Origin of the sequence: Virgibacillus sp., assembly GCF_013393565.1 — a bacterium.
Taxonomy (GTDB): domain Bacteria; phylum Bacillota; class Bacilli; order Bacillales; family Amphibacillaceae; genus Virgibacillus; species Virgibacillus dokdonensis.
In genome coordinates, this window is record NZ_JABXHF010000027.1 from 1 (window position 1) to 46,617 (window position 46,617).

Annotated in this window: 44 protein-coding genes, 1 pseudogene and 1 other annotated feature; of the genes and pseudogenes, 25 read left to right on the forward strand and 20 right to left on the reverse strand. The window is 36.7% G+C overall.

Annotated features, from left to right (window positions below; translation table 11 throughout):
- The 3 genes from HLX49_RS07590 to hemY form a co-directional block, all read left to right on the forward strand.
- Positions 1-207 (forward strand): uroporphyrinogen decarboxylase family protein (locus HLX49_RS07590; protein WP_296361123.1); only part of this gene is annotated, 207 nt, incomplete at its 5' end.
- 33 nt (positions 208-240) lie between these two features.
- On the forward strand, positions 241-1,182 hold the full coding sequence (gene hemH / locus HLX49_RS07595) for a ferrochelatase (protein ID WP_077703059.1): 942 nt from the start codon (positions 241-243) through the stop codon (positions 1,180-1,182).
- On the forward strand, positions 1,175-2,584 hold the full coding sequence (hemY, locus tag HLX49_RS07600; protein WP_101933685.1) for a protoporphyrinogen oxidase: 1,410 nt from the start codon (positions 1,175-1,177) through the stop codon (positions 2,582-2,584). Before hemH ends, hemY begins: the two co-directional genes overlap by 8 nt.
- 46 nt (positions 2,585-2,630) lie before the next feature.
- On the opposite strand, the gene pepF is transcribed toward hemY, so the two are convergent.
- Entirely contained in the window at positions 2,631-4,442 is a 1,812-nt protein-coding gene (pepF, locus tag HLX49_RS07605) for an oligoendopeptidase F (protein WP_077703061.1), read from the reverse strand.
- Between the two features lie 489 nt (positions 4,443-4,931).
- On the reverse strand, positions 4,932-5,060 hold the full coding sequence (yhfH, locus tag HLX49_RS07610) for a protein YhfH (RefSeq protein WP_073006120.1): 129 nt from the start codon (positions 5,058-5,060) through the stop codon (positions 4,932-4,934).
- Positions 5,061-5,791: 731 nt separating this feature from the next.
- On the opposite strand from yhfH, the gene lplA reads away from it, so the two are divergent.
- The 3 genes from lplA (at position 5,792) to HLX49_RS07625 (ending at position 9,548) form a co-directional block, all read left to right on the forward strand.
- On the forward strand, positions 5,792-6,787 hold the full coding sequence (gene lplA, locus HLX49_RS07615) for a lipoate--protein ligase (protein WP_101933686.1): 996 nt from the start codon (positions 5,792-5,794) through the stop codon (positions 6,785-6,787).
- Between the two features lie 331 nt (positions 6,788-7,118).
- Positions 7,119-8,654: a fatty acid--CoA ligase family protein gene (locus HLX49_RS07620; RefSeq protein WP_101933687.1), complete on the forward strand. Its 1,536-nt coding sequence runs from the start codon at positions 7,119-7,121 to the stop codon at positions 8,652-8,654.
- A 363-nt stretch (positions 8,655-9,017) separates the two neighbouring features.
- On the forward strand, positions 9,018-9,548 hold the full coding sequence (locus HLX49_RS07625; RefSeq protein ID WP_077703065.1) for a competence protein ComK: 531 nt from the start codon (positions 9,018-9,020) through the stop codon (positions 9,546-9,548).
- On the opposite strand, the gene HLX49_RS07630 is transcribed toward HLX49_RS07625, so the two are convergent.
- Positions 9,484-9,879, reverse strand: a complete 396-nt coding sequence (locus tag HLX49_RS07630; protein ID WP_077703066.1) for a YhjD family protein — start codon at positions 9,877-9,879, stop codon at positions 9,484-9,486. The two genes, HLX49_RS07625 and HLX49_RS07630, sit on opposite strands and share 65 nt — an antisense overlap.
- Positions 9,880-10,282: 403 nt before the next feature.
- Between HLX49_RS07630 and HLX49_RS07635 the strand changes: the two genes are divergently transcribed.
- The 4 genes and pseudogenes from HLX49_RS07635 (at position 10,283) to addA (ending at position 19,166) form a co-directional block, all read left to right on the forward strand.
- Entirely contained in the window at positions 10,283-10,939 is a 657-nt protein-coding gene (locus HLX49_RS07635; RefSeq protein ID WP_077703067.1) for a TVP38/TMEM64 family protein, read from the forward strand.
- A 55-nt stretch (positions 10,940-10,994) separates the two neighbouring features.
- Positions 10,995-11,546 carry a signal peptidase I gene (gene lepB / locus HLX49_RS07640; protein ID WP_414930300.1) on the forward strand — a complete coding sequence of 184 codons (552 nt, stop codon included), beginning with the start codon at positions 10,995-10,997 and terminating at the stop codon, positions 11,544-11,546.
- Positions 11,547-11,955: 409 nt separating this feature from the next.
- Positions 11,956-15,453: pseudogene (gene addB, locus HLX49_RS07645) on the forward strand (helicase-exonuclease AddAB subunit AddB).
- Positions 15,447-19,166: a helicase-exonuclease AddAB subunit AddA gene (gene addA, locus HLX49_RS07650; RefSeq protein WP_077703071.1), complete on the forward strand. Its 3,720-nt coding sequence runs from the start codon at positions 15,447-15,449 to the stop codon at positions 19,164-19,166. The pseudogene addB and the gene addA overlap by 7 nt, the downstream one beginning before the upstream one ends.
- Positions 19,167-19,352: 186 nt before the next feature.
- Here addA and HLX49_RS07655 read toward each other — a convergent pair whose 3' ends face one another.
- From HLX49_RS07655 to HLX49_RS07680, 6 genes are all read right to left on the reverse strand, one after another.
- Positions 19,353-19,571, reverse strand: a complete 219-nt coding sequence (locus HLX49_RS07655; RefSeq protein WP_077703072.1) for a spore germination protein — start codon at positions 19,569-19,571, stop codon at positions 19,353-19,355.
- Between the two features lie 168 nt (positions 19,572-19,739).
- Positions 19,740-20,123: a spore germination protein GerPE gene (locus HLX49_RS07660; RefSeq protein WP_077703073.1), complete on the reverse strand. Its 384-nt coding sequence runs from the start codon at positions 20,121-20,123 to the stop codon at positions 19,740-19,742.
- A gap of 11 nt (positions 20,124-20,134) precedes the next feature.
- A complete protein-coding gene (locus HLX49_RS07665) occupies positions 20,135-20,311 on the reverse strand; it encodes a spore gernimation protein GerPD (RefSeq protein WP_073006137.1) in 177 nt (58 codons plus the stop codon).
- 2 nt (positions 20,312-20,313) lie between these two features.
- A complete protein-coding gene (gerPC, locus tag HLX49_RS07670; RefSeq protein WP_077703074.1) occupies positions 20,314-20,892 on the reverse strand; it encodes a spore germination protein GerPC in 579 nt (192 codons plus the stop codon).
- Between the two features lie 73 nt (positions 20,893-20,965).
- Entirely contained in the window at positions 20,966-21,166 is a 201-nt protein-coding gene (locus tag HLX49_RS07675; RefSeq protein WP_077703075.1) for a spore germination protein GerPB, read from the reverse strand.
- 24 nt (positions 21,167-21,190) lie between these two features.
- Positions 21,191-21,403, reverse strand: coding sequence for a spore germination protein (locus HLX49_RS07680; RefSeq protein ID WP_077703076.1), 213 nt, complete (start codon positions 21,401-21,403; stop codon positions 21,191-21,193).
- 388 nt (positions 21,404-21,791) lie between these two features.
- Between HLX49_RS07680 and HLX49_RS07685 the strand changes: the two genes are divergently transcribed.
- Positions 21,792-23,000 (forward strand): DUF418 domain-containing protein, encoded by a 1,209-nt coding sequence (locus tag HLX49_RS07685; protein WP_254843952.1) that lies wholly within the window; start codon positions 21,792-21,794, stop codon positions 22,998-23,000.
- A gap of 257 nt (positions 23,001-23,257) precedes the next feature.
- On the opposite strand, the gene HLX49_RS07690 is transcribed toward HLX49_RS07685, so the two are convergent.
- Complete coding sequence (locus tag HLX49_RS07690) at positions 23,258-24,454, reverse strand: ornithine--oxo-acid transaminase (protein ID WP_077703077.1); 1,197 nt, start codon at positions 24,452-24,454, stop codon at positions 23,258-23,260.
- Between the two features lie 259 nt (positions 24,455-24,713).
- On the opposite strand from HLX49_RS07690, the gene HLX49_RS07695 reads away from it, so the two are divergent.
- Together HLX49_RS07695 and HLX49_RS07700 are read left to right on the forward strand one after the other, a co-directional pair.
- Complete coding sequence (locus HLX49_RS07695; protein WP_077703078.1) at positions 24,714-25,082, forward strand: YisL family protein; 369 nt, start codon at positions 24,714-24,716, stop codon at positions 25,080-25,082.
- Between the two features lie 207 nt (positions 25,083-25,289).
- The gene (locus HLX49_RS07700) at positions 25,290-26,774 is read left to right on the forward strand and encodes an alpha-amylase family glycosyl hydrolase (protein WP_296361127.1); all 1,485 of its coding nucleotides are present in this window, start codon (positions 25,290-25,292) and stop codon (positions 26,772-26,774) included.
- A 185-nt stretch (positions 26,775-26,959) separates the two neighbouring features.
- Here HLX49_RS07700 and HLX49_RS07705 read toward each other — a convergent pair whose 3' ends face one another.
- Positions 26,960-27,832, reverse strand: coding sequence for a DegV family protein (locus HLX49_RS07705; protein WP_077703081.1), 873 nt, complete (start codon positions 27,830-27,832; stop codon positions 26,960-26,962).
- 182 nt (positions 27,833-28,014) lie between these two features.
- Between HLX49_RS07705 and HLX49_RS07710 the strand changes: the two genes are divergently transcribed.
- Positions 28,015-28,857, forward strand: a complete 843-nt coding sequence (locus HLX49_RS07710) for a YitT family protein (RefSeq protein WP_077703082.1) — start codon at positions 28,015-28,017, stop codon at positions 28,855-28,857.
- Between the two features lie 21 nt (positions 28,858-28,878).
- Entirely contained in the window at positions 28,879-29,304 is a 426-nt protein-coding gene (locus tag HLX49_RS07715) for a hypothetical protein (protein ID WP_101933690.1), read from the forward strand.
- A gap of 239 nt (positions 29,305-29,543) precedes the next feature.
- Here the strand turns inward: HLX49_RS07715 and HLX49_RS07720 are convergent, their stop codons facing one another.
- The 4 genes from HLX49_RS07720 to HLX49_RS07735 form a co-directional block, all read right to left on the reverse strand.
- Positions 29,544-29,807 carry a NifU N-terminal domain-containing protein gene (locus HLX49_RS07720; protein WP_077703084.1) on the reverse strand — a complete coding sequence of 88 codons (264 nt, stop codon included), beginning with the start codon at positions 29,805-29,807 and terminating at the stop codon, positions 29,544-29,546.
- Between the two features lie 252 nt (positions 29,808-30,059).
- Positions 30,060-30,266 (reverse strand): DUF3813 family protein, encoded by a 207-nt coding sequence (locus HLX49_RS07725; protein ID WP_077703085.1) that lies wholly within the window; start codon positions 30,264-30,266, stop codon positions 30,060-30,062.
- Between the two features lies 1 nt (position 30,267).
- Entirely contained in the window at positions 30,268-30,417 is a 150-nt protein-coding gene (locus tag HLX49_RS07730) for a hypothetical protein (RefSeq protein WP_162985778.1), read from the reverse strand.
- 250 nt (positions 30,418-30,667) lie between these two features.
- On the reverse strand, positions 30,668-31,489 hold the full coding sequence (locus HLX49_RS07735; RefSeq protein ID WP_296361124.1) for a Cof-type HAD-IIB family hydrolase: 822 nt from the start codon (positions 31,487-31,489) through the stop codon (positions 30,668-30,670).
- Between the two features lie 327 nt (positions 31,490-31,816).
- On the opposite strand from HLX49_RS07735, the gene HLX49_RS07740 reads away from it, so the two are divergent.
- Together HLX49_RS07740 and HLX49_RS07745 are read left to right on the forward strand one after the other, a co-directional pair.
- Positions 31,817-32,578: a prolyl oligopeptidase family serine peptidase gene (locus HLX49_RS07740; RefSeq protein WP_101933691.1), complete on the forward strand. Its 762-nt coding sequence runs from the start codon at positions 31,817-31,819 to the stop codon at positions 32,576-32,578.
- A gap of 154 nt (positions 32,579-32,732) precedes the next feature.
- On the forward strand, positions 32,733-33,044 hold the full coding sequence (locus HLX49_RS07745) for a metal-sulfur cluster assembly factor (protein WP_073006171.1): 312 nt from the start codon (positions 32,733-32,735) through the stop codon (positions 33,042-33,044).
- Positions 33,045-33,124: 80 nt separating this feature from the next.
- Here HLX49_RS07745 and HLX49_RS07750 read toward each other — a convergent pair whose 3' ends face one another.
- Positions 33,125-33,949, reverse strand: a complete 825-nt coding sequence (locus tag HLX49_RS07750; RefSeq protein WP_414930302.1) for an undecaprenyl-diphosphate phosphatase — start codon at positions 33,947-33,949, stop codon at positions 33,125-33,127.
- Between the two features lie 293 nt (positions 33,950-34,242).
- Here HLX49_RS07750 and HLX49_RS07755 point away from each other — a divergent pair, with 293 nt between their 5' ends.
- Positions 34,243-34,581: a hypothetical protein gene (locus HLX49_RS07755; RefSeq protein ID WP_077703089.1), complete on the forward strand. Its 339-nt coding sequence runs from the start codon at positions 34,243-34,245 to the stop codon at positions 34,579-34,581.
- 180 nt (positions 34,582-34,761) lie between these two features.
- On the opposite strand, the gene HLX49_RS07760 is transcribed toward HLX49_RS07755, so the two are convergent.
- Positions 34,762-34,935, reverse strand: coding sequence for a DUF2929 family protein (locus tag HLX49_RS07760; protein WP_073006176.1), 174 nt, complete (start codon positions 34,933-34,935; stop codon positions 34,762-34,764).
- Between the two features lie 361 nt (positions 34,936-35,296).
- On the opposite strand from HLX49_RS07760, the gene HLX49_RS07765 reads away from it, so the two are divergent.
- The 6 genes from HLX49_RS07765 to HLX49_RS07790 all read left to right on the forward strand — a co-directional run bounded on the left by HLX49_RS07765 (position 35,297) and on the right by HLX49_RS07790 (position 41,088).
- Positions 35,297-35,923 carry a hypothetical protein gene (locus tag HLX49_RS07765; protein ID WP_296361125.1) on the forward strand — a complete coding sequence of 209 codons (627 nt, stop codon included), beginning with the start codon at positions 35,297-35,299 and terminating at the stop codon, positions 35,921-35,923.
- Between the two features lie 254 nt (positions 35,924-36,177).
- A complete protein-coding gene (locus HLX49_RS07770; protein WP_414930301.1) occupies positions 36,178-37,137 on the forward strand; it encodes a BMP family ABC transporter substrate-binding protein in 960 nt (319 codons plus the stop codon).
- A gap of 409 nt (positions 37,138-37,546) precedes the next feature.
- The gene (locus HLX49_RS07775; RefSeq protein WP_101933694.1) at positions 37,547-38,488 is read left to right on the forward strand and encodes a beta-ketoacyl-ACP synthase III; all 942 of its coding nucleotides are present in this window, start codon (positions 37,547-37,549) and stop codon (positions 38,486-38,488) included.
- Positions 38,489-38,514: 26 nt separating this feature from the next.
- The gene (gene fabF, locus HLX49_RS07780; RefSeq protein WP_296361126.1) at positions 38,515-39,756 is read left to right on the forward strand and encodes a beta-ketoacyl-ACP synthase II; all 1,242 of its coding nucleotides are present in this window, start codon (positions 38,515-38,517) and stop codon (positions 39,754-39,756) included.
- A gap of 206 nt (positions 39,757-39,962) precedes the next feature.
- The gene (locus HLX49_RS07785; RefSeq protein ID WP_077703094.1) at positions 39,963-40,166 is read left to right on the forward strand and encodes a YuzI family membrane protein; all 204 of its coding nucleotides are present in this window, start codon (positions 39,963-39,965) and stop codon (positions 40,164-40,166) included.
- Between the two features lie 166 nt (positions 40,167-40,332).
- A complete protein-coding gene (locus tag HLX49_RS07790) occupies positions 40,333-41,088 on the forward strand; it encodes a YjbA family protein (RefSeq protein ID WP_077703095.1) in 756 nt (251 codons plus the stop codon).
- 314 nt (positions 41,089-41,402) lie between these two features.
- On the opposite strand, the gene trpS is transcribed toward HLX49_RS07790, so the two are convergent.
- The 3 genes from trpS to selD all read right to left on the reverse strand — a co-directional run bounded on the left by trpS (position 41,403) and on the right by selD (position 44,843).
- Positions 41,403-42,401: a tryptophan--tRNA ligase gene (gene trpS, locus HLX49_RS07795; RefSeq protein ID WP_077706860.1), complete on the reverse strand. Its 999-nt coding sequence runs from the start codon at positions 42,399-42,401 to the stop codon at positions 41,403-41,405.
- 55 nt (positions 42,402-42,456) lie between these two features.
- Positions 42,457-42,636, reverse strand: a binding site (T-box leader).
- Between the two features lie 91 nt (positions 42,637-42,727).
- Positions 42,728-43,771, reverse strand: a complete 1,044-nt coding sequence (mnmH, locus tag HLX49_RS07800) for a tRNA 2-selenouridine(34) synthase MnmH (protein ID WP_101933696.1) — start codon at positions 43,769-43,771, stop codon at positions 42,728-42,730.
- Between the two features lie 22 nt (positions 43,772-43,793).
- Positions 43,794-44,843 (reverse strand): selenide, water dikinase SelD, encoded by a 1,050-nt coding sequence (gene selD, locus HLX49_RS07805; RefSeq protein WP_077703097.1) that lies wholly within the window; start codon positions 44,841-44,843, stop codon positions 43,794-43,796.
- Positions 44,844-45,187: 344 nt separating this feature from the next.
- Between selD and HLX49_RS07810 the strand changes: the two genes are divergently transcribed.
- Entirely contained in the window at positions 45,188-46,390 is a 1,203-nt protein-coding gene (locus HLX49_RS07810) for a putative glycoside hydrolase (RefSeq protein WP_101933697.1), read from the forward strand.
- Positions 46,391-46,617 lie beyond the last annotated feature (227 nt).

The window sequence follows — 46,617 nt, forward strand, 5'->3', positions numbered from 1 at the left end:
AAAGTGTTGCAAGGAAATTTAGACCCAGCTATTTTGTTAACAGAATGGGAAATGCTAGAGAAGCGAACACAAGCTATATTGGATGAAGGCTTAGCAGATGGAAACCATGTTTTTAATCTTGGTCATGGCGTGACGCCAGATATTCAACCGGCTACATTAAAAAGATTAACTACGTTTATTCATGAGTATAGTCAGCGAAATAGGTGAAAAGAAAAAATTAAATTTGCGAGGTGTTGAAGCATGGAAAAAAAGAAAATGGGATTATTAGTGATGGCTTATGGAACACCATACAAGGAAGAGGACATTGAACGGTATTATACGCATATTCGCCACGGCAGAAAGCCTGAAGCAGAAGCATTGCAAGACTTAAAAGATCGTTACAAAGCAATTGGAGGCATATCTCCATTGGCAAAAATAACGAATCAGCAAGTGGAAAAACTGGAGGCAACATTAAATGCAGTTCAAAACGAATATGACTTTAAAGCATATACTGGGTTAAAACATATTGAGCCATTTATTGAGGATGCTGTGCAACAAATGGCTGAAGATGGTATGGAAGAAGCAGTGTCAATAGTTTTAGCACCACATTTTTCTACTTTTAGCGTACAATCCTATAATAAACGAGCAAACAATGAAGCTGAAAAATATGGTATTACGATTACTTCAGTGGAAAGCTGGTATGATGAGCCTGGTTTTATTAAATATTGGGCTGATCAAATTACCGACGTTTATGCCAAGATGGCAGACGAGGAACGGGAAAAAGCAGTGCTGATTGTTTCTGCCCATAGTTTGCCTGAGAAAATTTTACAGGATGGTGACCCTTATCCACAACAGTTAGAAGAAACCGCCAAACTAATTTCAGAAGCAACTGGGATTAAGAATTATGAAATTGGTTGGCAAAGTGAAGGCAACACGCCAGATCCTTGGTTAGGACCAGATGTACAGGATCTTACAAGAGATCTTTACGAGCAAAAGGGATACCAAGCTTTTGTTTACGCACCTGTAGGTTTTATAGCCGACCATTTAGAAGTGTTATATGACAATGATTACGAATGCAAAGTAGTTTGTGATGAAATAGGTGCATCCTATTATCGACCAGAGATGCCAAACGTACATCCACAATTTATTCATACATTAAGCGATGTTGTACTAAAGCAAGTAAAGCGTGAACCGAATGAATAATTCAAAACAAATTGTCATTATAGGCGGCGGTATAACAGGTTTATCTGCTGCCTATTATTTACAAAAACAGCTCGTTGAAAAGCAACTTCCTTATAAGGTGAAGCTTGTGGAAGCAAGTAGTCATCTAGGGGGGAAAATAAGAACGTTGCACCGGGATGGATTTACGATTGAACAAGGTGCAGACTCGATGTTAATTCGTAAACAGCCGGCTATGAAATTAGTGGAAGAGCTACATCTTGAAGATCAAATTGTTCGTAATGCTACGGGAAAATCCTATATTTTGAAGGGAAATAAGTTCCACCGTATGCCACAAGATACCTATATGGGAATTCCAAAAAATGCGCGTTCTATATGGAATTCTACATTAATTTCTCCGAAAGGAAAATTAAGAGCTTTGGCAGATTTATGGAAGGGAAAACGAAAAGAAGAAACAGATGAGTCTTTAGCAGCTTTTTTTAGACGTCGCTTTGGAAATGAATTACTCCATAACCAGATTGAAACGCTGTTATCTGGAATTCATTCTGGAAATATAGAAGAAATGAGTTTAAAAGCTTCTTACCCACAATTTCGCCAATTGGAGCAAGAATATGGCAGTTTAATGAAAGGGTTAAACAAAACTATTCCCAAAGTTGCAAAAGATAAAGGGAAAGGGCCGGCACCTGGTGCTTTCTTTTCCTTTCAAAACGGTTTAGGTACTCTAGTAGATCGTTTAGCAGAAGAAATTGGAGAAGAGAATATGATGCTCCAAACAGCGGTTGATCATATTGAAAAAAAGGAACACGGCTATCATGTACTGTTAAGTGATGGAAATGTTTATAAAGCAGATGCTGTTATTATAGCTACACCACATTTTACCGTGCCGAAAATATTTAGTCAGTATGATTTCTTTCAACCTTTTGTGGAGGTACCTGCCACATCAACAGCTAATATTGTGTTGGCGTTTGATAAGGTGAAAATAAAAAAAGATATAGATGGCACAGGCTTTCTTGTTAACAAGAACAGCAATTACCATATTACTGCTTGTACATGGACACATAAGAAATGGCCGTTAACAACCCCAGAAGGGAAAGTTTTAATGCGCTGTTATGTTGGGAGACCGGATAACGAAGAAATAGTCGAGGCGTCAGATGATGCGCTAACAGACATTGTGCTAAAAGATTTACATAAAGCAATGAAATTAAAAGGTGATCCGACATTTAGTGTTGTTACACGTTGGCGAAATGGAAGACCGCAATATACACTCGGGCACTCGGAACGACTTGCTGAAATTAGAAAACAAGCTAGGCTGCAGTTACCTGGTGTTTTTTTAACAGGTTGCTCCTATGATGGTCAAGGTATTCCAGACTGCATTGAACAAGGAGAAAGAACAGCTCAAAAAGCATTACATTTTGTTTTACGTTAACCTTAACCCCCTATAATGGTTGGCATTTTAGGGGGTTATCATGTCGTTACTTTTCTTTCTGATAACTTGCTTCTAATTGATCTACAAGTGATCCTACAAAGTCGACAGCTTTCTTAATAGGTTCAGGCGAAGACATATCCACACCAGCTTTTTGAATTAAATCAAGCGGCTTTAGTGTTCCTCCAGATTTTAATACGTTAATCCAACGTTCGGCAGCTGGAGCCCCTTCTTGCTGGATAGTCTGTGCTACAGCAGTAGAGACGGTCAGACCAGCAGAGTACGTATAAGGGTAGAGTCCCATGTAGTAATGTGGCTGACGCATCCATGTGAGTCCGGCTCCTTCATCCATTGTTACTTTATCTCCCCAGAAATTCGCTAAAGCTTCTTTCTTTTGTTCAGAAAGAACTTTTGCTGTTAAAGGCGTTCCATTTTCGGCTAACGTATACACCCTTTTTTGGAATTCTGCCTCCAGTAAATGCGTCACAAAATTATGATAATATGTCCCTAATAACTGGGTGATAATCCATCTTTTCATTCGCTCATCATCTGTTTTAGCTAATAAGTGATTCGCGAGCAGTAATTCATTTAAAGTGGAAGGTGCTTCAACAAAGTACGTTGAAGGACGAGTATTAAATAAAGACTGTTCTTTTCCGGCAAAGTAAAAATGACCTGCGTGTCCCAATTCATGAGCTAATACAAATGCACCGCGCATGGTATCTGTCCATGTAATTAGGATATAGGGATGTACGCCATAAGGGCTGGAGCAAAAAGCACCTGTCCTTTTCCCAATGTTATCAGCCAAGTCGACCCAACGGTTTTGAATAGCCTGTTTTATAACTTGTTGATATTCTTCTCCCATGATACCGAGAGCGTCCACAATTGTAGCTGTCGCTTCTTCATATGTAGTTACCGGATTGAAGTCTGGATCAAGCGGCGCTTTCAAATCGCATAAGTATAACTCTTCCAATCCCAATTGTTCTTTTTTTAGTCTAGCAAATCGTTGCATATGAGGAGCGAGCTCTGCTTGAATAATATTTAGTTGATTATGATACATATCTGTCGTTACCTGTTGTGGATGCAATAGCATATCTGTGACATTATCATACTGACGTTGCCTTGCCATCACCACTTGCTTGGTAACTTCTGTTGCATAAACGGCAGCGTATGTATGTTGATATTGTCGAAGCGTTTGTACAAAAGATTTATATGCATTTCTACGAGCAGTGTTATCAGCAGTTAGCTCATAACGGTCTTCATACAATGCAGCAGACATAGGAAGTTCATTTCCATGCTCATCCGTAATGGAAGCAAACATCATATCGGATGATGTACTACGCTGATAAATCACATATGGCGCATCGTGAACTTCAGAAAGAGAAGCGAGTAGTTCTTCTATCTGCGAAGACAATGTATAAGGTTTTTTTTCTATTAAATCAGCAAGCATTTTGCGGTACGTTGCTAATTCGGGGTGCCGTTTTACAAAATCCCCAATCGTTTCTGTAGGTATTTCCAGTATTTCTGACTGAATAAAAGATAGTTTTGCTTGAATTATTGCTAGTGCTTGGGCTACTTTTGCGCTATCTTCTTGACGAGATGGATCTGTTCCATCTGTACTGTTTCGTAAATTAGCATAGGTTGCTACCCACATAACTCTTTTTTGAAAAGCTTCGTAGGTGGCAAGGCATTGATATAATGCAGAAGCTTCTTTTCCTAATTCTCCTTTAAAAATCGCAAATTGTTCTACATCCTTTTGAATAGCCTCTAATTCGTTTTGCCAATCTTTGTGTGTAGAAAATAGATCTGATAAATCCCATGTTAAGTTTTCAGGTACTTTAGAACGAGTTGGTCGTTTCTCCATGGACGCTTCCCCTTTCATAAATTGAAAATTAGTAAACTGTAAATAGTGATGCTGTAAGTTCGATTTGACAACCTTAGTATAAGACGTCTGATTTTAATATGAATTATCTTTCTAAAGCAATCCTGTAGTTATTGGATGTATGTATTATTATATTATAATGACTTGAATAATAATAGGTTTTTTAAGAAAATTTAGTATTCAAATATAAGACACTGTAAGAATGCTACTTCAAAAGTTGGAGATAACAGCACTTAAATTCCCAATTTGTTCGCCTAAACAATCCGTCGGAATGAAAAAACCACCTCTGATTGAAGGTTCACTTTATAATTGCAAAATAACTTTCTTTGAACCTGAAAAAAGCTGACATGTTCATTGTCAGCTTTTCTTAATAGGTCGTTCATGCTTGGTACAATTACCAATTTGAATTAAGACAATTTGAAGATGGTACTTGAAATGGTGGCGATGAAGTAGCTTTCTCATACATTTCATTTATCTTGCTGGATGATCACATTCGTCACATAAATTTCCATAGCAGTCTGCTTTTTCAAACATATCATTTCCACATTTACTACATTTTTTCTTAGGTAAATTTCTGAAAAATTCAAGAACGTTGAGCATTGGACTTCCTCCCCCTCGGTTAGTAATTACAAACTATTGTAATATAACAGTATGAAAAAAGTCAATACTGTGTTACAACAAAAAATATTTCTTTATCTCCATTTTTGGTAGTTACCGCAGAAAACCGTATGTAGTGCCGTGGAAAGGCGGCTTAGCAATGTAACAGTATCTAAATATTTTTATTGACTGTTTTAAGGTATGATAACTTGTTTATACTATAGGGAAGTATTCTTGTAATAAAGCAAAATGATGGTTGACTATCCCTTTGGGGCGATTTGCATTCAATACACTTTGAGGTGAGCGTGATAGAAAAAGCAGGCGAGCAAGTGATAGCGTGTTAGTTGTTAGATTTTTCCGTGCAAATAAAGGGCAGTTGATACTGTTAAGCTAGCGGAGGAAAAACACGGAAAGCGTAGTGTTTTTTCGCAGCGGTCACTATCTACATGTCGCTTGTGTTTTTTCGAAACGATTGTTGTATTAAAAATCAAAAAAAATTGTACATAAATAGAGTGCTAGAATTATAGAAGTTATAACTATGCCAAGAAAAGCTTGGCTTACACAATTTTTGCTTCTATCTGTTTTTTTTATTAAACTAGAAAGAAGGGACAAGAAGATCAAAACGTTGTTTCTTTGCTCTGTTGTTGCTTCATTACGATATCAGGTGAATGTTTAGAGCATAAAGGATAAGCAGTTAGAAAAATTTTGTAAACTTTGGAAGGGGTATGACAAGTATGAAATTCATTGATAATCAAGGTATTTTAGACCCAGCTATGAACTTAGCATTGGAACAGTATATTGTAGAAAACTTTGGTGAAAAAGATACATTTTTATTGTTTTATGTGAATCAACCTTCCATTATTATTGGACGCAATCAAAATACGATTGAAGAAATAAATACGCATTATGTTAACGAACATGATATTAAAGTTGTACGCCGTTTATCTGGGGGCGGGGCCGTTTACCATGATGAAGGAAACTTAAACTTTAGTTTCATTACAAAAGATGATGGGAATAGCTTTCAAAATTTTGCTAAGTTCACCCAGCCTGTAGTAGAAGCATTAAATAAGTTAGGTGTGCCTGCCGAATTGAAAGGACGTAACGATTTAGTTGTCGAAGGTCGTAAAATCTCAGGGAATGCCATGTATGCGACGAAAGGAAAGATGTTCAGTCATGGGACGCTCATGCTTGACTCTGAAATTGATAAAGTTGTATCAGCGCTTAAAGTAAACAAAGAAAAAATAGCTTCCAAAGGAATTAAGTCCATCCGCAGTCGGGTAGCAAACATTTCCGAGTTTTTCAATCAAAAAATATCCATGGACGAATTTAAACACGTTATTTTACGGCATGTATTTGATGTGGAGGATATCTCTGAAGTTCCACGTTATGAATTAACAGAAGAAGATTGGAAAAATGTTAAACAAATATCACGTGACCGCTATAATAACTGGGATTGGAATTACGGCAAGTCGCCATCGTTTAATATTCAAGCTTCCCATAAATTTGATGCAGGTCTTGTTGATGTTCGTTTAGACGTCAAGAAAGGAATAATAGAGAATTGTAAAATTTATGGTGACTTTTTCGGTGTTGGAGAGATCAACGTTTTGGAAAGTAGTCTTATTGGTGTCCGTCATCAACAAGAAGCAATTGAAGAAGCGTTGACCAATGTTGAAGTTCCTCGTTATTTAGGAAAGATATCGAAAGAAGACTTTATTCAGTTAATCTATTAATGTCTTTGTAATTATGGGAGAACTATATTCTAAAATTCAGGCATGAGTTCAGTTATTGAGCTTATGCCTTTTACTGTTCATTTCTTCGATAGCGCTTTCTCTTGAAATGATAAAGAACCTCATATATAATTGAATTGTTCAACGATTCTTATAGTTTAGTTGGGTGTGGGAGAATGATTTTTGTTTACCAATAAAATGAATGATGATTCATTCATTTTATTGCGCTAGAGAAAAGTATGGAATTTTTTGGTTTATAGTAAAAGGAAAACGAAGGTCTGTCGCCACAATACTTGTCGACAATCCGAGTTTTTCTAAGACAAGGGGGAGTTTTATGAATATAAGTAAGCAATTGTCTTGTACTGCGCAAGAATATGCGAATAAGCCAGCATATATCTTTGAGCATCAGCCAACGAGTTATAAGGATCTCGATCAAGCTGTGACTTTATTTGCTTCTGGGTTAGCAGCAATTGGTTATAAAAAAGGTGATCACATTGCTTTAGTTGTCGGAAATAGCCCTTATTACATTATTGGTCTATATGGTGCTCTAAGGCTGGGGTTAGTGGTTATTCCAATTAATCCATTATATACACCAAGTGAACTGAGTTATATTTTACATAATGGAGATGTCAAGGCGGTAATAACGTTAGACCGATTACTAGAAAAATTTCAGGCGATAGATGGGGAACTAAGTATTTCTAATTACATTGTTTGTGATTCTGGGGCAGGAGAACAACCAATACCGATGGAGAGAGAAAGATTGCATGCTTTTTCTGAGGTGCTACAATTAGGAGATCCGTATTTCGACCAACCAGATCAGCAAAGTGATGATTTGGCCATTATTTTATATACATCTGGGACAACTGGTACACCAAAGGGAGCCATGCTTTCTCACCACAATTTGTATTCCAATGCAAAAGATGTTGCAGATTATTTAAGTATAAATGATAAAGACAAAGTAATTGCTGCTTTACCCATGTTTCATGTGTTTTGCTTAACGGTTTCCCTTAATGCGCCTTTAATGAATGGCGGGACAGTTATCGTTTTACCAAAATTCTCACCTTCTGCCGTATTTGAATTAAGTACAACCTATCAAGCAACTATTTTTGCTGGGGTACCGACGATGTATAATTATTTATTGCAAGCAAAGCGGGAAGATAAAGAAAATCCATTTGCAACGATCCGGTTCTGTATTTCTGGAGGGGCATCTATGCCAGTAGCTTTGTTAAAGGGATTTGAGCAAGCTTTTGATGTCACCATATCTGAAGGCTATGGATTATCTGAAGCTTCACCGGTAACTTGCTTTAATCCGTTAGATCGACCACGTAAACCGGGGTCGATCGGCTGCAGTATTCAAGGGGTTGAAAACAAGATTGTAGACGAATGGGGCGAAGAAGTGCCTGTTGGCGAGGTTGGGGAATTAATCGTTCGCGGTCCCAATGTAATGCTAGGCTATTATAAGCTTACGGAAGAAACAGCTGCTGCTTTAAAAAATGGCTGGTTATATACGGGAGATATGGCACGAAAGGATGACGAAGGTTATTTTTTTATCGTTGACCGGAAAAAAGATATGATTTTAGTAGGTGGCTATAATGTGTATCCTCGTGAAGTAGAAGAAGTCTTCTATAGGCATCCAAATGTAATAGAAGTAGCTGTAATAGGTACGCCTGATCCAGAAACTGGTGAGGCGGTACAATGCTTTGTTGTGACAGATGAAAATGACGTAACCGCGGAAGAATTAATTTCATTTTGCCAGACGTATTTAGCAAAATATAAAGTCCCTGCAAACATCATTTTTTTAGATGAATTACCAAAGAATACAACTGGAAAAATTTTAAGGAAAAACTTAAAGGAACAAGTACTTCAATGAAAGGCCTAAACTTAGCAGCTGTTGCCATAAAATAGGTGGCAAGCTGCTAAGTTTTTCTAAACAGATAAGAAAATATAAATGAGTTGCTTGTGGATAATGAAATAACTGAATAGTATAAACTTAGGGTTTATAGTATAAGAAAAACAAAGGCTTTCGCATAAGACTTGGTAACAAGCCAAGTTTTTCTAACGACATAGCATTTTTTAATAAATTTTATTCTATTCTTGTTGATGAAGTGGTGAAAAGAAATGGCAAACAAAATAAAATAATCAGAAAGAAAATGTGTTTTTTGTTTCTTTTTTTGAAAAAGTTTGGTATTTTAGTAAAGAAGCCACTTTCTTTTCTTCTAGAAAGGATGAAAACATGTTTAACTTCTACACAGATCCTCCCGAAATCACCCCTTTTACTGCTGCCTTGGTAGCTCGACGAGACTCCAATAACAAAGCAATGACGATGGTGCTTGAAGATCAGGAAGAATATGCAGTCGGTTGCTCCCCAAGTAAGGTGATGGATCACGCTTGTAAGTATTTTGGCAGCAGTTTAAAAGGAAGACAGGATGGAACGCGTGATGTTTGCGGTATTACCCATAAAGCCCCCGTTACAATTGATCCATTAAGCGGCATGTATTTTTTTCCAACGATTTCTCCTTCGAGCTCTCAGTGTACATGGATTGCCCATTCCCATATCGAACAAGTTCAAAGAAAGCATGAATATGGGACGGAAATTATCTTTCTAAATGGAAAAAGCATTGAATTAGACATTTCCTATGGGTCGATGATAAACCAAATTCAGCGAACAGCTCAATTTCGGTATTTATTAAATAACCGACTCAAGTTTTTAAAGAAGCACATTGCTCCTTCAGAATCGACTTTCTCATCAACTCCTCAAACATAAGTTTCACTTTTTTTCGGATAGCAGGATTGAAATAATTGCGTTTTTCCTCACGCCCTCGACAAATAAACAAATAAGAGGAAAAGGAATCATTTTTCTCCAACTTTACAACTTGTATTTGTTTTTGCTGCATCGTTTTCCGTAAGTTTTTTCGCTCCTGAAATGCAAGCTGTTCCATTCTTGTTAAAACTTCTAGGTAGGATTCCTTTATTTTAAATGCTTTGAATGTACCAGTCTGTAGAAAATAAATATCTTGTTGAATTACTAAGATAGTCATGGAAAGAAACAGGAAGCGTGATGCCAATGTTAACTCATCTTCGTTTAAGTAACGCAAAAAGAATTCCTCCTTCACAAGGAACGTATGTTCCTTTGTTGCTAGTATATGCGATAAACATAAAAAAATTCAATTCATAAAGAAAAGAAAGTGGCGATATAAGTGATAGGACTTTGCACATGGCGATTTTTCTATTAAAATAGAAAGTACTAACCATTCTTCAAGGGGGTAAAGAGAACACCTCTAATTCAAGTTTTACTTTGTCTATCATTTCATTCTTTTAATATTACTATAGGAATGTGTAAAGTTTTAAGTTTATCGTATAACCGACGTTTTTCTCATGTGTTTAGGGAGAAAAAGACACTAAAGTATGAAATCGTCTGTTATAGGAAAACATGGAGATATCATTATTATGTGAAAAAACTAGAAAAATAACATTCATATTATCGAGGAGATTTACTACATGCTTTTATTAGACATCCAACTATCCGATTGGGAAATGATTTTTGATAGTGAAACTTTTGATGATTACATTACGCAACTATTAAAAAATTATGAGAATCTAGGCCCTATCCCTGGTTTCCTGTTGCCATTTATTGAGGCGTTTTTTCCATTTTTGCCGCTAGTTGTATTCGTTTTTGCCAATGCTGCTGCTTATGGGCTGTTTGAAGGGTTTATTTTATCTTGGGCAGGTGCAGCAATAGGTGCTATTCTCGTCTTTTTAATTATTCGTAAGTTAGGTGATCGAAAAGTATTTAAAATAATTCGTAAAAATAAACAGGTGAGGAAAGTAACTGCATGGCTAGAAAGGCATGGTTTTGGACCACTGTTTTTATTAATGTGTTTCCCTTTTTCTCCGTCATCTGTTATTAATGTTGTTTCTGGATTGTCTAAAATTAGTACCCAACAATTTATCTTAGCCGTAATTATGGGGAAATCCGTCATGATTTTCTCCATTGCTTATGTTGGCTCAAGTATTATGGAATTTGCCAAGAATCCGGTGAAAACGATTGTTGTTGGAATATGTATCGTGTTATTTTGGATGATTGGTAAATATATTGAAAAGCGATTACAGAAAAAAGCGGAGTTGCGCGAAGAATCTGATACGAGGAAAGATTAAAACATCTGTTTCTAGGGTAAGCTATTAGTAGAACTTACTCTGGAGGAAGATGAAAATGAAAAATAAATATCGGAAAGTGGTCTTTGTTATTTTGTTTGGGGCCATGATTATAATTGCTAGCAGGTCAGCTTTATTTGCCAGCTATGTGGTAGAAGGTGAATCAATGGAGCCAACTTTGGATGATGGGAACCTGCTAATGGTAAACAAGTTTGTGTATGATTTAACGGAAGTCGATCGGTTTGATGTGATTGTCTTTCGTGCTAATGAGAAAGAAGATTACGTCAAAAGAGTAATTGGAATTCCAGGGGATACGATTTATTACCAAGATGACAAATTATATATAAATGGGAATTATGTTGAAGAAGATTTTTTACAAGAATATGCGCAAGCTACGTTAAGTAATAAAACATATACAGAAAATTTCTCGCTGGAAGAAGTAACTGGAGAGACAAAAGTGCCAAAGGGCAAGCTATTCGTTATGGGAGATAACCGTGGGGAAAGTTTGGATAGTCGTGCATTTGGATTTATTGCACAGACGCAGTTGGTCGGCAAAGTAGATGTGAAATATTGGCCTATTTCTCAAGCTAGTCTAAGTCTGGGTAACTAGTGGAAAATGGCGTCTTTGGTGAAGTTTTTCCTTACCTATCATTGGTGTCATAGGTTGTACAAGGTTTTGAGCAAATATGAATGCTAGTCACACCTTCTTCATTTTATATGCTTCTTATATTCTTCATCTACAGCAAGACGCTTCTTTTCAAACATGATATACTAGAATGATAAAGGACATAAGCAACAATTATAAAGTCAGTTCGGACGGACGATCCCGGTCTTCATATAAGGAAAGGGTCTTCTGTCCGTTTTCTATTTTGTACGTTTAGGAAACGATCGTGGACTGTAGAATAATGCTTCACGCTCTATGATGAAACATCATTGTAAGATTTAAAGCTGATCATATACCTTTTGTCATAAAGTTGTCGATAAATAAAATTTTTTATCCATGAAAGGGGAAGTGAGTGATGAGTCTCCGTTTTATAACAGGTCGCGTAGGTACAGGGAAAAGCGGTCGCATATTTGATGAAATAAAAGAAAAATTGCTAGATCAGCCACAAGGCTCAGCTATATTTTATCTTGTGCCTGATCAGATGACTTTTCAGCAAGAATATAATTTATTTAAAGATAAGGAAATTCGTGGCAGTATACGGGCGCAAGTAGTTAGCTTTTCACGTTTAGCTTGGAGGGTTTTACAAGAAACAGGGGGAGGAAATAAGCCCTTTATTAGTACAATAGGAATGCAAATGATGTTACGAAAAATCATGGAAGAAAAGCAAGGAGAATGGCATGTGTTTCAACATGCTATGGAAAAGCATGGGTTTATTGAACACTTAGAAACGATGATTACCGAATTTAAACGCTACGCTATTACACCTGAATTATTACAAGCTAAAATGGAGCATATGAATAGCTATGTACATAAGAAAACAGGAGAAGAAAGTCTCCTTCATAAATTGGAAGACTTGTTGTATATTTATGAAAAACTATTGCTTTCATTACAAGGAAAATATATAGACGGGGAAGATCAATTACAAATACTTGCAGATAAAATTGCTCATTCCAGGCTATTAGAAAATGCAGAAATCTATATTGATGGTTTTTATCGTTTTACACCTACAGAACTTATCGTAATACAAGCATTGTTAAAAAAATGTAAGCAAGTTACGGTTGCGTTAACGGTCGATAAGCCAGAAGAAGAACCTACTTCAGAAGTTGATTTGTTTTATCAAACGAAAGAAACGTTTCATGTATTAAAGCAATTAGCTGCGTCTATAGATGTAACGGTAGAAGAAACGATTAAACTAGCCCCTACATATGGTCGCTTTCGTAATCGCCCATACTTTGCTCATTTGGAGCAGTACTTTGATCATCGTCCAGCGCCAACATATGAACAACCAGTCCCTATACAAATTGCTGAGGCAGTTCATCCTCGTGCAGAGGTGGAAGGTGCTGCACAGCAAATTATTCATTTGGTGCGAGACGAGGGATATCGTTATCAAGATATGGCCATATTTATAAGGCAAACAGACATGTATCATGATCTAATCGCGACGATTTTTCATGATTACGATATCCCTGTATTTATTGATGAAAAGCGGACGATGTTAAACCATCCGTTAATGGAATTTATTCGTTCAGCATTAGATGTCGTTGAGGGAAATTGGCGTTACGACGCGGTTTTTCGTCTGTTAAAAACAGATTTTGTGTCAATTTCGGACAAGGAATACCCGCTAACAGCAGATGCGATTGATGAATTAGAAAATTATGTACTGGAATATGGAGTTCGATCCCGCACAAGCTGGTTTTCTGAGAAAGATTGGATTTTTCAGCGTTTTCGTGGATTTGATCAGATGTCACAAACAGATACAGAACGGGAAACACAATTACGTATTAACCGTTATCGAAAACAAGTAATTAAGGCCTTTGAAGGCTTTGATACGCAATTAAGAGAAGCAGAAACAGTGAAGGAAAAATGTGTTTGTTTGTATCGATTATTGGAAGAACTTCAAGTTCCTACAAAATTAGAACAATTGCGAGCTGAATACGATGAACAAGCTGAAATCGAAAAGGGGCGAGAACAGGAACAAGTTTGGGATGCCGTTATTCAACTGTTGGATGAAATGGTAGAAATGGTTGGCGAAGAAACGATGTCATTATCTGTATTTCGTAAAACATTGGAAGCTGGTTTAGAAACATTGAAGTTTGCTCATGTGCCCCCAAGTATAGATCATGTTATTGTCGGTTCTATTGATCGCTCAAGAATAAGCGATATTCGTTGTGCCTTTTTATTAGGTGTAAATGAAGGAATTTGGCCGTTGAAACCGTCCGCGGATGGGTTAATTAATGAACAAGAGCGTAATTTATTAGCTGATCATGGCGTACAGCTTGCTGAAACGAGTAAACGTCAATTACTAGACGACTGGTTTTATATGTATGTGTCTTTCACAGTAGCAAGTGATCAGTTATGGATTAGTTACCCATTAAGTGATGAAGAGGGAAATACGAAGATGCCATCACAACTTATTAAGCGAATAGAGAACTTATTCCCAAGCTGTTGTGAACATCAATTGCTGCAAGAACCCGATGAATTGTTAGAAGCAGATCGTTTTGTGACAACACCTCATAAAACAAGAGCTGCCTTAACAGCACAACTAGCAAGGTATCGTAAGGGGTATCCAATAAAACCCATTTGGTGGCATGTACTCAATTGGTATATCATGCAGGAAAAAAAGAACGGAACGAAATAACGGAGTTTACAGAGACTGGAGTATCAAAATAAACCTAGGAAACAAACGGCAGAAAACGTTGAGCAGTTATAAAAAAAACAGATTAAAGCAAGTGTTTCGAGACTGGAGACATATTAAAGAAGGAAATATAAGCATTTCGCCAAATATAGCCTTGGTTTAGAGGAAAGGCGAACATATAAGCTAGATGCACCAGATATTGGTCAGTTATTCCATGAAGCGTTAAAAACGATAACCGTATGGATTCAACAAGGAGACAAAGAATTTTCTCAACTCACACAATCTGATGCGGCTTCATACGCACATCAAGCAGTTACCAAGCTATCTCCTATATTACAGCACCAAATCTTGCACAGTTCGAATCGCTATCAGTATATTCAACAGAAATTAGAAGAAGTAATTGCAAGGGCAACGTATGTACTAAGTGAGCAAGCTAGAAGAAGCCATTTTTCTCCAGTTGGTTTGGAGTTAGGATTTGGGAACGATCAAGATCTACCGCCGTTAACTGTTCCTTTGCAAAACGGATTTGAATTGATGCTTAGAGGCAGGATAGACCGTGTCGATAAGGCTGTTAAAGATGACGAGCTATTTTTACGAATTATTGATTACAAATCAAGTGCAAAGGAATTAAATTTGCTTGAGGTGTACTACGGACTTGCATTGCAAATGTTAGCATACCTTGATGTAGTTATTACGCATTCGGAACAATGGCTAGGCGTAAAAGCAACACCAGCAGGTATTCTGTATTTCCACGTCCATAATCCGATGATTACAGGACAAGACAAGCTTGATGATGCCACGATTGAAAAAGAATTATTTAAAAAATATAAGATGCAAGGGCTATTGTTGGCAGATGAAGATATTGCTAAACTCATGGACCAAGCTTTAGAATCAGGTGCTAGCCAGATAATTCCAGCTGCAATTAAAAAGAATGGTGGATTTTACAGTTATTCTAAAGTAGCAGATGAAAGGACCATGAAGCATTTACAGCAACATGTTCATCAACTGATGACGCAGGCAGGGATAGACATGACACATGGTGCTATCGATTTAAATCCATATTATTATAAACAACAAAATGCTTGTACGCACTGCCCGTTTCAATCTGTATGTCAATTTGATCCGACGATATCAACGAACAATTACCGCAAACTAGCAGATATGAAGCAGGATGAAATACTCAAACGAATGCAAGTAGAGGAGGATTCAGAATGGTGAGCTGGACAACGGAACAAGAAGAAGCTATCTATACAAAAGGGTCTGATATTCTTGTTGCAGCAGCTGCAGGTTCGGGGAAAACAGCAGTTTTGGTGGAACGAATTATTCAAAAACTGTTGGATAAGAAGCAACCTGTAGATATTGATTCCTTACTTGTGGTTACATTTACAAATGCAGCTGCACAAGAAATGCGTAATCGAGTTGGTGATGCATTAGAAAAAGCTTTAGAAAAAAACCCAGCTTCTTTACATTTAAAAAAACAATTATCGTTATTACAACGAGCATCTATCTCCACATTACACGCATTTTGTTTAGATGTTGTTAAGCAATATGCTTATTTGTTAGATATTGACCCAGCTTTTCGGATTGCAAATAATATGGAAGCAGAACTGATGAAGCAGGAAGTATTAGACGACTTATTTGAAAGCTGGTATGGAACGGATGCAGAGGAACAAGAAGCTTTTTTTCAAGTTGTTGACCGTTTTTCAAGTGATCGAAGCGATGCCGATGTAGAGAAATTAATTTTACAATTATATGAGTTTGCAGTAAAAAACCCTTGGCCGGATAAATGGTTAGATCAATTAGCGGAAGCTTATGATATACCAAAAACGGCTCAAGAAAGTGAGTTAAGCTGGCTAAAAATTTTGAAACGCGAAGTGAAAGAACAGTTAAATGCCATGGAAGAGGAAATAGAGCAAGCAATGAAGGTAGCGAGAGAAAGTGATGGACCTTATCATTATGCCGATACACTCGAGAAGGATTTGGTACTTGTTCATGAAGCGAGTGCTCATTTGGGTGATTGGCAACAATTGCACGATTGGATAGAAGCAAGTACGTTTGCTAAGCTATCTAGTAAAAAAGTAGAGGTTAATGAGGAAAAGAAAAAACAAGTAAAAAAATTACGAGAAAGCTATAAAAAGCGCTGGACAGCCATGAAACAAGGTTGGTTTGCTAGGAATTTAGTAAGCCACCTAGAAGATATGCGTGAAATGGCTCCGATAATGAAACAGTTAGCTTCACTCGTGAAAGCATTTAAAGCGAAGTTTCAAGAAGAAAAAAAAGGACGTGCTCTCGTTGATTTCTCCGACTTAGAGCATTTATGTTTGCAAATATTGCTTGAAGATAGAAATGTGGATAAGCCAAAGCCGTCAAAAGTGGCAAAAAGTTTCCAAGAGCAATATACGGAAATACTCATTGATGAGTATCAAGATACAAACCTTGTTCAAGAGACTATTTTATCACTAATAAGCAATCAAACAGATGCGGGAAACAGATTCATGGTAGGGGATGTTAAACAAAGCATTTATCGCTTTCGCCACGCAGAGCCGTCTTTGTTTATAAAAAAGTATAATCGTTTTGCTCAATCTGAACATCTTGCTAAACGAATCGACTTATCACGGAATTTTAGAAGCCGTAGCCAAGTTTTAATGGCGACAAATTATTTATTTAGACAAATCATTGATGAATCGCTTGGAGAAATAAATTATGATGCAAATGCAGAGCTCATTTATGGAAATAAGATGTATGACAACTTCCCCCACAGAGCTCCTAGTCCAGAATTAATTATTATTGATCGGGAAACGAATGAGCGTAAAGAAACCGACTTGGATCATTCCATGGACCTAGAGAAAGCAGAATTAGAAGCACGAATGTATGCAAATAAAATAAAGCACTGGATTGGCCAAGAAGACGGGCAACCATTACAAGTAGTAGATAAAAAAACAGAGCAACAACGTGACGTGCAATATCGAGATATTGTTATCTTACTTCGTTCCATGACGGATGCACCTGTGATTACAGACGAGCTAAAAAAACAAGGAATTCCTGTTTATGCAGAACTGTCTACAGGCTATTTTGAGGCGATTGAAGTAAAAGTCATGATCAGCTTTTTAAAAGTCGTAGATAATCCGCGGCAGGATATTCCTTTAGCCTCTGTTTTGCGTTCACCAATTGTCGGTCTAAATGAAGAAGAATTAACTACCATTCGGTTAGCGAGAAAAAAACAAACCTATTATGAGGCATTACTATTCTATGCAAAAGAGCATGTCAATGCATTAGCTGATAAAATCACCATGTTTTTAGAGTCGTTACATCGATTACGTAAAGCCACAAGACAAGGAGCTTTATCGGAGTTAATTTGGCAAATTTATCGAGAAACGAAATATTATGATTATGTTGGTGGTATGCCAGGAGGTAGGCAAAGGCAGGCGAACCTCCGTGCATTGTATGATCGGGCACGAACGTATGAAGCAACCTCTTTCCGTGGCTTATTCCGTTTTCTTCGCTTTATAGAACGTATGGAAGAGAGAAAGGAAGATTTAGGCGCTGCAAGAGCTTTAAGTGAACAAGAAGATGTTGTAAGGATTATGACCATCCATAAAAGTAAAGGATTGGAATTTCCTGTAGTCTTACTAGGTGGTATGGATAAACAATTTAATTTAAGTGATTTAAATCAAAAATATTTATTGCATAAAGATTATGGTTTTGCTAGCAAGTATATTGATCCAGTTAAACGAATATCTTATCCTACGCTTTATTATCATGCATTAAGACGGGAAATGTTACGTGATCAATTAGCGGAGGAGATGCGCGTTTTATATGTCGCATTAACTCGAGCCAAAGAAAAGCTTGTTATGATTGGAAGTGTGGCATCTTTTGATAAGAAAAAGGAAAAATGGCAAGCCATTCAAAACCATCCTTACTGGGTACTACCAACTCATGGACGAATAGAAGCAAAAACATACCTTGATTGGGTTGCTCCTGCACTTGTACGGCATCATGAAAATGAAGTATTACGACTTGGAGAAATAGGAGAACAAGTAAAAGAAGAAATTCAACAAGACCCTTCTAGTTGGGAAATTAGCATCCATCACGCTAACGAGCTTGAAGAAACAGGGAAGCAAGCTGATGACGAATTAGATCAGCTTTATCAACATATTTCTGAATGGACTCCTTTTACATTATCCAGCGATAAGTTAGCAAAAACGGTGCAACAACGTTTGAGTGATACGTATCCTTATATACACGCTGCGAAATCCAGAGCGAAACAAACGGTAACCGAATTAAAGCGGCAGCAGGAATTAAAAGATGAGTACAGTAGTGATCATTTAATTACACCTAGGCAAAGACCAATTATGAAACGCCCTGTTTTTATGCAAAAGGAAAAGAAGGTATCAGCTGCTGAAAAGGGTACTTTTATGCATAAAGTAATGCAACATTTACCATTGCATCGTTCGTTGACGTATGAGGAGATTGAAACGGAATTAGAAAAAATGGTGGAAAAAGAAATGATTGGTCGAGAGGCTGTCGAAGAAATAGATATTACAGCTATTGAACATTTTTACCAAACGTCAATTGCTCAAATAATGATAACAGCTCCTTATGTGCAACGAGAAATTCCGTTTAGTTTAGCCATTCCAGCTACAGAAGTATATCATGATTGGCAAGGAAAAGAAGAAGATGTATTAATACAAGGTGTAATCGATGCGATTATTTCGACAAAGGATGGTTGGATTATACTGGACTATAAAACCGACTCCATTCATGGAGAATGGTCCGAGCTAGTAGAAGAAAAGTTGTTACGAAGATATCAAACACAAATGGATCTTTACCGCCATGCAGTTGAAACTATTTGGAGACAGCCAGTATTGGAAACATACCTTTATTTCTTTACAAAACAAGCGCTTGTTCGGGTGCCGTCCAGAAGATATTGATATTTATAACCGTTGCTCCTATTTATTCTAAGATCTTCTGTAGAATGCAGGATTACTGGACAAGCAGCAGTGAGAAATAATAGCCCTTATATGCTTTATTTTGTAATGCATACCGATTAGTACTAAAATGACCCGTGGGCGATGAAAGAGTATGCCGTGGAGTTTGCTACATCCACGGCATATTGTTTAAGCATTTGCAGTTAAATTTTGGTCGTTTATATCTGGGTCAAATGGATTGGTTGAACTTACACCATTATTTGTGCATGTGAAATCTCCAGTGTTTAAGGAACCAGAACCAGCATTTGTTTTTGTAGATTCTTTTGGAGCAATATAAAAGGAATCACCAAAATTTACGACCCCACCACTCACACTAACAATTTTAATCGGACCAACAATAGAAGGCATAGGAAACCACCTTTTGAAAGAATTCGTTTCTATAGCGTATGAATGTATTGACTATTGGTGCGTATGGTTTTATTTCGGATATAAGATGCTGTAAGTCTCCTTCAAGAATGGAAAGATTTTGCCTTGATAAATCTAAACGGGAGATAACAGTAGCTAAATCCACAATTTTCATTCAAAAGATTCACTTGTATCTTGTAGCTTACGGAAATGCTTCACACGGGACTCTGCATAGACTCTTGTTAAATTACCAATTTGGAGTAATGAAGAACTACTTACGCCGATACTTGCAACATTCGCCACATGAATGCTCCCTTTGTGGTGGGTCGTTAATTTGTTTACGAGCATTTTAGGTTCTGGCCAATTCGTATCTCGCTTAAATAGTGGGTAATTGAATGTTTCTTCATCACGTTTAGAAAAAACAGGGTTTTGTTTTTGAATAGCAAGCCCTTTAAATTTTAACGCAGCATTTTCTGTATCCCCAATGGAAAGTATACTACTTGTGGATACAGAGTTAGTAAACAAATTATCAACAATGGATGTTCTTTTTTTCATTTTACCCCCCTTTACGTAAGTGCTAATGGTACAATATTTCCTAAAGTAAATGCTTCGGGTGGTGTATCGAAAAAGGATGAAAGAAGAAATTGCTCATTGTCCCCAATTAGAAACACAGATGATGAGGATACGTTGTCAACTTGAACATTACCAATATTTAACCCCCAATTATGAACTTCCATATTCATAGCTATTCTCCTTTAGATCTTTGGGTATCCATATATTTTCGTAATGACTGTTTAATTTCATTTTTTACGTTGTCGGATATAAATCGATGGATGTCATCTCTTGTTTGTAAGTTTTTTTCGTTATATGCTTCGTTTTCGTAAAAGGCAATTCGTCCTGGTAACTGTTTGATCATATCTTGAATCAAAATGGGAGGATAACCGTCATCCATACTTACATTATATTCTGCTGCCATTTGGTTAATTATATTTGTGCCGTTTCGATGCAAATAATCATTTAATTCTGCTTGTATCGTTTGTTTTAAAGGGGCTTGATAGTTTGGAGGTTTCGGTTGATCAATAAAGCTACCGTCTAGATTAGCCAAATCTTGTGGAGATAAACCAATATGAAGCGTTCCATCTAATTGTTCAATTTTTAGTTGGTCAAAATGATATTCTACTTTTTCGATATGGTTAGATTTTTTGTTCTGTAGCTTTTCTTCTAATTCATTTACTCGTGATGTTAATTGTTCAATTAACGCTTCCTGTTGTCTCATGTATTCATGCATATCGTACATATAAGCGGACCAGTTTGAATGATTCATGGAACTCCCTCCTCTGCCATACCTAGACGAATGCCTATGTTTACTATATGCAAAAAGTCGAGAAGTGTGCAGTTTAGGGAGCTAAAGGAACCAATGGAACTGCTTCTTGAATAACTTCGGCTGTTGGCGCAGGTTCCGTATAACCACCGGTATTGTAAATGTCAGATTGGGATTGAATACTTCCCGTACTACCAATTTGTAGAACAGATGAATTCGTAATAGCTCCAACTTTAATCATATAAATACTTATGGTTTGATGCACGGTTAAAGGCATTTCCTTCACTCCTGTTTACCTTTTTTAGTTATAAGACATATCTACTTTATCTGAATCGTATATATACGTTTTAGCATTTCCTAAGTTTACGCGAATTCCGTTGCCGGTATTAAATGACCCTCCACCAGCATATGTTTTAGCAGTACTATTCGGAGACATTGAGTAAACGTCACCAATATTAAAAATACTGGAAGATGATAAGTTAACGACTTTCACTGCCCCTACTTTCGCTGGCATTTCAATACCTCCTCTTTAACGAGACGGAGCTTTTTTTCACTATAGGAAAGTGTACAACTTTCGCTTTATAGTATGAATTAAGTTTTTCTAACAATAAGGAGAAGTTTACTTTAGGTAATTTCGCTTATTATTAAGTTATGTATAAAAAATAAATTGTTGAGGAATTAAAAGAAGAAATATGTTACATTTGTTTAAAAATTTAGCTTGTGATTTGTTGTTTCTTTTCTTATAGTTAAATAAAAGGAACATTCGTAAATCCATTTCAAGGCTTATTGTGATAAGAATACATAAAATTGTTTCTGATTTGCCCACAAGCAATTTTTACTTTAGGAAAGCCTAAGGTATTATAGGTGTTTTTTACCATAAAGAATGATCGTTTTTTCTAATAATGATTGAACTAACAAAGGAAAGGAATGTGTTTATGAATCAACAAGCTTCACCTGTGCAAGCAAAAGAGAGACTTCATTGGATAGATGCTGCAAGGGGATTTGCCATTTTTGGCATACTAATTGTTAATATGCTGTCATTTAGCTCTCCTTACTTTACATACAGAGGAGAAGGGTTAGTTTGGAATAATCCTGAAGATGAGGTAACGCTTGCTGTTATTGATATCGTTTTTCAAGCGAGCTTTTACAGTTTATTTTCTTTTTTATTTGGATTTGGCCTCCAATTAATGACGGATCGTCTCCAATTAAAAAAATTAGAAGCTGTTCCGCTTCTAACTCGAAGACTTTTATTTTTATTATTATTTGGAGTGATTCATGCATTTGTAATTTGGTATGGCGATATCTTAATTACCTATGCTCTTGTCGGTTTACTTGCATTGTTATTTTTGAGAGTAAAGGAGAGGACTTTAATTTATTGGGCTGTGGGGCTGTTAGGAGGGTTTGTTGGCTTTATTACATTTATTTCCTATTTGGCGAGAACATGGATAGCTATGTATGGACAAGAGCCATTAAAGCCAGTTGAACCTATTATTGCAAATTATCAAAGTAACTCCTTTACTACTATTTGGTCACAAAATGCGCAAGATTGGCTGTTTGGGAGTGGATTAGGTCTCTTCTTTCTTCCCTTTTTACTCTTGCCGTTATTTTTAGTGGGTATGTATTTTGCAAGAAAACGTTGGTTACATCATCCAATGCAACATAAATCACTACTAAAAAAGTTATGGGTGTATTCGCTTATTTTGTTTTTAGTGTTTAAATTAGGGCCATATTTCTTTGGTAACCCATTGTGGTTTGAAATTGCCCAAGATAGTATTGGAGGCTTGTTTTCTGCCCTGTTTTATATTTTGTCCATTACACTATTGGGACAAACAGAATTAGGTGCTAAATTGATGCAACCATTTAACTATGTTGGGAGAATGGCATTTACCAACTATATTATGCAGTCTATCCTTTGTGTTCTCTTGTTTTATGGGATTGGATTAGGTTGGTATGGTCAAACTTCCCCGTTACAAGGTGTAGGTATAGCCATTATTATTTATGGTTTGCAAATGATATATAGTAGTATATGGTTAAGGAAGTTCCGTTATGGGCCTTTGGAGTGGTTATGGAGAAGTCTTACTTATGGAAAGATGCAACTTATGGGCAAATAAATCATGCAAACACTGAAAAAGCAGCTTGGAACAGTGCCAAGCTGCTTTTTTATGGTCTGGGATATAAATTTTACATATGTGGATAAACTTACTAAGTTATTTAGCCACGTCCGGCTCCAGCGCCTAGCAACTAGGCGACTTCACGAAATTGCCCTAAGCTAAGTCATCATCGGTTCGTTCCTCACCGTGATTCCTAAAACTTTCGTTGCTTCGCTCCACTCGCTACGTTGCTAACCGGGCGCCCCGAGCATTTGTTCTTATGGTGTTAATACTTCTTTAATATGAGAAACAGCCCATTTTAAATCTTCTTGTTTAATAATTAATGGAGGTGCAAATCGAATGACGTTTTCATGTGTTTCTTTACAAAGCAGTCCTTTTTCCTTTAACGCTTCACAATATGGACGGGCTGGTTCGGTAAGCTCCACGCCGATAAACAACCCTTTACCACGAACTTCTTTTATTTTTGGATTAGGGATGGACTTTAATTCATTCATCATGTACGTTCCTAATTCTAAAGAGCGATCTGCTAAATTCTCTTCTTCTAAAACATCTAATGCAGCAATAGAGACAGCACATGCTAGTGGATTACCTCCAAATGTGGATCCGTGAGAACCAGGATTGAATACACCGAGAATATCTTTGTTAGCAACTACACATGAGATTGGAAAGACGCCTCCACCTAAGGCTTTTCCAAGAATTTGTACGTCAGGTGTTACATTCTCCCAGTCACATGCAAACATTTTTCCTGTGCGAGCTAGTCCAGACTGAATTTCGTCCGCAATATATAGTACATTGTTTTCTTTACAAATCTGGTATGCTTCTTGTAAAAAACCATCTGGTGGGATGACAATACCAGCTTCTCCTTGAATTGGTTCAAATAAAAAGCCTGCGGTATTTTCATTGATTGCAGCCTTTAGAGCTTCTGCATCTCCGTAAGGGATAATTTTAATACCTGGTAACATTGGTCCGAAGCCACGTTTGTATTCGGCTTCAGATGATAAAGAGACAGCGGTCATTGTTCGACCGTGGAAGTTACCTTCACAAGCAATAATTTCAGCTTTGTTTTCCGCCACTCCTTTTACGTCATAAGCCCACCTTCTAGCTGCTTTAATAGCCGTTTCTACTGCTTCTGCGCCTGTATTCATCGGCAATACCATTTCTTTATTCGTAAGCTTACAAATTTTTTCAAACCAAGGCCCAAGCTGATCATTATGAAACGCTCGGGATGTTAAAGTTAAACGATCCGCTTGATCTTTTAGTGCTTTAATAATTTGTGGGTGGCGATGTCCCTGATTAACAGCTGAATAAGCACTGAGCATGTCCATGTAGCGGTTTCCTTCAGGATCTTCTACCCATACTCCATCTGCCTTAGAGATGACCACAGGCAGAGGGTGGTAATTTTTAGCACCGTACTCCTGTGTTTGATCAATAATTTGTTGACTTGTTTGTCCCATATGATCCCTCCGAATTTTAAAAATAATCTACAAATACAGTATAACAGTTTTTATTGCAACTGCCAGCTATAAAAAATATGAATCTATTAAATTTAAACCTAGCTCATAGATGGAAAGCTTTCCTAATTAGAAAGTAATTTCTATCATAATAGAGTAGCTGTTACATATTTGCCAAACGATAGAGTGTTAAAAATGAAAAGTTACTAGGATCATGATATGATAGCATTAGTTGAATTGGAAATAGGAGGTAGATTGTTTCATGACACATTTGCATATAACGGGATGGGTATTAGGGTTTATTTTATTAGCAATCTCTTATGCTATGTATAAGAAAGGTAATACGAAAGCAGGGAAAATCGTACATATGATTTTGCGCTTGGATTATTTACTTATCTTATATTCTGGAGGAGACTTAATTACCCCTTACTTTAATGGTGGATCGTTAATGGCAGAAGCAATTGTTAAAGGGGTTGCGGGTATATGGATGATTGCTATTATGGAAATGATACTCGTTCGCTTACCAAAGGAGAAACCATTAAAAGGACTGTGGACACAGTTTGTCATTGCGCTTATTATTCTGCTTGTATTAGGATTCGTTCGGTTACCTATGGGAATTCAATTAGGTTAAGAATGAATAAAAATAAAAGGTTGTCCTTATGTACGTAGGACAGCCTTTTTTATACTATAATGGCTTTAGAATAGGCGAAACTATAATTTTTCGTCATAACGTTTTGTTGATAAGCCACGTTTTACTTATTCCTTGGTGTGGCTGGATTATAGATAACAGTGAAAAAATAATCGGACAAGAAAAAGATGGACGGGGGAAAGAGAAGTGATGAAGAAAGTAATTGCTTTTTTAATAGTTAGTTTCATGTTTTTTATTTATGTACCAACTATGGTTCAAGCTGATGAAACAAGCATTCAAGATGAAGTTTTTTATCGTATCTTAGTTGACCGCTATAATAATTTAAATGTTGAACGTGATAAACAAATTGATCTTGATAATCCAAAAGCATATCATGGTGGTGATTTGGAAGGGATTACAGATAGGTTGGATACTTTTGAGGAATTGGGGTATACTTCCATCATCCTGTCACCTATTATGGCAAACGCACCAGACGGTTATCATGGTTATTGGATAGAAGACTTTTATAACGTAGAACAGCAATTTGGTGATATGGAAAGTTTGCAAAAGTTAATTGATGAAGCTCATGAAAGAGAGATAAAAGTTGTTTTGGAGCTTGTCACGAAATATGTTGCTAAAAGCCATCCGATTGTTACTAATCCATCTAAAGCGGATTGGATTGATCGAGATGCACAAGTAAACACAGCTTGGGGAGAAAATGTTGTTGCATTGAATCAAGAAAATGAAGCAGTACAAGATTATTTAGTCAATGTAGCAAAGTATTGGAAAGAAGAAACGGATGTTGACGGTTTCCAATTACACGCTGCAGACCAAGCCTCACCATCGTTTTTAACTCTACTTTCAAATGAAATAAAACAATCTGATGAAAATTTTTATTTGTTAGCAGATGTACTAGAGGGAAAATCTGATGTAACTACTTTACAGGAAAATCAACATATTGATGCTGTTGAGAACCATAATGCACAGCAAGCAATGCGTGATGTTTTTTCTAAACCTGGTGTCTCACCGGAAAATATATATGAAGCAACAATGCAAGATAGCGCTGTTGATATGCTATTTATGGATGACCAATCCATGGAGCGTTTTACACAAACTTTAGCGGAGAATGGCAGAAATCCATTGACAGCTTGGAAATTAGCTTTAACCTTTTTATATTCTATGCCAGATGTTCCAATGATCTATCAAGGTTCCCATCTGCCGATGTATGGTTCCACATTGGATGAAGTACAACGGATGGTAGAGTTTAACAGTGGAGATAAAGAATTAACGGAGTTTTTTAATAGGATATCTTCCTTACGTCAAGAGTTTCCTGCCTTACGAAGAGGAAACTACGAAATGGTAGGGACAGATGGAGCAATGAGTGTGTTTAAACGTACTTATGATGGGCAAATGATGTATATTGCTATTAATAACGATGTAAAGACACGTTCTGTTACCATTTCAGATGTAGAAGAAGGAAAAGAATTGCGAGGATATTTAAGTGATCAAACCTTTCGAGCTAATGGCAACGGAGAATATCGGGTGGGTTTAGATAGAGAGATGGTAGAAATATTCTCTGTAGAAGAAGATACAGGGCTTAACTGGTGGTTTATTGGTTTTATAATCGGTATATTTTTATTATTTATCGTTGGTATCGTGGTGTTATCTAGAAAACAAAAGAAAAATGAGGGGTGAAGGAGACTGCAAAGCAGACGAGCCTTGGCAACGGTTTCTTGTATTTGAAGAAACCCGAATAAGAACATTATTTTATTAACAATGGATGGTTCTATTTGCACATTTCCACAAAGGGATTTTGCCCTCTTCGTATTGTTACTTTGCGAAGAGGGATGTAAAGTCCCTTTTCTGCTTGGTGCTTCCATTTATGCAGGGCGATCAAAATCGGTATCATTTAAAAAGAAGAGTGCAATCGTTCCAGGCCCTGAATGCGCACCTATAACCGAACCAACCATCTCAATAATAACATCTTTCACGTGAAATTTTTCCTTAATCATGGAAGCAAGTTGTTCTGCTCGCTCGAAGTCATCGCCATGGGAAATTGCAATGGTTTGGTTTGATAAATCATCACCGCGTTCTTCCATGATTTCTAGCATACGGAGGAACAATTTTTTTGAACCGCGTATCTTTTCTAATGGAATTAACTTGCCATCTTCTACGTGAAGAATTGGTTTAATCTTTAACAAAGAACCAACAAACGCTGCTGTTCTGCTTACACGGCCACCTCGATATAGATATTCTAGGTTATCAACAGTAAAGATGTGTTCCATATGAAGAGCGCAGGACTTACTTGATTCTACGATTCTTTGTAACGCCGCTCCTTGCTTGGCAAGCTTTGCTGCATGAAGTACAACAAGCCCATACCCTAGTGAAGCACATTTCGTATCAATTACGTGAATAGGTGCATCGGGATAGCTTTCTTTTACTTCTTGTTCCATCATTTTTGCTGCTTGATATGTACCAGATAGTTGAGAAGAAAAAGCAAGGTAAACTAAAGGTTGATTTGCTTCAGCATGAGATGTAAAAATAGACTTAAAACGTTGAGCTGAAGCTTGCGATGTTTTTGGGGTTTTCCCATCACGCATTGCGTGGTAAACTGTTTTAGGATCTATTGTTTTGACATCTTCGTAATCCTTATCATCAAGCCGGACGGTTAATGGTATAAATGCTATGTCGTATTTATTATAATAATCTGCTGTTAAATCACAAGCTGAATCGGCAAGGATTTTAATATCCATCGTTTATTCACCTACATTCCTTTTAGTAATCTTTCTTTTAGTTTATAGTTGTTTATGTAGTTAGTCAAAAAAAAGGAATGTTTAATTTTAATAATTTTCAAATAAAAAAGTTAATGACATCTAGCGTTTGGGTGTGTGTATGATGACGGACTAATTATCTGTAAACGAAGAAGGAGGCCTCTATGTTCATTTTTGAAGCAAAACGAATTGCAGTAGTCATTTTTGGAGCGTTGCTTAATGCAATATCTCTGAACTTTTTCTTAATTGAAGCAAATGTGTATGCTAGTGGGTTTACTGGTGCTGCTCAATTAGCATCTAGCGTTTTTAATGATTTCGTTGGCATCGGAATTAGTACGGGAATTTTATTAGCTCTATTTAATATCCCTGTTGCTATATTGGGTTGGCTTAAAGTAGGTAAAGGGTTTACGATTTATAGTGTCGTTTCTGTATTTTGCACGACTCTTTTTCTAGAATTTATTCCTATGGTTCAAATATCAGAAGACATTATTTTAAATGCTGTCTTTGGTGGTGTTGTTGGTGGTACTGGTGTAGGGATTACACTTAAAGTCGGTGCTTCCACTGGAGGAATGGACATTGTGGCGATGGTTTTATCGAGAATGAAAGATAAACCGATAGGTACGTATTTTTTAATGTTAAATGCGATTATTATAGCATTCGCTGGTATTTTATATGAACCAGAAAATGCTTTGTATACCTTACTTACTTTATACGTAACGACACGTGTAATTGACGCTCTTCATACACGTCATGAAAAGGTTACAGCTATGATCATTACTCGTAAAGCAGACGAACTGCAGGCTGCTATTCACCAAACTATGGTACGTGGTATTACGATTCTTCCAGCTAAAGGAGCTTATACAAAAACAGATAAGGATATGCTTTATTTGGTCATCACTCGGTATGAATTATATGATTTAGAGCGAATTATTAATGAAGTAGATCCGAACGCATTTACAAATATCGTTCAAACGACAGGTATATTTGGTTTTTTTCGCAGAGATTAAAGAAGAGAGGAAGCGGGAGCTATGTGGAAAAAAGTTTTCTTGTTAATAGCTATAGCATTAGTACTTTTTGGATGTAGTACGAAGAATGAAAAGGGCGACCCCACAGCCAAAGACACTTCAACACGAGAAGCACAGACAAACGGCGTCCGTTTTGAAAACTTGGAAATGGAAGTGACCGATGGAATAGCTGTTTTACAAGGTGAAGCGCATGCGAATGAAACGGATGTATTTTACCAATTGGAACATGAAGGAGAGCCCCTTAGTGACGAAACGGCTTTACCTTTAGAGAAGAAGAAAGGGCAATGGGAGAAGTTTATGGTAGAGGTTAAACTGCCAGAGGAAACATTGCATGCGGAGGAACCTCCAGTAATTGTGATATATGGAAAGAATCATGATGGTGAAAAAATAAACCCGAATTATTTCCCTGTAGATGTTGAAAACAAATAACCAAAAGGGAGTGTACCTAAGGTTTTTTACGGAACAAAGGGGCGGGGGGCCCATTTTTAGTCGGCCTTCCTCTTGGGGACGAACCGATGATGACTTAGCTTAGGGCCATTTCGTGAAGTCGTCTCGTTGCTGGGTGATGGAGCAGGACGTGGCTATTGAGTTATTTCGTTATACACAAGCACCTCATTTTATCTTTCCTATAATGTAAGAAAAGGCCAAGCAATAAGCATGCTGGCCTTTTAAAATCCATATTTTTCTATTACTTCTGTTACCTTTGGTATTAAATCATCCCATTCTGTATCGAATTGCTTATTTACGGTAATAAAGTTTTGATATCCAAAAACATTATCTACACCTTCTACTTGCATTAAATCATTTAAAATGTCATATTCACTCGTATCTCCAGGCATTACGGATATACTGTTTGTTCCTTCAAATATTAGTTTATCTGCAGTAAATTTCATTGCATTTGGATTCGGGGTGGCTTCAGCACGAATACTCAAATTACATCCCTCCTAAATCATACTTATTCTCAATAATAGCAGATATAAGAAGGATTAAAAAGTATTTTGTCGCTAAGCGTATGTGTTAAAGGCGTACTTTTTAGCATTTCGTTCGTAACACCAATGTATGTTAGGAAGTTTTCGAAGCTAGAATTCGTAATAGGGGTTTTAATTTATCCATAAGAAAGTCCCTGTTAAGGGACTTTCTAGAGGGGTAAGGGTTAATCAAATACAAGTTACTAATTGCAGAGGTTACTGTATTTGATTATGTTGCCTTAATTGATTTTCCAATTGCTGTAATTGCTGTTTTTCTTCAGGTGTAGCCTCCTGATAAGCAGCTTGAATAGCAGTTTGTGCAGCTTGTTTATCTTCTGCATTAGAAGCATTGTTTTGCTGACTCATAAAGTTCATCACAGCATTTCTTGCTTGTTGAAATAAATTATTTTGATTGTTTTCCAACCTAAAACCCTCCTACTGTATGGTTATCAGCCTCATCTTGTTTTCTTTGCACCTCAGAGAATCTGCTTCGATAAGGGAAGCGTTCAGCATGCTTTTTCACAGAATCTGCGCTCTGTTGGGCAAAACGCTTTGATTTACTTGCTTTACTCACGATATTTCCTCCCTTGTGCATATGCACACTTTTTGAAAAATCATGATCGAAGTTATCCTAGGCGTTTTAATCAGGTCTCCTGTTATTCGAAAGCAAAAAAGGTGAACACATGAATTGTGCTCACCCTTAGTGTGATCTTTTTATCCATAATTATAAATGGAAATAATTGAATTTTAGTGGTGATAAGATATTTTTTTAGCAGTAAAAGCGCGACTGTAAAAGAATAACAACACCATAAGAAAATAGATTTTCAGCCTATTTTTAAATAGGTTTGTAAGAAATTTGCTATTCCGTTTTCTTCATTAGAATCTGTCACGTATTTACTTATGGATTTTAATTCATCAATTGCATTGCCCATAGCTACACCTACCCCTGCGTAATCAATCATTTCTAAATCATTATCTTCGTCACCAAAAGCGATAATGCGATTCGCGGGGATATGGAAATAATGAGCAATCTTCTGTAAACCAACAGCCTTATTCATTCCTTTGCGAACAATTTCAATAATGTTCCAAGGTGCTCCCCAATTACGGTGTTCAATAAGGTCAGCATGAAAGTCATCAAGATGTTTTCGTAATGTGGAAATATGTTCATCTTTCGGATGAATTAAGATGGAAGTAGGGTCTTCTGTTAATTTATTTCTCAGACTCCCTATTGTAAAAGGGGGGTCATTTTTTGACATATGAAATATATCAATAATGGCTTGATCATATTGATCTAAATACACATCATCCATAACTTCAGCCAAAATATTTCGTACATTTAGCTCATAACACGTTCCGATAATTTTATGAGCTGTTCGTATAGACATCGGACTGTGCAGAGCATCCCATTTCTTATCATTTGGATGGTGAATAAGTGCACCATTAAAATTTACCATCGGAGTAGTTAACCCTAAATTTTTATAATAACCAATACTTGCCCGATGTGGTCTGCCTGTTGCAATAACAACGATATGACCTTCGTCCATTGCTTTTAAAACTACTTGTTTTGTTTTAGGGCTTATTTCTTTTTTATCGGTTAACAGTGTTCCATCAAGATCTAATGCTATTAAGTGTCTGTTTGTTTGCATATTTACAATCACCTCATCTGTTCATAGTGTATAGTCGAAACGAAGGAATGTAAAGTAAAACTTGTACTAACATCTACTTACCCTGCTGTATCCTGCACATAAATTGCTGTTAGATTGAAAAAACAAAATATATTTAGATGGCTTATTCGGCGATCCGAACAATTAATGGGGAGGAAAGAAGCTTTATAATTAAAATCAAATATCCAATAATAATGTAGGTTTTTCAGATATAGGATGAACGGTGTCGATGATGAAAAAGTTGATAGGCATTCTTTGTGATAGTAGAATGAAAAATATACGAATACGTACATAAGGGGACAGTGTAGCATGATCGGAATATATGAAGAAAAAATTGATACCATTCCAAGCTTAATTATAGTGGATGCAGAAAAAAATGGCGTCGCTTTGCCCGTAGTTACTTATTTCCACGGGTTTACCAGCGCAAAAGAGCATAATTTGCCGCTAGCATTTTTACTTGCTCAAAAAGGATACCGGGTTATCTTGCCAGATAGTAAGTATCATGGCAACCGTGAAAATGGCATTCATGTGGAGAAAAGACAACTATCCTTTTGGGATATTGTAGTGCAAAATGTAACTGAATTACAATATATAAAGGATTATGTGGATGAAGCTGGATTATTATTAGATGATCGCTTTGGCGTAGCGGGAACAAGCATGGGAGGGATAACTACTTCTGCTGCAATTACCCAATATGAATGGGTTAAAGCAGCTGCTATCTTAATGGGTACACCGAAGATTACAACCTTTGCACAGGAAATTATTGATGCGTTTAAAAAAACGGGCGATCTGCCTGTAGAACAAAAAGAAATTACGAACTTGTTGGATCGGTTAGCTAAGTATGATTTGTCTCAGCAACCAGAGAAGTTAAATGAACGCCCGTTGTTTATCTGGCATGGGGAAGCAGATGAGATTGTACCGTTTAATCATGCATACTCTTTTTATAAACAAGTAGCACCAACTTATGCTAACTCTAAAGATATTGTTTTTCTAGGAGAAGCAAATCGTGGTCATAAAGTAGGGAGATTTGCCACACTTGAAACGGTAAAGTGGTTTGTAAATCATTTATAATCAAGTTATACGCTACTACACATAAATATCCAAGCTTACAAGCATAGGAATTCATTCAAACCGTTTTCAAACTGTTTGTAACAAGCGTTGTTTTCTTTAAATATAAACAAAAATATGTTTAAATAGTAATAACATATTGGAGGAGGGAAATTGTATGGATGAGGCATTAAAGGAGAATCTTTTTGGTGCATTAGAAAATGTTATTGATCCTGAATTAGGCATAGATATTGTTAATTTAGGTTTAGTATATGATGTAGAATTAGATGAAGAGGGGATATGTAAGGTTACAATGACACTAACTTCTATGGGATGTCCGCTTGCTGGACATATTGAGCAAGACGTCAAACACGCATTATCTGATATTCCAGAAGTGAAAGAAACGGAAGTTAGCATTGTATGGAACCCTCCATGGGGCAAGGAAAGAATGTCACGTTATGCTAAAATTGCACTAGGTATTCCAGATTAATTTATTACCTTAGAAAATGAATCAAAAGCAGTTGCCTGTAATAGACAACTGCTTTTTTTATTCCATGGAATCCATTGGTTTTATCGTGTAAAGATAATAATTGCTAGGATCCCAACTATGAAACAATAAAAACTAAAATACTTTAGGTTGCCTTTAGCCATGATGTTAGCGAACCATTTAAGGGCAAAATATGTAGCAATAATGGAAGCTAAAAAGGCAATAGCATAAGGGATCATTAATTCATTAAACCTTTCATCTTTGACAATATCACTTATTCCTAAAATCGTAACACCAAGGCTAACGGGAATATAAAGTAAAAAAGAAAAACGAAAAGCTGTTTCCCGCTTCATGCCGACAAGCATGGCAGCAACAATGGTAGCACCTGAACGGCTAATTCCAGGAACTAATGAGACGGCTTGCGCTGCACCGACAATAAGTACGTCTTTTATCGTTAAATCTCCGTCATTTTTCTTCCCGTGAAGATTACGAATTATCCATAAAGCTGCCCCAGTAATCAGCAAGGTGTATCCGACAGTAACTGCTTTGATGTCACTTATATAGTCGTTTAATAAGAAGCCTAAAACTCCCGTAGGAATGGTTGCTACAATTAGAAATACGATAAATTGAAAGTCAGCCGTTGCTTCATTATCTCTATCTTTTTGTAAAATAAATCGAAGCCCATTTTTTGTTAACCGAATTAAATCTTCACGGAAAACGACCAGCACAGCGATTAGTGACCCAAAATTCACTAAAATTTCAAATGACAATCCTGTTAATTCGACTTGTAAATGAAGGAGATCACGAAGCATAACCAAATGCCCGCTTGATGAAATAGGTATTGGTTCCGTGAAACCTTGAAATAAACCGAGTAGTAAATATTTTAAAATGATACTTAAGCTAGATATAGCGTCCATGAAAAAATCCTCTCCAATATCTCTCTATTGTAAGATTAAACTGAAATGGAAAATCAAGGTATTTATTTACCTTACAGAAGCTTACAATTTTGTAAGCTCTTTAGTTGTATTATAAAAAACAAAATTTAAGAAGGATGACTTACATGCATATACTTTTAAGAAACCTAAGAGCCTTGCGATAAAACAGCGTTTTTAACTATTTACTGCAATAGTAGATTTTCGCACTATACAAGTCACCAACCTATGGGCAAATGAATAGGCTGAGTGGTGAGGAGGCAGATAATATGAGTCACGGTCATCAACATATATACGATGTTTGTAAGGATCATATGCATGCTTATGTGCTTATTGAGTTAGTAGATGGTTCTAGCGTTGACGGGATAATAACAGGTTTGGATCATGAATCTGTATATTTAGCAGTACCAATAGAAGCGCATGAACAACATCACTCACATATGCAGCAAGGGCATAGCCAACATCACAGACAATTTGGTTATGGCTATCCAGGATACGGAGGGCCTGGTTATGGTTACGGAGGATATGGGTACCCTCCTAACCGTTTTCGAAGGCTTATTTTACCACTAACTGCTTTAGCTGCACTCAGCATTTTACCATGGTATTAATTGAAGCAAGAAAAAACCCTTGCCTTATACGTTAAAAGGAGGCAAGGGCTTTCCCTTTTCTTCAATTAGGCAACTGTGGGTACGGTATGAACGTACGATCCTGAAACTAGCTATGTATGGAGAATAAACTAAAGCAACGGTGTGGGCTTCCACACGGTTGCAGTGTCATTATAAATTGACTTAGTTATCTTCTTTTAAAATACCGTCACCTAGTACGGATACCATCACAAAAAAGACGACTGATAATCCGATGGTTGCTGTTAAGTTGAATGGTTCACTTCCCATACTTGATAAAACATAGGAAACTACTGCGCCGATTAAACATGACCAGAAAAGTGTAACAATGTATCGCATGATAACACCTCGTTTTTTACAGTAACTTTTATTAGAATATCTCTTTCTAGTTTACCAAAACAAAGATGAAAAAAAAAGTATAACTTGCATTTACTGAAAATCATAACATAAATGTAACGAATGGAAGAGTCTTATTCTCCATAGGAATATGATGGAAACATAAAGACTTGTTCTATATCCAGTAATGTAATCTGAAAGAAAGCTAATGTAAATCAGGAAGACATATGATAGAGAAGTTCCCTCAGAGATAAAAGGGCTTAAATGTATTATTTGCGCAAGGAACTTGAAGTATGCCCTTGCTAACCAACCGCTCAAATGTTGCGTAGGGCTCTTTGCTTGAAGATTCACTGCATACCGTATTATGAAAAAATTACGAACAGGAGTGGTGTCTTTGGTTACGGTGGTTGCAAATTGTAATCATTGGATTGGTTTTCATATCACGAATCAATTATTGGAACAAGGCTTGAAAGTAGAGGGGATTGTAGACTGTAAAAAAGATGATTCTCTGTCTCTTTTTTTTGGGAGAAATAGTAATTTTTCCTTTTATTCAGGTGATACAAACGAAATATATGAACAATTCATTTGTATTGGTTCCATTCAAGAAGATGTCAATATTTCTGCGGAATTATGTGTAACACTAGCACATCCAAGTACAGTACATCCATTTACAAGCCTAAATGGCGTAATTATTGAATTACCTCTTTTATTCGGTGAATGGATGCCTATGTCAGAGAATGGTATGTATTTTCAAGGAGAATTTGTTCCTTTTTCATCGGATTATTTTCTTCAACATGCCATATATATTCATGATTTTATAGACGTTTTTCTTAAATGGTTAGAAATGTACGAGGTAGGTGAAGAGAAGCAAAACGTAAACAAAATAAAACTTGATAATTATATAGATATTAAGGACAATAGACCTAAAGAGGCGACAGTTAATCAGGTCATTCAACACTTTCGAAATCAACGATTAGGGAAGATGTTCTGATCAAAAGGATGTAGATTAACGGCCTTGTAAGCGAACAGTAAATGTTTGAGTACGTGTGGTTGAATTTTTGTGCCATAGCCTGCGCTAGGTGAGCTACCCTTTTAAGTACACGTATTTGTGAAAGTGATTTTATGAAAACTTGGCTTAACGCCAAATCTTTATCGTGGAAGCTGTCGTTTTTCTTATACTATAAACCTTTAAACTTTCCCATAGTATAAAAAAGACAGTTGTCTTATACGGAAATAGAGTAGGAGGTGTTTCTATTGCGGAATGTCTTTGCAATTATTAGCATGTTAATGATACTAGGTAGCTGTAGTAGCCCCATGCAAACAGAACAGCGAATACAGAGTGTGGGTATGTTATTAAACGGAAACATCTCTGATCACATATGGAATGAAAAAGGGTACCAAGGACTTGTTTCATTAGGAGAAAAGTACGGAATGGATGTTTATTATAAAGAAAATGTTGCAACTGAGAAGGAAATTATTGAAGCGATAGAGGAATTTTCCAATCAAGGAGTAAATTTTATATTTGGCCATAGTTCTTTTTATGGAAAACACTTTACAGACGTTGCTGAGAATTATTCTCATATACAGTTTGTTTATTTTAATGGTTCTTATGTTGCAAAAAATGTAACTAGTTTTACATTTGATACGTATGCGGCTGGATATTTTGCTGGTATGTTATCTGGTAAAATGACAGCTGTAAATAAAGTGGGCATCATTGCCACTAATGAATGGCAGCCAGAGATTGAAGGCTTCTTTGAGGGCGTTAAAAATGTAAACCCGAAAGCGGAAATAGAATTAGCTTTTTTAAATGACTGGAATGAGGTGCAAACGGCACAAGGGATTTACCAACAAATGAAATCAACCGGCGTAGATGTATTTTATCCAATAGGTGATGCTTTTAGTGAAGAGATTATTAAGCAAGCAAAAAGAGATGAGGTTTATGCCATTGGGTATAGGACTAATCAAGCAGAGTTAGCAGAGCATACAGTTTTAACTTCGACTGTCCACCATGTAGAGAAACTGTATGAATATGCAGTGGAACATGTAAATGATCGTAATTTAGCCGGACAGTTAAAAAGCTTTGATTTTCAAGATGGTGTTATTTCTTTAGCGCCTTTTAATGACCAAGTTCCCCACTCTTATCAATATGAGATGAACCAAGCAATGGAACATTATACAAATACGGGTTTACTCCCTGAAAGGTAATGTAGTCTTGTTATTTCATATCGATTACTATTCGGTATTGAAAGTTTCCTCTCTCCCTTTTTAAACTGAATATAAGGTACTATAAGTTTTACGCTTGACTGAACAAGTATGCAGCAAATTAAAGCTTTTCGCATAAACTTCTATTTTGTACAAGCCTTCATGTTACACCATTAAACGATAGAAAAATAGTCAAAGCGTTTGATGTTATAAAGAATGGACGATAAGCTAATTTTCGCTAATGCTGTGAACAAGTAGTAAGAATAAAAGAAACCTCCCTACGAACCATCATTTAAAAGCTAGGTAAGATTATCAGCCTGTAACTTGCAAAAAAAATTACAATACATTAAAATTAGTACCAAGTAATAATAATAGATAATAATTATTTTAGATTTTTTAAGGAGATGGAAATATGGATGTTGGTGTTTTAGGCTTAGGTCATTATGTTCCTGAAAAAGTCGTTACGAATCATGATTTAGAGAAGATCGTCGATACAAATGATGAGTGGATTCGTACGAGAACAGGTATTGAAGAAAGAAGAATAGCAGAAGAGGACATGGATACTTCAGATATGGCATTTTTAGCAGCAGAAAAAGCTATCAACAATGCGAATCTAGAACCTAATGATATAGACCTTATTTTAGTCGCAACAGTAACTCCTGACACACCATTTCCCTCTGTTAGCTGTATGATTCAAGAACGTTTAGGTGCAAGGAATGCAGCAGCCATGGATATTAGTGCAGCTTGTTCAGGTTTTATGTATGGGATGGTAACAGCAAAGCAATTTATTGAAAACAACACATATAAACATGTATTAGTTGTAGGAGTAGAAAAGCTGTCAAAGATTACTGATTGGTCAGATCGTAGCACATGCGTATTGTTTGGTGATGGTGCTGGTGCAGCCGTAATGGGCCAAGTATCGGATGGTAAAGGGATTCTTTCGTTCGAATTAGGTGCTAATGGTGCAGGCGGAAAAGAATTAAAGCAGGAAAAAGATACTGGTTATTTATATATGAATGGTCGTGAAGTATTTAAATTTGCTGTCAGACAAATGCCAGAATCATCTGTTAATGTAATTAAAGCTGCTGGATATAAAGAAGATGATGTAGATTATTTAGTGCCACATCAAGCAAATATCCGCATCATGGAGGCGGCTCGGCAGCGATTAGGTATCTCCGAAGATAAGATGGCCCAAACAGTAAAGAAGTATGGCAATAACTCTGCAGCTTCTATACCAATTGCTTTGTCGGAATCAGTCGCAGATGGTAAAATAAATGATAATGATTTGATCGTTTTAGTTGGCTTTGGCGGCGGTTTAACATGGGGCGCCTTAGCCATAAAATGGGGAAGATAACTGGATGGAGCTAGGAGGAAAACCATATGAAACAAAGAAGAGTTGTAGTAACAGGAGTTGGTGCTGTTACGCCTGTTGGAAATCATGTTAGTACCATGTGGGAAAACATAATTTCAGGGAAATCAGGGATTGATTTTGTGACCAAAGTGGATAAAGAACTATTTCCGGCTAAGGTAGCTGGAGAAGTGAAAGATTTTGATCCAAGTGCCTATATCGAGAAGAAAGACGTTCGTAAAATGGACTTGTTTACACAATATGCTGTTGTGGCGTCCAAAATGGCGGTTGACGATGCCGACCTTACTATTGATGATGATAATCGGAATCGTGTAGGCGTTTGGATTGGCTGTGGTATCGGTGGTATGCAAACTTGGGAAGATCAGCATCGAAAACTGTTAGAAAAAGGGCCTAAGCGAGTTAGTCCATTTTTTGTACCAATGATGATCCCAGATATGGCTGCGGGTCAAGTTTCTATTCAATTAGGTGCAAAAGGGATAAATTCATGTTCTGTTACAGCTTGTGCTTCAGGTGCAAGTTCCATAGGTGATGCTTTTAAAGCCGTGCAGCGTGGTGATGCCGATGCCATTGTTACCGGTGGAACAGAAGCGCCGATATCTAACATGGCGTTTGCTGGCTTTTCTTCTGCCAAAGCACTCTCTCTTAATGAAGATCCACAAAAAGCAAGTCGCCCATTTGACAAATATCGTGATGGGTTTGTAATGGGAGAAGGTTGCGGTGTTTTAGTGTTAGAAGACTTAGAAACGGCGTTAGATCGTGGGGCACATATTTACGCAGAAATTGTTGGTTACGGTGCTACTGGTGATGCTTATCATATTACTGCGCCAGCAGAAAACGGCGAAGGTGCAGCACGTGCGATGGATATGGCGTTAAATGATGCAACAATTGCACCAAATGAGGTTGATTATATTAATGCACATGGTACGAGCACAGCCCTTAATGATAAATTTGAAACTGCTGCTATAAAGACAGTATTGGGCGACCATGCGAATGATGTTGTCATTTCTTCAACAAAATCAATGACAGGACATTTACTAGGTGCTGCTGGCGGTGTAGAATCGGTGATTTCTGTTAAAGCAATTGAAGAAGGAATCGTTCCGCCTACCATTAATCTTGAACATCCTGACCCAGATTGCGACTTGGATTATGTTCCAAACAAGGCAAGAAAACAGCATGTTCAAGTTGTGTTAAGTAATTCGCTTGGATTTGGCGGTCATAATGTTGCACTACTATTTAAAAAATACCAAGCATAGTTGGAAAGCGAGAAGGAAGAATTCTTCATAGTTATGAAACGTCATAAAATCAATTTAAAGCCGATCAAATTTGATCGGCTTTTTTCTTTATTAATAAGCAAAGTGGTGTCTTTCGTTATGGAGAGTTGGAAAAGGGACAGTTTTTCTAACATGTATAGTTTGGGACAAGCATAGTCTATTAAAAAGGACAAGGCAGGAGAGAGAAAATGGGATACGTGTTTTTATTTTTAATGGGCTTTGGTTTTTCTATTATGGGTGGCGTCACCATTATTGCATATATGAATTTTCTTCCAGCAGGTCTATCATGGGGAGAGTATATGAGTTTTATAACTAGTAGAGTAGAATGTTATTTTTTGCCAGTTGGGCTGATTCTCATGCATATTGCTTTAAAACGTTACCCAAACAGTTAGCCATCTATTTCACGAATACTTCGTCGTAGTTATCTTAAAAATTTTTGTTGAAAACATATAGTTTAAAACGCTCATTTGAAAAATAATATGTTGTAACTAGAATATTTTGTCTGCTAGATGGTCATAATGTATGTTAAATTCAGTTTGAAAAAGTGAGGGTTGTTTTATGCTATATATGCATGATGTTTGGGTGAATTGGTTTGAAGGAGAAGAGAATGGTTATAATGTATGTTATTTTCATGAGTGGCGTAAAGATGATGGTATTGAATTATTAGATCAAATACCATTATTATACATAACGAAAGAACTGTTCTCTTATATTGAAAATGATATGCAGGAAATCCCAAAACCGCTTTTAGATGCTATCTATAAGCGTGCTTATATGCGCAAAGGGCATGATAGAACAGTTCTAGAATATGCTAGCATTATAACAGATGGCAAGGAAATCCTTATCTTTGACACTATTGGTTATCGGATCCCAGTTCGAAAAAGCAGATTAATTCCAAGGCAGGAACAGCTCGTCTACGATATGATAAAAAATGCCAAAGTGCAATCGTTTAAATATGACGGGAACAATTATAAAAAAGAATACCATATGCTTTCTATGCCACCAGAACTCGTTTTTGGATTAACTAGAAGAGAGCGTCAACTAAAACAATTAATGATGATGGGGTTAGATCAGTTATGGACGACAAATAATTTGGAAGAGTTACGTTATTGGTTAACAGAATGGAATCCAAAACGTTATCCATATATTCGTTTTATGGATGAGAAAGCAGTTTGGACTGCCCTATATGAAGGCGTGAAAAAAGGGTGGAGTGATCGGCATGAGGATTTCTGTCACAAACTTATTAAAGGACAGCCTTTCTTGGAAAAAATGTGGGAAATAGAAAATGGGCAAGAACAAAACGCTTCGCAATAATGGATGTTTAGAAAAACTTGGCTTACCGCCAAATCTTTATGGCGGAAGCTGTAGTTTTTCTTATACTACAATCCTTAAAACTTATACTTTTCTATAGTGTTAAAGTAACGGGTTAAGCAACTACGCTTTACCCGATTTTTTTCATTATAGGAATGTCGTAATAATGAGAAAGTTTTTTATCTCTTTATATAAGTGTTGGACAAAACAAATCGGGTAATAATAGCACCTAAATCAAGAGGCCTATAGGTCATCCCCCCTTGGGTTACTAAACAATGAATGGGGATAACAGAAAAGCCCCACTCATTGATTTTACATTATTTTTTCTTTTTTATTCTTCCTAAGCCCATTGCTTTTTTGGCTTTTGCAACTGTTCGATTTGCGGTGAGGGCAGCTTTTTCGGCACCAGAATCTAAAATTGAATCTAATTGTTCAGAATCCAAGAGTGAATAATAGTTGTCTTGAATTGGTTTTAACACCTCAATGATAGCATTAGCTGTTCCTTGCTTAAATTCTCCATAACCTTTGTGCGCATATTTTTGCTCAAGGGATGCAATAGATTCACCAGAGCAGATGGAATGAATAGATAATAGGTTAGATACACCCGGTTTGTTTTCTTTATCGTATTTCACGATTCCTTCAGAATCAGTGACAGCACTCTTAATTTTCTTTTCGATTTTTTTTGGTTCATCAAGCATAGAAATAAATCCTTTTTCATTCTCATCGGACTTACTCATTTTCTTTAATGGGTTTTGCAATGACATAATACGAGCTCCAACCTTAGGTATACTTACCTCTGGAACAGTAAAGATATCGTTATATCGATTGTTGAATCGTTGTGCTAAATTTCTCGTTAATTCTAAATGTTGTTTCTGATCTTCTCCTACAGGAACGAGATCGGTTTGATATAGTAAAATATCAGCCGCCATTAAGGCAGGATAGGTGAGCAAATTCGACGGAATAGCAGCTTCTCTATCTGCAGATTTATCTTTATATTGGGTCATTCGTTCTAACTCACCCATATAACTGATGGATTGTAGCATCCATCCTAATTGCGTGTGTGCAGGGACTTCTGATTGGATAAATAGCGTTGATTTTTCTGGATCAATACCGGCTGCTAAATATAAGGCTGCAAGCGAACGGATGTTATTTCGAAGTTTTAATCGATCTTGCGGAACAGTAATAGCATGTTCATCCACAATACAAAAATAGCATGTATGGTCATCTTGAAGTTCCGTAAAATGTTTTAATGCACCGAGGTAATTTCCTAAAGTTAACGTACCACTTGGTTGAATTCCTGAAAAAATTGTTGTCATTTTGTTCACTCCATTTTCATTATTTTCCATATAAAAAGGCTCAATTATCCCCTGTTACAGGGACGATTGAACCGCGTTGCCACCCTAATTACCTTCTATAGAAAAAGGTCACTTCATTCATGCTAACAAGCTCTAAAGCCCAATTCCAATAAACCATGGTGCTTGTTTTCACCTGCCACAAGCTCTCTTAAAAACCAGCGGGAATATTGTACTATATCTTTGTCATCGCTAATGGTATTTGTTTTGTATTATTATATAAAGCTTTGTTAAAGATTGCAAGGCAGGAGTTTGGCGTCTACGCCATTTCTTGTCATTTGCTGATTAGGTTATTTGGCATAAAAGCTGTTATCTATTTGCTCCTTTAATAAGTGATAGGCTTCGGATATATTTTTCGCTTTAATTCTTATTTTTTTATTATCGGGTATTTGTTTCGTCGTATAGTCGTATAAAGGATCATAATAATATTTGAGCAATAGCATGACTGCTAATTCGTAGTGTCCTGCGTTTAATTCCGTTTCAATTTGTTTAGCAATAGGTGTATGAATGCGCTTTTTGATACGTTTAAATGCTTCTAAACAAGATTCTTTATACTTCCAAGGTTCGTATTCTTTTATAATTTCTGCGGTTCGTTCTTCAATGGGAAGTTCAATGATAAATTGCGTGCCCTCCGTCTTCTTTTTTAAGAGAAAGTTTGGTAAAATCACTCTACCTACTCGCTTACTTTCACCTTCAATAAGCATAAATGGCGTTTGTTTTATGCTTTCTATTTGTTCGATGAGCAACGCATCAAATGTTTTTTGGTTATGTGGTTGTAAGCCAATTTGACCAAATATGGAACCACGGTGATTAGCCATTCCTTCTAAATCAATAACAGGGTAATTTAGCTTTGCTAATCTTCTAAGTATGGTTGTTTTTCCTGATCCAGTATGACCGTTTAGTACGAGTGCTTTCGTATCCCAATTTAAATTTTCTAACGTGTTCACAACCCAGTTGCGATAACTGCGATAGCCTCCATCTAACCGATAAACGCTAATCCCCATTAAGTCTAAAACAGTAGCTGTTGTTTTACTCCGCATGCCACCGCGCCAACAGAATACAATCTTTTCTCCATCTGTATTTGAAAAACTTTTCACAAAATCAGGTAGTTTTGCAGACATTATTTTTAAGCCATGCTCTTTAGCTATTTCAGGACTTTTTTGTTTGTACAATGTACCTACTTCTGCTCTTTCTTCGTCATTAAAAAAGGGAATATTGATACTGTTTGGAATCGTGGCGGTGTTAAATTCAGAAGGAGATCTTACATCAATAAGCGTAAGTTTCTTTTTTTCCTTCATTGATCTAAGTGCTTCAATAGTAATATTTTGCAACAATGTTTTGCCACCTCTTCCTATCTTACTCCTGTACGTAAATATGTGATTTTGTATCTTCCGTAGCCTCGCCAATAATTGCGGCATGTATACCTTCAGCTTGTAATTCAGATAGTAGTTGAGCAGCTTCTTTATCCTTTACAGCCATTAACAGACCACCTGAAGTAACCGCATCACATAAAATCCACTGGTCTATTTGGTCCATGCTACTTGGAAAAGAAACTTTTCCTTGTACGTGTTGAAAATTATTCTTTGTACCACCAGGAATAGCACCTAATTCTGCTAGCTCCTTAACCCTAGGTAGTTTAGGGACTTTATGGTCGTATATAGTAAGACTGACTTCACTACCTATGGCCATTTCGGATGCATGGCCTAACAATCCAAAACCTGTGATGTCTGTACAGGCGTGTATTTCATAACTTTGCATAATATGAGCAGCTACTTTATTTAATGTAGCCATTACCTTCGTAACATGTTCAATCTCTATATCTGTAAGTAAATTGCGTTTAATAGATGTTGTTAGTACACCTACACCAATCGGTTTTGTCAGAATTAACTTATCATTCGGTTTCACTCCACTGTTTGTCCGCACTTTTGCAGGGTGTATGATTCCGGTTACGGCAAGTCCAAACTTTGGTTCTTTGTCATCAATGGAATGTCCGCCTACTAATGCAACGCCCGCTTCAGTCAATTTATCACCAGCACCACGTAGTATATCGGCTAAAATTTCCTTATCTAAGGTGTGGACTGGGAAAGCAACGATGTTCAATGCCGTTATTGGTGTACCGCCCATAGCGTAAATATCACTAATGGCGTTAGCTGCAGCAATTTGTCCAAATGAATATGGATCATCTACAATTGGTGTAAAGAAATCTAACGTTTGTACAATAGCTGTATCTTCATTAATTTGGTATACTCCAGCATCATCGCTTGTATCTAAACCGACAAGGACGTTTGGGTTTGGAGTGGGTGAAGGGAGTTGTTTTATAATGTCAGCTAAATCAGCGGGGCCAATTTTACAACCGCATCCCCCTTTTGTGGTGAGCGTTGTTAGTTTTACATTGTTCTTCGTCATTAAGAAGACTTCCTTTCTTATACTATAGGAAAGTATAATTTTTAGGTTTTATAGTTGAGAAAAACTACCGCTTCCGCCATGAAGTTTTGGCGGTAAGTCAAGTTTTTCTAATATATCTAACCCTTATTATAGAACAAACTTTTTAAATTTGCATATGTAAAAAAGGAATTAATGAAAATTGGATCTATCTTCTATATAAATACAATCTAGCACGTCCTATTAACAAATAACGAGTGATCTAGGAAATGTTAATCATTTTCAACATAAATTGATATTTTTCATTCAAAATTGACAGGTTTTCCTTTATACTAGAACTACAATTATGAAAATGGAGATTGATAAGCATGAGAAAAACACGAAATCTACTAATCTCAGGGATTAGTATTGCTTTATTAAATCTTCCTATGGTTGCACATGGGGAAGAGACAGCTACTGCTAGCTTACACCAAGAACGTGAACTTAGCCTACAGCCGTTAAAAGATAGTATGAAACGATTTGTACATACCTCAGACTATAAATTTGAATATCCAGATGCGGTGCGTGGTATTTATGTGACTGGAAATTCAGCGGGAGGAAGCAGATTCAACAATCTTGTTGATTTTGTTGATCAGACGGAATTGAATTCAATGGTCATTGATGTAAAAGAAGATAATGGCAATTTAACATTCACTCCTGAAGAAGGTTCTCCTTATGAAGATATGGCTTCAAATATGATACAGAATCCTGAGAAAATGATGGAAACTCTGGAAGAAAAAGAAATCTATCCGATTGCTAGAGTGGTAGTTTTTAAAGACTCCGTTCTAGCTAAAAAACGCCCTGACCTGTCATTTAAAAAGAATGGACAAGTGTGGGTTAATAATAAAGGGGAAGCGTTTGTTAATCCGTTTCAAAAGGAAGTATGGGAATACAATGTAGAAGTGGCTAAGATGGCTGCGCAGATGGGCTTTCAAGAAATTCAATTTGATTATGTTCGTTTTCCGGAAGGATTTGAAACGAGAGACCAAGAATTGGATTATAGTTTAGGTGATTATAAGGACAGTGAAATGGACGATGTGCAAAAGCGTGTTCAAGCAGTTACTGATTTCGTAGAATATGCGCGAAATGAATTATCAAACTACGATGTTGATGTTTCTGTAGATATTTTTGGTTATGCAGCTACGATAGAAGAAGCGCCTGGAATTGGACAGAACTTTTCTAAAATATCAGAGAACGTAGATATTATTTCGTCCATGATTTATCCTAGTCATTGGACATCTTATTTCGGTATTGAAAAGCCAGATACCGAGCCTTATAAATTAGTGGATGAGTATGCGAAGATGGAAAATAAAGTATTAGGTGCTTTAGAAGAACCGCCAGTTTCAAGACCTTGGCTTCAAGACTTTGAAGCACCTTGGTTGTATTCTGGAGCAACGAAGCAATACGGCAAAGCCGAAGTAGAGGCGCAGATTAAGGCGTTGTATGAAAATGAAATAAATGAGTTCTTGCTTTGGAATGCTGGTAACACGTATTCAGAAAATGTTGATTACACAATTGGATTAGACGAATAATAAAAATGGAGAAGTTGCTGTTTATTGAAACGGTAAAACTTCTCCATTTTTATATAAAATGTATTAATTTTGTAAATCCTATAAGTATATTTTTGTGCTGGTCTAGGAAATTATCACTAGCGTTGCATAAAAAGTAATGCTTCAAGTCAAGCGTTAATTTTCCATTTGAGACATAGGTAACAGAATTTTCTGATATATGTTATTTGTACACAATGAAAAAAAGACAA

Bases quoted from the DNA above. Each gene is read 5' to 3' on its own strand.
- pepF (WP_077703061.1), bottom strand. From the start codon at position 4,442: ATGGAGAAACGACCAACTCGTTCTAAAGTACCTGAAAACTTAACATGG.
- HLX49_RS07765 (WP_296361125.1), top strand. From the start codon at position 35,297: ATGAAAAAATTACGAACAGGAGTGGTGTCTTTGGTTACGGTGGTTGCA.
- HLX49_RS07635 (WP_077703067.1), top strand. From the start codon at position 10,283: ATGCTTTTATTAGACATCCAACTATCCGATTGGGAAATGATTTTTGAT.
- HLX49_RS07785 (WP_077703094.1), top strand. From the start codon at position 39,963: ATGGGATACGTGTTTTTATTTTTAATGGGCTTTGGTTTTTCTATTATG.
- HLX49_RS07695 (WP_077703078.1), top strand. From the start codon at position 24,714: ATGACACATTTGCATATAACGGGATGGGTATTAGGGTTTATTTTATTA.
- fabF (WP_296361126.1), top strand. From the start codon at position 38,515: ATGAAACAAAGAAGAGTTGTAGTAACAGGAGTTGGTGCTGTTACGCCT.
- HLX49_RS07775 (WP_101933694.1), top strand. From the start codon at position 37,547: ATGGATGTTGGTGTTTTAGGCTTAGGTCATTATGTTCCTGAAAAAGTC.
- HLX49_RS07790 (WP_077703095.1), top strand. From the start codon at position 40,333: ATGCTATATATGCATGATGTTTGGGTGAATTGGTTTGAAGGAGAAGAG.
- lplA (WP_101933686.1), top strand. From the start codon at position 5,792: ATGAAATTCATTGATAATCAAGGTATTTTAGACCCAGCTATGAACTTA.
- HLX49_RS07690 (WP_077703077.1), bottom strand. From the start codon at position 24,454: ATGGGACAAACAAGTCAACAAATTATTGATCAAACACAGGAGTACGGT.
- yhfH (WP_073006120.1), bottom strand. From the start codon at position 5,060: ATGCTCAACGTTCTTGAATTTTTCAGAAATTTACCTAAGAAAAAATGT.
- HLX49_RS07700 (WP_296361127.1), top strand. From the start codon at position 25,290: ATGAAGAAAGTAATTGCTTTTTTAATAGTTAGTTTCATGTTTTTTATT.
- hemH (WP_077703059.1), top strand. From the start codon at position 241: ATGGAAAAAAAGAAAATGGGATTATTAGTGATGGCTTATGGAACACCA.
- trpS (WP_077706860.1), bottom strand. From the start codon at position 42,401: ATGACAACAATTTTTTCAGGAATTCAACCAAGTGGTACGTTAACTTTA.
- HLX49_RS07715 (WP_101933690.1), top strand. From the start codon at position 28,879: ATGTGGAAAAAAGTTTTCTTGTTAATAGCTATAGCATTAGTACTTTTT.
- HLX49_RS07680 (WP_077703076.1), bottom strand. From the start codon at position 21,403: ATGCCAGCGAAAGTAGGGGCAGTGAAAGTCGTTAACTTATCATCTTCC.
- HLX49_RS07660 (WP_077703073.1), bottom strand. From the start codon at position 20,123: ATGAAAAAAAGAACATCCATTGTTGATAATTTGTTTACTAACTCTGTA.
- selD (WP_077703097.1), bottom strand. From the start codon at position 44,843: ATGACGAAGAACAATGTAAAACTAACAACGCTCACCACAAAAGGGGGA.
- lepB (WP_414930300.1), top strand. From the start codon at position 10,995: ATGAAAAATAAATATCGGAAAGTGGTCTTTGTTATTTTGTTTGGGGCC.
- HLX49_RS07625 (WP_077703065.1), top strand. From the start codon at position 9,018: ATGTTTAACTTCTACACAGATCCTCCCGAAATCACCCCTTTTACTGCT.
- HLX49_RS07655 (WP_077703072.1), bottom strand. From the start codon at position 19,571: ATGCCTTCTATTGTTGGTCCGATTAAAATTGTTAGTGTGAGTGGTGGG.
- HLX49_RS07810 (WP_101933697.1), top strand. From the start codon at position 45,188: ATGAGAAAAACACGAAATCTACTAATCTCAGGGATTAGTATTGCTTTA.
- HLX49_RS07675 (WP_077703075.1), bottom strand. From the start codon at position 21,166: ATGCCTTTAACCGTGCATCAAACCATAAGTATTTATATGATTAAAGTT.
- HLX49_RS07760 (WP_073006176.1), bottom strand. From the start codon at position 34,935: ATGCGATACATTGTTACACTTTTCTGGTCATGTTTAATCGGCGCAGTA.
- gerPC (WP_077703074.1), bottom strand. From the start codon at position 20,892: ATGAATCATTCAAACTGGTCCGCTTATATGTACGATATGCATGAATAC.
- addA (WP_077703071.1), top strand. From the start codon at position 15,447: ATGGTGAGCTGGACAACGGAACAAGAAGAAGCTATCTATACAAAAGGG.
- HLX49_RS07685 (WP_254843952.1), top strand. From the start codon at position 21,792: ATGATTGAACTAACAAAGGAAAGGAATGTGTTTATGAATCAACAAGCT.
- HLX49_RS07735 (WP_296361124.1), bottom strand. From the start codon at position 31,489: ATGCAAACAAACAGACACTTAATAGCATTAGATCTTGATGGAACACTG.
- HLX49_RS07620 (WP_101933687.1), top strand. From the start codon at position 7,119: ATGAATATAAGTAAGCAATTGTCTTGTACTGCGCAAGAATATGCGAAT.
- HLX49_RS07710 (WP_077703082.1), top strand. From the start codon at position 28,015: ATGTTCATTTTTGAAGCAAAACGAATTGCAGTAGTCATTTTTGGAGCG.
- HLX49_RS07745 (WP_073006171.1), top strand. From the start codon at position 32,733: ATGGATGAGGCATTAAAGGAGAATCTTTTTGGTGCATTAGAAAATGTT.
- HLX49_RS07755 (WP_077703089.1), top strand. From the start codon at position 34,243: ATGAGTCACGGTCATCAACATATATACGATGTTTGTAAGGATCATATG.
- HLX49_RS07665 (WP_073006137.1), bottom strand. From the start codon at position 20,311: ATGAATATGGAAGTTCATAATTGGGGGTTAAATATTGGTAATGTTCAA.
- HLX49_RS07740 (WP_101933691.1), top strand. From the start codon at position 31,817: ATGATCGGAATATATGAAGAAAAAATTGATACCATTCCAAGCTTAATT.
- hemY (WP_101933685.1), top strand. From the start codon at position 1,175: ATGAATAATTCAAAACAAATTGTCATTATAGGCGGCGGTATAACAGGT.
- HLX49_RS07705 (WP_077703081.1), bottom strand. From the start codon at position 27,832: ATGGATATTAAAATCCTTGCCGATTCAGCTTGTGATTTAACAGCAGAT.